Origin of the sequence: Halioglobus sp. Uisw_031 (assembly GCF_047729875.1) — a bacterium.
Classification (GTDB): domain Bacteria; phylum Pseudomonadota; class Gammaproteobacteria; order Pseudomonadales; family Halieaceae; genus Marimicrobium.
On sequence record NZ_CP159826.1, the window covers coordinates 1,268,088 to 1,325,758 of the forward strand.

55 protein-coding genes, 2 tRNA genes and 4 pseudogenes (1 of these 61 only partly in view) are annotated in these 57,671 nt (G+C 49.6%); 30 read left to right on the forward strand and 31 right to left on the reverse strand.

Going from position 1 to position 57,671, the window contains the following annotated elements; translation table 11 throughout:
• Nucleotides 1-82: 82 nt before the first annotated feature.
• The 3 genes from ABXT62_RS05830 to ABXT62_RS05840 form a co-directional block, all read right to left on the reverse strand.
• A complete protein-coding gene (locus ABXT62_RS05830; protein WP_415357665.1) occupies nt 83-697 on the reverse strand; it encodes a VRR-NUC domain-containing protein in 615 nt (204 codons plus the stop codon).
• Between the two features lie 323 nt (nt 698-1,020).
• A complete protein-coding gene (locus tag ABXT62_RS05835; protein WP_415357666.1) occupies nt 1,021-1,566 on the reverse strand; it encodes a hypothetical protein in 546 nt (181 codons plus the stop codon).
• Nucleotides 1,567-2,288: 722 nt separating this feature from the next.
• Nucleotides 2,289-3,176: a hypothetical protein gene (locus ABXT62_RS05840; RefSeq protein WP_415357667.1), complete on the reverse strand. Its 888-nt coding sequence runs from the start codon at nt 3,174-3,176 to the stop codon at nt 2,289-2,291.
• Nucleotides 3,177-3,218: 42 nt separating this feature from the next.
• On the opposite strand from ABXT62_RS05840, the gene ABXT62_RS05845 reads away from it, so the two are divergent.
• Nucleotides 3,219-3,425, forward strand: coding sequence for a hypothetical protein (locus ABXT62_RS05845; RefSeq protein ID WP_415357668.1), 207 nt, complete (start codon nt 3,219-3,221; stop codon nt 3,423-3,425).
• 52 nt (nt 3,426-3,477) lie between these two features.
• Here the strand turns inward: ABXT62_RS05845 and ABXT62_RS05850 are convergent, their stop codons facing one another.
• The 9 genes and pseudogenes from ABXT62_RS05850 to ABXT62_RS05890 form a co-directional block, all read right to left on the reverse strand.
• Nucleotides 3,478-4,611 carry a glycosyltransferase family 4 protein gene (locus ABXT62_RS05850; RefSeq protein WP_415357669.1) on the reverse strand — a complete coding sequence of 378 codons (1,134 nt, stop codon included), beginning with the start codon at nt 4,609-4,611 and terminating at the stop codon, nt 3,478-3,480.
• A 58-nt stretch (nt 4,612-4,669) separates the two neighbouring features.
• On the reverse strand, nt 4,670-5,110 hold the full coding sequence (locus tag ABXT62_RS05855) for a pyridoxal-phosphate dependent enzyme (RefSeq protein ID WP_415357670.1): 441 nt from the start codon (nt 5,108-5,110) through the stop codon (nt 4,670-4,672).
• A gap of 31 nt (nt 5,111-5,141) precedes the next feature.
• Nucleotides 5,142-5,228, reverse strand: a pseudogene (locus ABXT62_RS05860) (glycosyltransferase); the annotation flags it as partial.
• A pseudogene (locus ABXT62_RS05865) lies at nt 5,218-5,748 on the reverse strand (glycosyltransferase family 4 protein); the annotation flags it as partial. The pseudogenes ABXT62_RS05865 and ABXT62_RS05860, both read right to left, overlap by 11 nt.
• 586 nt (nt 5,749-6,334) lie before the next feature.
• On the reverse strand, nt 6,335-7,333 hold the full coding sequence (locus tag ABXT62_RS05870) for a glycosyltransferase family 61 protein (RefSeq protein WP_415357671.1): 999 nt from the start codon (nt 7,331-7,333) through the stop codon (nt 6,335-6,337).
• Nucleotides 7,334-7,733: 400 nt separating this feature from the next.
• Complete coding sequence (locus tag ABXT62_RS05875) at nt 7,734-7,964, reverse strand: methyltransferase domain-containing protein (protein WP_415357672.1); 231 nt, start codon at nt 7,962-7,964, stop codon at nt 7,734-7,736.
• Nucleotides 7,961-8,827, reverse strand: coding sequence for a sulfotransferase family 2 domain-containing protein (locus tag ABXT62_RS05880; RefSeq protein WP_415357673.1), 867 nt, complete (start codon nt 8,825-8,827; stop codon nt 7,961-7,963). Before ABXT62_RS05880 ends, ABXT62_RS05875 begins: the two co-directional genes overlap by 4 nt.
• Nucleotides 8,828-9,077: 250 nt before the next feature.
• The gene (locus ABXT62_RS05885; protein ID WP_415357674.1) at nt 9,078-9,638 is read right to left on the reverse strand and encodes a hypothetical protein; all 561 of its coding nucleotides are present in this window, start codon (nt 9,636-9,638) and stop codon (nt 9,078-9,080) included.
• Nucleotides 9,639-9,922: 284 nt separating this feature from the next.
• Entirely contained in the window at nt 9,923-10,222 is a 300-nt protein-coding gene (locus tag ABXT62_RS05890; protein WP_415357675.1) for a hypothetical protein, read from the reverse strand.
• Nucleotides 10,223-10,283: 61 nt separating this feature from the next.
• Between ABXT62_RS05890 and ABXT62_RS05895 the strand changes: the two are divergent.
• Nucleotides 10,284-10,448, forward strand: a pseudogene (locus tag ABXT62_RS05895) (IS6 family transposase); the annotation flags it as partial.
• Nucleotides 10,449-10,541: 93 nt separating this feature from the next.
• On the opposite strand, the gene ABXT62_RS05900 reads toward ABXT62_RS05895, so the two are convergent.
• The 5 genes from ABXT62_RS05900 to ABXT62_RS05920 all read right to left on the reverse strand — a co-directional run bounded on the left by ABXT62_RS05900 (nt 10,542) and on the right by ABXT62_RS05920 (nt 12,724).
• Nucleotides 10,542-10,835 carry a HigA family addiction module antitoxin gene (locus ABXT62_RS05900; protein WP_415357676.1) on the reverse strand — a complete coding sequence of 98 codons (294 nt, stop codon included), beginning with the start codon at nt 10,833-10,835 and terminating at the stop codon, nt 10,542-10,544.
• On the reverse strand, nt 10,835-11,215 hold the full coding sequence (locus tag ABXT62_RS05905) for a type II toxin-antitoxin system RelE/ParE family toxin (RefSeq protein WP_415357677.1): 381 nt from the start codon (nt 11,213-11,215) through the stop codon (nt 10,835-10,837). Before ABXT62_RS05905 ends, ABXT62_RS05900 begins: the two co-directional genes overlap by 1 nt.
• A gap of 181 nt (nt 11,216-11,396) precedes the next feature.
• On the reverse strand, nt 11,397-11,765 hold the full coding sequence (locus ABXT62_RS05910) for a VOC family protein (RefSeq protein WP_415357678.1): 369 nt from the start codon (nt 11,763-11,765) through the stop codon (nt 11,397-11,399).
• Nucleotides 11,766-11,850: 85 nt separating this feature from the next.
• The gene (locus ABXT62_RS05915) at nt 11,851-12,006 is read right to left on the reverse strand and encodes a hypothetical protein (protein ID WP_415357679.1); all 156 of its coding nucleotides are present in this window, start codon (nt 12,004-12,006) and stop codon (nt 11,851-11,853) included.
• Between the two features lie 277 nt (nt 12,007-12,283).
• Nucleotides 12,284-12,724, reverse strand: coding sequence for a GNAT family N-acetyltransferase (locus ABXT62_RS05920; RefSeq protein ID WP_415357680.1), 441 nt, complete (start codon nt 12,722-12,724; stop codon nt 12,284-12,286).
• 404 nt (nt 12,725-13,128) lie between these two features.
• Here ABXT62_RS05920 and ABXT62_RS05925 point away from each other — a divergent pair.
• A pseudogene (locus tag ABXT62_RS05925) lies at nt 13,129-14,046 on the forward strand (integron integrase).
• A gap of 360 nt (nt 14,047-14,406) precedes the next feature.
• Here the strand turns inward: ABXT62_RS05925 and ABXT62_RS05930 are convergent.
• Nucleotides 14,407-14,482 (reverse strand) — tRNA-Asn (locus ABXT62_RS05930).
• A gap of 155 nt (nt 14,483-14,637) precedes the next feature.
• Between ABXT62_RS05930 and uvrB the strand changes: the two genes are divergently transcribed.
• The 18 genes from uvrB to ABXT62_RS06020 all read left to right on the forward strand — a co-directional run bounded on the left by uvrB (nt 14,638) and on the right by ABXT62_RS06020 (nt 30,331).
• Nucleotides 14,638-16,656, forward strand: coding sequence for an excinuclease ABC subunit UvrB (gene uvrB / locus ABXT62_RS05935; RefSeq protein WP_415357681.1), 2,019 nt, complete (start codon nt 14,638-14,640; stop codon nt 16,654-16,656).
• Between the two features lie 196 nt (nt 16,657-16,852).
• Nucleotides 16,853-18,784, forward strand: coding sequence for a threonine--tRNA ligase (thrS, locus tag ABXT62_RS05940; protein WP_415357682.1), 1,932 nt, complete (start codon nt 16,853-16,855; stop codon nt 18,782-18,784).
• Nucleotides 18,741-19,316 carry a translation initiation factor IF-3 gene (gene infC / locus ABXT62_RS05945; protein ID WP_415357683.1) on the forward strand — a complete coding sequence of 192 codons (576 nt, stop codon included), beginning with the start codon at nt 18,741-18,743 and terminating at the stop codon, nt 19,314-19,316. The genes thrS and infC overlap by 44 nt, the downstream gene beginning before the upstream one ends.
• A gap of 59 nt (nt 19,317-19,375) precedes the next feature.
• Nucleotides 19,376-19,570, forward strand: a complete 195-nt coding sequence (rpmI, locus tag ABXT62_RS05950; RefSeq protein WP_415357684.1) for a 50S ribosomal protein L35 — start codon at nt 19,376-19,378, stop codon at nt 19,568-19,570.
• A gap of 31 nt (nt 19,571-19,601) precedes the next feature.
• Nucleotides 19,602-19,958: a 50S ribosomal protein L20 gene (gene rplT, locus ABXT62_RS05955; RefSeq protein ID WP_415357685.1), complete on the forward strand. Its 357-nt coding sequence runs from the start codon at nt 19,602-19,604 to the stop codon at nt 19,956-19,958.
• A gap of 244 nt (nt 19,959-20,202) precedes the next feature.
• Entirely contained in the window at nt 20,203-21,216 is a 1,014-nt protein-coding gene (pheS, locus tag ABXT62_RS05960; protein WP_415357686.1) for a phenylalanine--tRNA ligase subunit alpha, read from the forward strand.
• 12 nt (nt 21,217-21,228) lie between these two features.
• Entirely contained in the window at nt 21,229-23,604 is a 2,376-nt protein-coding gene (gene pheT / locus ABXT62_RS05965) for a phenylalanine--tRNA ligase subunit beta (RefSeq protein WP_415357687.1), read from the forward strand.
• 12 nt (nt 23,605-23,616) lie between these two features.
• Entirely contained in the window at nt 23,617-23,925 is a 309-nt protein-coding gene (gene ihfA, locus ABXT62_RS05970; protein WP_415357688.1) for an integration host factor subunit alpha, read from the forward strand.
• The gene (locus ABXT62_RS05975; RefSeq protein WP_415357689.1) at nt 23,900-24,268 is read left to right on the forward strand and encodes a MerR family transcriptional regulator; all 369 of its coding nucleotides are present in this window, start codon (nt 23,900-23,902) and stop codon (nt 24,266-24,268) included. Before ihfA ends, ABXT62_RS05975 begins: the two co-directional genes overlap by 26 nt.
• A 57-nt stretch (nt 24,269-24,325) precedes the next feature.
• Nucleotides 24,326-24,402, forward strand: a tRNA-Pro gene (locus tag ABXT62_RS05980).
• A gap of 638 nt (nt 24,403-25,040) precedes the next feature.
• Nucleotides 25,041-25,331 carry an antibiotic biosynthesis monooxygenase family protein gene (locus ABXT62_RS05985; RefSeq protein ID WP_415357690.1) on the forward strand — a complete coding sequence of 97 codons (291 nt, stop codon included), beginning with the start codon at nt 25,041-25,043 and terminating at the stop codon, nt 25,329-25,331.
• A gap of 100 nt (nt 25,332-25,431) precedes the next feature.
• Entirely contained in the window at nt 25,432-26,394 is a 963-nt protein-coding gene (locus tag ABXT62_RS05990) for an alpha/beta hydrolase family protein (RefSeq protein WP_415357691.1), read from the forward strand.
• Between the two features lie 74 nt (nt 26,395-26,468).
• The gene (locus tag ABXT62_RS05995) at nt 26,469-26,894 is read left to right on the forward strand and encodes a hypothetical protein (protein ID WP_415357692.1); all 426 of its coding nucleotides are present in this window, start codon (nt 26,469-26,471) and stop codon (nt 26,892-26,894) included.
• Between the two features lie 109 nt (nt 26,895-27,003).
• Nucleotides 27,004-27,138 (forward strand): hypothetical protein, encoded by a 135-nt coding sequence (locus tag ABXT62_RS06000; protein WP_415357693.1) that lies wholly within the window; start codon nt 27,004-27,006, stop codon nt 27,136-27,138.
• A gap of 2 nt (nt 27,139-27,140) precedes the next feature.
• Nucleotides 27,141-27,641: a hypothetical protein gene (locus ABXT62_RS06005; RefSeq protein ID WP_415358170.1), complete on the forward strand. Its 501-nt coding sequence runs from the start codon at nt 27,141-27,143 to the stop codon at nt 27,639-27,641.
• Between the two features lie 109 nt (nt 27,642-27,750).
• A complete protein-coding gene (locus tag ABXT62_RS06010) occupies nt 27,751-28,212 on the forward strand; it encodes a YccF domain-containing protein (protein WP_415357694.1) in 462 nt (153 codons plus the stop codon).
• Between the two features lie 410 nt (nt 28,213-28,622).
• On the forward strand, nt 28,623-28,988 hold the full coding sequence (locus ABXT62_RS06015) for a hypothetical protein (RefSeq protein WP_415357695.1): 366 nt from the start codon (nt 28,623-28,625) through the stop codon (nt 28,986-28,988).
• A gap of 14 nt (nt 28,989-29,002) precedes the next feature.
• The gene (locus ABXT62_RS06020; protein ID WP_415357696.1) at nt 29,003-30,331 is read left to right on the forward strand and encodes a hypothetical protein; all 1,329 of its coding nucleotides are present in this window, start codon (nt 29,003-29,005) and stop codon (nt 30,329-30,331) included.
• A 382-nt stretch (nt 30,332-30,713) separates the two neighbouring features.
• Here ABXT62_RS06020 and ABXT62_RS06025 read toward each other — a convergent pair whose 3' ends face one another.
• Nucleotides 30,714-31,760 carry a TauD/TfdA family dioxygenase gene (locus ABXT62_RS06025; protein ID WP_415357697.1) on the reverse strand — a complete coding sequence of 349 codons (1,047 nt, stop codon included), beginning with the start codon at nt 31,758-31,760 and terminating at the stop codon, nt 30,714-30,716.
• Between the two features lie 270 nt (nt 31,761-32,030).
• The gene (locus tag ABXT62_RS06030; RefSeq protein ID WP_415357698.1) at nt 32,031-32,903 is read right to left on the reverse strand and encodes an esterase/lipase family protein; all 873 of its coding nucleotides are present in this window, start codon (nt 32,901-32,903) and stop codon (nt 32,031-32,033) included.
• Between the two features lie 225 nt (nt 32,904-33,128).
• Here ABXT62_RS06030 and ABXT62_RS06035 point away from each other — a divergent pair, with 225 nt between their 5' ends.
• Complete coding sequence (locus tag ABXT62_RS06035) at nt 33,129-33,293, forward strand: carotenoid oxygenase family protein (protein WP_415358171.1); 165 nt, start codon at nt 33,129-33,131, stop codon at nt 33,291-33,293.
• A 125-nt stretch (nt 33,294-33,418) separates the two neighbouring features.
• On the opposite strand, the gene ABXT62_RS06040 is transcribed toward ABXT62_RS06035, so the two are convergent.
• The 4 genes from ABXT62_RS06040 to ABXT62_RS06055 all read right to left on the reverse strand — a co-directional run bounded on the left by ABXT62_RS06040 (nt 33,419) and on the right by ABXT62_RS06055 (nt 40,186).
• Nucleotides 33,419-34,423 (reverse strand): LLM class flavin-dependent oxidoreductase, encoded by a 1,005-nt coding sequence (locus ABXT62_RS06040; protein WP_415357699.1) that lies wholly within the window; start codon nt 34,421-34,423, stop codon nt 33,419-33,421.
• Between the two features lie 34 nt (nt 34,424-34,457).
• Nucleotides 34,458-34,637 carry a hypothetical protein gene (locus tag ABXT62_RS06045; protein ID WP_415357700.1) on the reverse strand — a complete coding sequence of 60 codons (180 nt, stop codon included), beginning with the start codon at nt 34,635-34,637 and terminating at the stop codon, nt 34,458-34,460.
• A gap of 174 nt (nt 34,638-34,811) precedes the next feature.
• Nucleotides 34,812-37,652 (reverse strand): DUF748 domain-containing protein, encoded by a 2,841-nt coding sequence (locus ABXT62_RS06050; protein WP_415357701.1) that lies wholly within the window; start codon nt 37,650-37,652, stop codon nt 34,812-34,814.
• 425 nt (nt 37,653-38,077) lie between these two features.
• On the reverse strand, nt 38,078-40,186 hold the full coding sequence (locus tag ABXT62_RS06055) for a molybdopterin oxidoreductase family protein (RefSeq protein WP_415357702.1): 2,109 nt from the start codon (nt 40,184-40,186) through the stop codon (nt 38,078-38,080).
• 291 nt (nt 40,187-40,477) lie between these two features.
• On the opposite strand from ABXT62_RS06055, the gene ABXT62_RS06060 reads away from it, so the two are divergent.
• Nucleotides 40,478-43,543 (forward strand): carboxypeptidase regulatory-like domain-containing protein, encoded by a 3,066-nt coding sequence (locus ABXT62_RS06060; protein WP_415357703.1) that lies wholly within the window; start codon nt 40,478-40,480, stop codon nt 43,541-43,543.
• 6 nt (nt 43,544-43,549) lie between these two features.
• Here ABXT62_RS06060 and ABXT62_RS06065 read toward each other — a convergent pair whose 3' ends face one another.
• On the reverse strand, nt 43,550-44,491 hold the full coding sequence (locus ABXT62_RS06065) for an alpha/beta fold hydrolase (protein WP_415357704.1): 942 nt from the start codon (nt 44,489-44,491) through the stop codon (nt 43,550-43,552).
• Between the two features lie 257 nt (nt 44,492-44,748).
• Here ABXT62_RS06065 and ABXT62_RS06070 point away from each other — a divergent pair, with 257 nt between their 5' ends.
• Nucleotides 44,749-44,949 (forward strand): hypothetical protein, encoded by a 201-nt coding sequence (locus ABXT62_RS06070; RefSeq protein ID WP_415357705.1) that lies wholly within the window; start codon nt 44,749-44,751, stop codon nt 44,947-44,949.
• Nucleotides 44,950-45,071: 122 nt separating this feature from the next.
• A complete protein-coding gene (locus tag ABXT62_RS06075) occupies nt 45,072-46,382 on the forward strand; it encodes an acyltransferase family protein (protein WP_415357706.1) in 1,311 nt (436 codons plus the stop codon).
• A 140-nt stretch (nt 46,383-46,522) separates the two neighbouring features.
• Here ABXT62_RS06075 and ABXT62_RS06080 read toward each other — a convergent pair whose 3' ends face one another.
• The 4 genes from ABXT62_RS06080 to ABXT62_RS06095 form a co-directional block, all read right to left on the reverse strand.
• Complete coding sequence (locus ABXT62_RS06080) at nt 46,523-47,665, reverse strand: amino acid ABC transporter substrate-binding protein (RefSeq protein ID WP_415357707.1); 1,143 nt, start codon at nt 47,663-47,665, stop codon at nt 46,523-46,525.
• Between the two features lie 11 nt (nt 47,666-47,676).
• Nucleotides 47,677-48,432, reverse strand: coding sequence for a VacJ family lipoprotein (locus ABXT62_RS06085; protein WP_415357708.1), 756 nt, complete (start codon nt 48,430-48,432; stop codon nt 47,677-47,679).
• Entirely contained in the window at nt 48,429-49,736 is a 1,308-nt protein-coding gene (locus tag ABXT62_RS06090) for a hypothetical protein (RefSeq protein WP_415357709.1), read from the reverse strand. Before ABXT62_RS06090 ends, ABXT62_RS06085 begins: the two co-directional genes overlap by 4 nt.
• A gap of 120 nt (nt 49,737-49,856) precedes the next feature.
• The gene (locus ABXT62_RS06095; RefSeq protein ID WP_415357710.1) at nt 49,857-51,326 is read right to left on the reverse strand and encodes an acyl-CoA carboxylase subunit beta; all 1,470 of its coding nucleotides are present in this window, start codon (nt 51,324-51,326) and stop codon (nt 49,857-49,859) included.
• A 164-nt stretch (nt 51,327-51,490) separates the two neighbouring features.
• Between ABXT62_RS06095 and ABXT62_RS06100 the strand changes: the two genes are divergently transcribed.
• The 3 genes from ABXT62_RS06100 (at nt 51,491) to ABXT62_RS06110 (ending at nt 53,054) form a co-directional block, all read left to right on the forward strand.
• Entirely contained in the window at nt 51,491-52,291 is an 801-nt protein-coding gene (locus ABXT62_RS06100) for an enoyl-CoA hydratase/isomerase family protein (RefSeq protein WP_415357711.1), read from the forward strand.
• Nucleotides 52,292-52,386: 95 nt separating this feature from the next.
• Entirely contained in the window at nt 52,387-52,587 is a 201-nt protein-coding gene (locus tag ABXT62_RS06105) for a hypothetical protein (RefSeq protein WP_415357712.1), read from the forward strand.
• Nucleotides 52,588-52,847: 260 nt separating this feature from the next.
• Complete coding sequence (locus ABXT62_RS06110) at nt 52,848-53,054, forward strand: cold-shock protein (protein WP_415357713.1); 207 nt, start codon at nt 52,848-52,850, stop codon at nt 53,052-53,054.
• A gap of 44 nt (nt 53,055-53,098) precedes the next feature.
• Here ABXT62_RS06110 and ABXT62_RS06115 read toward each other — a convergent pair whose 3' ends face one another.
• On the reverse strand, nt 53,099-54,148 hold the full coding sequence (locus ABXT62_RS06115) for a Rieske 2Fe-2S domain-containing protein (RefSeq protein WP_415357714.1): 1,050 nt from the start codon (nt 54,146-54,148) through the stop codon (nt 53,099-53,101).
• On the reverse strand, nt 54,135-55,859 hold the full coding sequence (locus tag ABXT62_RS06120) for an FAD-binding protein (protein WP_415357715.1): 1,725 nt from the start codon (nt 55,857-55,859) through the stop codon (nt 54,135-54,137). Before ABXT62_RS06120 ends, ABXT62_RS06115 begins: the two co-directional genes overlap by 14 nt.
• Before the next feature lie 177 nt (nt 55,860-56,036).
• On the opposite strand from ABXT62_RS06120, the gene ABXT62_RS06125 reads away from it, so the two are divergent.
• Together ABXT62_RS06125 and ABXT62_RS06130 are read left to right on the forward strand one after the other, a co-directional pair.
• A complete protein-coding gene (locus ABXT62_RS06125; protein WP_415357716.1) occupies nt 56,037-57,056 on the forward strand; it encodes a zinc-dependent alcohol dehydrogenase in 1,020 nt (339 codons plus the stop codon).
• Nucleotides 57,057-57,467: 411 nt separating this feature from the next.
• A protein-coding gene (locus ABXT62_RS06130) for a hypothetical protein (RefSeq protein WP_415357717.1) crosses the window boundary here: on the forward strand, nt 57,468-57,671 show its 5' portion. The gene runs 1,905 nt beyond the window's last position; only the first 204 of its 2,109 coding nucleotides appear in the window; it begins with the start codon at nt 57,468-57,470; its stop codon lies beyond the right edge, outside the window.

Genomic DNA, 57,671 nt, shown 5'->3' on the forward strand with positions numbered 1-57,671 from the left:
GGAACGGAGTTGATTGTTTTGTGCGAGCGTAGCGGAAGACCACAAAACGAGCAACGCAGTGGAGGTCGGCTTGAGCTGTTTGTTATGTGTTTTTACTTGCACGATTTACCTTTAAAACTGAAATATCATACGGCAAAACACTTTTCAACATCGGTACGGTGGACAGCTGGCTTTTGTGAAGTTTATCAGTTGTTTTTACTTCAACAAAACGTACCTCTTTTCCACGTACCAGTGTTAAATCTGGCCATCCTGATCGATAGCTATAAGAGTCATCCGAGAATCGTTCTGCCAAAGAGATAAATATCTCTGCATCTATTGCTTCAAATAAGGCAATACATACCTCCTCCGATAGCTCGGGGTATTCGATACTTATAAACGACTGAGATAGTATCTCCCGAATGTTTTTCTTGAAGCTGTTTTGAGATGTATCTTTAATAGTAGAAATTATCTCGCTTGAAATATCCTTATGTATAGTAAACTGAGCCTCTAGATACCTACAACACGCGTCATTACGATCTTGAAATGTATTAACTTCTGCCAATTTATTAAGCATCAAAGCTTTTAATACAGTCTGAACCGTAATCCCTTCGTTTGAGCTTCCAACAAACCCTTGTTTCTTAAAATATTCTAATGCTGCATTTTCAGGCCTAGCCACGTATTTAAGCTTGATCTCTTTTAAATCAAAAGTATAGGACAAATAAACGGCCTATTGAGATTAAATTTCCTGACTGATCCTGCTAACTGAACCGGAGAAATTCGCGACATACCCGCCTACTGCCCTGAAAAGTTGTTCGCTGAGGTGACCGTGCAATTCCTATTCGTCCATTCCTGAACGAGAGCCCGCAGCAGTCCGTGCCATGGGGTTTTCAGTGGCGTCCCTGCTGATGAAACTCCGTCCCGGCGAAAAGAGACAGCGTGGCAGGTGGCGCCCTGGTTGGCGGTACCAGAAGGGGCCGGGCAGGGGCTTCCTTTTCCGTCTCGCGAAGATGGGCCAGGATCCGGTCGACGACGTCCTGGTCCTCAATACAAGCGATGACTCTGACAGATCCGCCGCAGCGGCTGCCAGACTTCAATGTCGATATTGAATACTCGCTTGAGTCGCTGGGCCCAGGTCATAGCGGCATGACGCTGGATCGATGAGACGACGTCACTATCGACAGGGCGCATTGCACCTTTGCCTCGTTTTGCCGGAGTGACCAGTCCGCGCCAGCGATGGTTCGGCGCGAGGACGCCATGATAAGCTAATGCGTTCAAGTTGCTGACGAAAAAATTAGCATATTTGAAATAGCCAAGGAGGCCTAAGTTAGCCGCAACACCAGAAATAAGTTTTAAACGTTTTCTATTATTAACGTCACTACTGGGGGCTACCCCGATAGCATGATTAAAAAACATAGAAAAAACGATGAGGCCCAGATACGCTAGGTTCCACCAGCCGTAGAAAAAAAGAGACGCAGCCACCAACCAGGTAATGGTAACTCTATGGTGGCCCCGTATTCCGATGGCAGAAAACACAATCAGAACAATAGGGAGAAAAAGAAAGAGAAATTCGTAAGAATTAAATAACATCTAAAGTTGCCGAATACTTTTTAAGTATTATTTAGGTGGAAAATGCAGAAACAAAACTCAGCTTACAAAGTGGCACTATATATAACAAACAAGATGAGGTTCAGAAAATGCTATTTTTTCCTGTTTTTAATTAACTTATCTGTTGCCAGAAGAATTTCCGGGAATTTAAGCAGCCAGGCTAGAAAAAGGTATATCGACAGGCCAATGACAGGCGTGAAGATTAATAGCGCGACATCCTCTACCCATTGAGAGTCGAAATGTAACCAGCCTATCCATTGAGAGCAAATAAACCACATAAACGCAGACAATAGTATGACCCTTGCAAAGGCTAACCACACCGACTTTATCAGTATCGTCGGCGGTAAATGCGCCCCCCTCTAGTAATTATCGAATAAACGGTGTGCTTAGAAGGGAGAGCCCCGCCAGTAGAGGAATAATAACAAATGCGTTTAACCTGACACCAAAAAAATATCGTCGATGGCCGCTTTGTGGTCGCCATTGGCAAAGTGCTTGGCGATCGGAGGGAAAAAGACTTTTGATACGTTGCGGGCAAATGTATTTTTAGCCATGGTGACTACTTTGCCGCTATAGGCGATATACGATGCAATGCTTGCTTCTCACGTTGTAATAGAGTCGGCCCCGGAAATATCTGCCCGTAGAAGATGTTCAGTGGTTAAGCGCATCTTCAGCTCCGTTGACTGATTGGTGTACATTTCAGGGTGTCATAGTATTTTTTGGAAGAAACCCAGGCCGATAAACTGGTGGAAGTTGGTATCCCTGAAGCCGTAGTTATCCTCCAGTTCAATCGAATTAGCTATTTCAGCCAGAGCGGAGCAGCGAAACCACGTATCCCAAAGGTTGCTCTCGTCCCATGTTCTGCCGATCTCTGTCCATCCCGTATAGATATATGGCTCGTCTTTTACAACGACACCCAAGCATTTCCTGAGTCGATAATACCAGAGATAGGGGCCTCCATTAGATACATAGAAGGGAATTAATCGCAACAGATCAAGCAGGCTACCGGGCCTTCTTCTTGACTGACAAAAGCCGCCATTATCGTCGCATGTATCAAAGAGTGCTTCGAACGCCTTTCGGAGGCTCTTTTCTACGTCTGCTCTTCTGTAATTGATGTTTCGGTAAGCAATAAGGAGCAGGTGTATGGCGTCATAATCCGGACACGCTGATCCACCCGGGGTTGGCGAAAAGAAGCCGTGCTGGTCTTGTAGTCGCAATGCGGTATCCGCGGCTCTCTCCAGTCCAGGAATTTCTCGCTTCCAGTACTCGTAAATCACCATTTGGTGGAAGCCGTTCTGAAGCCCATGAAAGTGCAGATCATTGCGTGACTGACCCCAGAACCCGTGGGGGTTGCTATGGGAATCGTGGAAGTCGAACCAGCTGTTGATGGCCTCCAGGAGGTTTTCGTCCTGGGTCCGTTCATATTCATAGGTGAGAAAAATGGCCAGGAACATCGCTTTGTTTCCAGAACCCCCTTTCCCCTTGTGACAGCCGCGGTCAATGAGAAAATTGGCGACACTGTCGGCATCTTTCCATTGGTACACGAATGTCAGCGGATGTTTCGCGTTCGCACCCAGCAGATCCAGGGCGCTCAAGCAGAAACATGTCAATTGGAAGCAGTTTCTCTCGACGTCTTCATGAAAAACCGTGGAGGGTTCGAAGTAGCCGTGTTCTTCGTTCTGGAATTCCTGGATACGGCCAATCCACCTGGACTTTTCGGCAGGCGAGAGACTGTCAATCCTGCCAAAAAGGTGCAGATTGAAGATCGCAAAACACGTACTGAAAATTGTCGCGTCCGAATTGGCCGAAAACGCGAATACCGGGTATTCCTCAGACCTGCGTAATCTGCCAAGCCACTTTAGTGTAGCTTCGATTGATCGTGATTTTAGAAGTGTACTATTTCCCATCTTGTACCAAGCACCTGCCTGTTTCGATAACCTCGCCGAAATTAAATTCCGCAGAAAAACGACTGACTGCAAAATCCCTCGCTCTTTCTCCCATGGTACGCCTCTCCACAGAGTTCTTTACCAAATGTTCAATGTCGATCGCCAGCTGATGGAGGGTTCCAGAATGGTAGCCAAGTTGGTTCTCGGCAATTATTCCATCGGGATCAAAATCCAGGGTGATCGTGGGCACTTCTCTAAGCCAGGCCTGAATAAATGTATTCGGAAAACCTTCATCACCCGCGCTGGTATTTACAAATACACTGGCCCTGGATATGAGTTCATTGCTTTCCTCGAACGTCTGTGCGCCCAGATAGTCGAAAATCTTCGTCTTCGCTTTCGTTTCTTCAATCTGGCTTCTATAAGACTCTGTTGCTAATCTTCCCGCCATAATAAACTGGCAATCGAGATGTTTGAGCTGATTGGCGACTTGCATAAATAGTTCAGGACGCTTCCACTCCTTCAGGTTGGCCAGCCATAGAACCACGGGTGGATCGGTCTTTACCAGGCTTTCTTCGGTAGGAACAATATGGCCGCTACTGATTGTCTTGCTGTTCAGACCCCGGGATTTTTTCAGTGCACCCTGCTGGCGTTTGGTCTGTGTAATTATTCTGGAGGCCAATTTCATCCCTTTCAGGGAATAGAAGTCCTCCTTGGCCCTGATTAGGAATTTCATGAGATTCCTGGCGGAGAAAGTGCCCTGTTCAAAGACCCTGGGAGCAGACTTCAGATATCGACAATCAATATCCATTGATACTGAAAACACAAAAGGAATATTACGCGCTCTACAGCACTTCCCTGCATAGTATGTGGTCAGCTTTCTGCCGCGTTGATAAACGATATCGGGGTTTATGCTATCGATGATACCAGTGAGTCTCTGCATCGATTTCGATAGCTGGTTTGCCGACTCCTTGAACGGATGTAAAGTGACCCCCTTGATTTCGATAGTTGAGTCGACATCGGCACAGACATAATGAACTTCGATACCCTCGCTTATCATTTGCTGACTGAGTAGAAAGAGTTGAACCTCGGCCCCGCCAACGACAAAGTGATAGAAGTGGGGGTTTATTATGCAAACCTTTTTCACATTCAGCTTCCAGAAAAAGGGTAGAATAGCCTTTCTGTACCCATGTGGGAACCGTAGTTTAGCTACCATATGCACGATCATCAATCGCAATCCAGCCCTCCTCGGTCGCGGCTTTTGAGGCCCTGGTCATCGTATCAACGTACTCACCATCAATCACAGCCACCTCGGCCTGCGCGGGAAGAATGCTATCAATTCTGCTCTTTGCATTATAAGACGGTACATAAATGATCGCCTGCATTCCCAATATGTTTGACATCCAGGCGACGGCCTGGCCATGGTTACCATCGGTCGCCGCACAGCACGTCAGCTTACCCAGCGTATTTAATAGACTGCAGTCATAAATACTGGCTATATCGAAAGGGGTGTCGAAGCCTTGCTGCCAACGAGTCCCCAGGGACTTGAATATTGCATAGCTCGCACCCAACACCTTGCCCATTGCCTGAGGGTGGGCGGCAAACAGGTACCGTAGAGGAAAGTGTCTTGTCGTTGCTTCCGTCATCAATGACAATGACCTCTATGCGATCGTACGATTGATTTAAAGCCGAGGTGATCGCCCTTTCAATGTACTTTTCTTCATTAAACGCCGTAATTATTATGCTTACTAATTCATTTTTCACAATTTATGACACCGCTGTAGTCGACACAAATAAGTTTGTATAATGTTTCAATGTTCCGTAGGGAAAAATAATCTACCGCAAAGGTGCGGCATTGCTCGCCAATTGTTTGTATGTCTGAGTCATTCTGAATCATTCTTTCGATAGTCGCCTTTAGCGTATTGAAATCACCACATAATTTCCCTAGTCCATTTCTTTCAATAATGTCGTCTGGATCAACATTGAGAGAAAGTACCGGAGTCTTATTCATCCATGCTTGTATGAATGTATTCGGAAAGCCCTCATACTTGCTTGTATTTACAAAAAGATGAGCTTTTGACATTAATCTATTTATTTCATCCAACGGCAACTCGCCATGATAGACCAAGTTTTCCGCGTTATCTGCCTTCGCTTTTATCTCTTCACCGTATCGTGACAAAACTTTACCGGCCATATGGAACTCAATATTTTTGTGACTAGAAAACTCTTTAGCAAGTTTTAAGAATATGTCCGGCCCTTTCTGCTCTTTGATATTAGCAACCCAGAGAACCTTTTTTTATTTGATATACTTTTGGGTCTTCGCATATAAACGTCAGGGCTGATATTGGGCATTATCAGGTTGCATTTTTTGCCATAATGCTTCTGCAATAATTCATCTTGATATTCAGCTTGTGCCACAATTAGATCTGCATTTTTTATCCCATATTCCGTGTAATATGTTTCTAAAATGTTCCCAATAATAAATTTATTTAGCTTTGTTTTCTGTGGTTCAACATCTGGAGAATTTGCAATGTGAAATAACAATTTGCAGCGTCTTGCCTCACAATATTTTGCTACGATACCGGTGTAGGAAGACAATACTCGTTGATAAATATAGTCTGGTTGTATTTCATCTAGAATTCTTAAGATATTGTTTCGATCAGTAAAATTGAAATAATTAGACAGAATATTCTTGGGTAGCTGGTGGATATAGTTATGATCGCTATTTTGTCCCACATTACGACAAACATATGAGATCTAGATATCATCCTTTCCCTTTAGATAATCCATGATGTATCTGGCCTGTAGCTCTGCTCCCTCTTTACTGCCAGACCAGTGGCTCCGCATCAATACGCAGATATGTATCTTATTTATCGTGTTTGTTTGAGGTCTCTCAAAATATCATCTAATTCTGATATAGCTTTTTGTGAATCTAAAAGATGTGTTTTTATTTTATCTGATGCAGGTATTATGCAACTAATATAATGTGATTCATTCTGCATAAGAGAATCAATCATTTCATAGTTTGAATTGGTTGATTCGGTTGTCAAATAGATATTGATTGCTGACATTTCCACAAATCTAAATAGTATAGAGTGGAATGCTGAGCCTACACATCCAATAAAGACGTCATGTTTGTTAAAAAGAATAACCTGTTCCTTTAATGATAAGCGCTCAGAGTATACTATCTTGCAACCCATATTTTCACAAAATTCTTCAATGGGCTCTTCTCCAAGGTAACTTCTCATACTTTTATTGAGTTTTGTTCTTGACAAATAAACAGGGGTTTTGTCTTTTTTTATTTTTGTAGTACCAATTATATTTCTAGCTAACCTTCTCGTTACATCTAGGTGTTTCTGGTAAATTTTATATCTGTTATACATTGAGCACTGAGGAACAATAATTTCATCAGCCCTAATAGGTTTTTTAACACATAGAATATCGTTAGAATTGATATTGAAAGTGAGCATTGCTTTTTTCCAATAGGATGCACTTGGGTTAACAATGTTCTTGAGCCGTTTTTTTATTCCAAAGGGGTTTTTCGATGTTGGTATTTTCCAGTCCTTAACTGGATTATCTAGCAAGTACCAGTATCGTGACACACCTTCTGTTAAGAAATGGCCATAATGCTCACGAATGAACTGACCCATAAACAAGAGTCGGCCATCTATTGATTCAATATCTTTTGTTATTTCGTAAGGAAGATGTTGGGGTGGGTTTGTGACATTCTCGGATTTATTGTTTCCCCTAAGAACACATGAGTCTAGAACTATTTCAAAGTTATCATCGTAAACAATGTCTTGCTTGCTGACAAATCCTTCAGGTACGAATATTCCATTTTTGATTACATCAAATTTCAAGTATTCCATATTGATTAACTTTCAATAATGTTGACACTAATTATGTTTTGTACCGCCTATCTTTCCTCGCAATTTGTTACGTGCCGATCTAGACATTTTAAAATTCAATCCGAGATTTATATAAACTATCAAACTGCTTTAACATATCTTCTCGTGTTTCCTTACTAGCCTGTATTTGTTCTGATGGGTTTTTTATTGCAATAAGACCAAAATCTATTTTTCTCACAACATTGAACAAATGGTTCTGACACCATGAACGAAAAGGTTCTGGAACCCTGGAGTATCTCCCAATATAATGATATCGATGGAAAATTTTTCTGAAAATAATTTGATTATTTTCAGAAGCAGACCCTTTCAATCTCTTGGGTTCAAAGTAATCGAAAGAATATTCATTGAAATTGTGCAAATGCTATGGGTTAGATAGGCAGTACTTGGTTTCTGTCATGTACGGCAGTCCTAGTAATAATCTCCCTCCGTGTTTAAGGACTCTGTGTATCTTGGCCAATACGGATAAATAATCCTTTACATGTTCCGATGTGTGATAAGCAAATATTAAATTAACACTGTTATCTTCAAACGGCAAGTCATCCTTGTCAAGGTCTATACATATGTCAGCATTTGGAGATGAAGCCCCAATCATCCACAGGATGATTTAACCTTCCTACCCTGCACCATTGTTCGTGCATGCGCATATACTTGATAATCCCATTTACATACGTCCTTAATCATGTGCCTCTCTTCTGAAGAGAGTTCTCGTTCTCTACTACCCTTGGGAGCTGGACTTGTTTTCTTATATTTTATATCTAACGACATATTAAACTCCCTCTTAATGTCGGACTTTAACTGGCCCAAGTTCTCAAGTAAGCCCACAACATCAAAACTATCCACATTCTTTATCGCAGAGGCTACTGCCTCGTCGGTTTGGTACATCTCTTGATTGGCCTTTATTCCACCGTAGTATTTCACGTATTCAAAACCTTGGGCCTTACCAAGATCACTGGATAAAAACTCTGCTAAGCTCGTATCAATATTGAACCTTCCTCTGTTGTTGTTTCTATACCTAATATAGTAGTAGAAGGAAAGCAGACGCTGGACGGGATCTCTCAAAACCGTAATGAACTTGAATTCATTCTTGAAAGAATCATACATCGATTTATCGAAGACCATATGGCCCGATATATATCGAGTCCGCGGCAAACTCATCAGGTATGCCAAATGTTCAACACCGTACCGGAGCACATTGCTGTCATCTCCTTCTCCTCTTTCGTAATCATATCCGTGCATTACTGATACCATTTTCGCTGCAGCGATAGAATCATGGCGGTGCATCAATATCTTGTCATTCCGTAAGTTTAAAGACTGATAGTTTGCACGCAGTGCTGCATCAATTGAAGTTCCACCTGTTTTAGGTAGGTGCATAAAAAATACTTTTTCTCCTGAACTACCTCTCCGTGTAATGCTATTTCGTATTCTGGTAAATAGTGAAGCTGGGATTAAAGACATATTATGTTTCAACCTATCCTGTTATTTTTAGTCGGCTTTTTTGTTATAGTATTTATTTCGACTTGACGAACACACTGTTCTGCCTTGTTCTTCAGTCAGAAAACCTCATTACGTTTTGCTCTGAATTGTATTTTCTCCGTCATTTAACACCCATAATTCTATCTCCTGTCATTGTTCTTTATCAATGACTTAACCAAGTGTCCACGATCTCATAAAAGGGTACAAAACACCGACAACAACACCTATCTTTTTATTTTTTCATACGATAATCTGAAACTGGTTTACTTTTAATATACCCATATAGCTTTATGTATAGCCTAGCCAGTTTTGTCGAAAAGCTTTTATTCCCCGTGAATACATTTCTCGTATCAGCGTGCATATTTGCAAACTTAAACAATATCCTCAACTTACCCCAACGATAATGTTTACCCTTACCTCCGGTTAACTTGATATCTGGCATTCTTTTTTTAGTTTTGCCATGTTTTTTTATATTATGCAGAATTCCTATATCATGATAATGAAACAGTTTAAAGTCTGCATGTTTGCTTTCCTTTATTACCCCAATGGGTTTACCACTATGTGCACCCCAAGCATAGTTAATATCAATCTCTGGATCAAAAATACATCTTTTACTATAGCCTAAATGATGTTCACCAGATTGTATTTGAGAATAAATTTGTTTCTTTGTTCTGGGAAAGTAATATGAAAACATATTATACCCATGCACTTTTGGATAAGTGATTCCAAGTTTTTTATATTCATTCAATATATCAGGCGAGTTTGGATGATGTAAAAATTCATCAATATTCATTACATTACATAATCCGCTACACCTCTACTATCTTTATATGCATAATTTTTAATTTCAATGTTCTTAGCATCATCGAATTTGCCATTCGTATCAAATTTACGTAAGTATAGGACAAATAAATGGCCTGTTGGTAGTAGATTTGCTGACTGATGCCCCTAACTGAACGGGAGAAATTCGCGACATACCCGCCTACTGCCCTGAAAAGTTGTTCGCTGAGGTGACCGTGCAATTCATATTCGTCCATTCCTGAGCGAGAACCCCTAGCAGTCCGTGCCATGGGGTTTTCAGTGGCGTCCCTGCTGATGAAACTCCGTCCCGGCGAAAAGAGACAGCGTGGCAGGTGGCGCCCTGGTTGGCGGTACCAGAAGGGGCCGGGCAGGGGCTTCCTTTTCTGTCTCGCGAAGATGGGCCAAGATCCGGTCGATGACGTCCTGGTCCTCAATGCAAGCGATGACTCTGACAGATCCGCCGCAGCGGCTGCAGACTTCAATGTCGATATTGAATACTCGCTTGAGTCGCTGGACCCAGGTCATAGCCGCATGACGCTGGATCGATGAGACGACGTCACTATCGACAGGGCGCATTGCACCTTTGCCTCGTTTTGCCGGAGTGACCAGTCCGCGCCAGCGATGGTTCGGCGCCAGGATGAATACGTATAAACGCCACCGATTCCCACCCGATATCATCAGTTACGCCGTCTGGCTCTACTATCGTTTCAATCTCAGCCACCGGGATATCGAAAATCTGCTAGCTGAGCGAGGCATCACCGTCAGCCGTGAAGCCATCCGTCTGTGGTGCATCAAATTCGGAGCAATCTATAACACATAACGCCTGCCGCAGCAGCGGCGAAACCGCGCAGCGGTTTTGGCGTCCGGCCCCGTAGGGGCGTATTGCCGGTTCTTGTTATGCGGCATCTAGCTCGACCTTGGATACCCTGGATAGACTGAGAGTCTTGCGTGCAACCCATAAGTCATGGGCATGCTGCATTGCTAGCCAACTCTCCGGTGACCTGCCTAAAGCTTTGGAGAGCCGCAAGGCCATTTCTGGACTTACCCCACTTTGCCCTTTTAGGACACGATTCAGAGTAGATGCGGCAACGTCTAGCTGTTCCGACAGGTACCGGCAACTAAGGCCAAAAGGCTCCATATACGTTGCAAGAATAAATTCGCCAGGATGGGGGGGATTATGCATAGCCATCAGTGGTAGTCCTCGTAATCTAGTACATACACATTCCCGTCAGTGAACTGGAAAGTTAAACGCCAGTTCGCAGAAACAGTGACGGACCAAACCCCTTCTCGATTTCCCTTCAATGGGTGAAGGCGGTAACCAGGAATATCGAGATCCTCGATAGCCTGAGCCGAATCAAGAGCGGCCAGTTGCATGCGAAGCTTTTTAGCGTGCTTGGCCTGGATTCCAGACTTAGACCCTTTGGAGTAGAACTTCTCGAGGCCTTCGTACCGGAATGATTTGATCATCCATAGAGTGTAGCGCGTTGCGCAACGTGAGTCAATGCCGCATAACGCTTCAAGCGGTCCCGGCGCGAAGCGCCCTTGCTGCCTTGCCTTGTTATGGTGCATTACTCTAACCCCTTGGTCCGCCTTGTGCCAGAAGCGCGCACTGGTGAAAAATGGAATAGTACAAGGAGGCTACTGCGCTAACGCCGAAAAGTGACCCCATTAAATGTGGCTGACCCGATTTAGGGCAGCCTGGTCACAGGAAATCACCAGCTCCGCTACTCCGACAGTTTGTTATATTTTATTAGGTGCTCCATTCCAAAAATTCCAATCTGTTCCCGAAAGGGTCGTTTACAAAAATACGTATACAATCCGATATAGAATGATCTTGCGTAATACCATAACCATGTTTGCTGAGTATTTCCGATAAAACTTCTACGCTACCCACCTCTAGTCCAGGATGAGCCTTTGTCGCTGGTATAAAATCTTTATCAACACCCAAATGTATTTTTATAGAATCGGACTCAAACCAGACGCCGCCGCGCTTTGCTAACTCCATTGGTTTTTTAACTTCGGGAATGCCGAGAATACCATTATAAAACTCTCGGGCAGAATCTTCTTTTCCCGAAGGCATAGCCAGTTGAACATGATCAATTTTTTTAATGAGCACCATTCAATATCCTAAAGAAACATAACGCTTCAAGCAGGGGCCGCTGTAAAGCGGTCCCGGCGCGAAGCGCCCTTGCTGCCTTGACTTGTTATGTTTCTGCACTACGAACCTCCTCCAGAAACGCTTTGGCTAACCCTGTTGCAGCGCTGCGGCGACTGTCTGCCACGTCACCCCACTTTCGGCAGTACCAGCAGATTCTCTCAGCTATGACTCCATCTGAGCTTTCGCCCAGTTTATCTCTCATGGAGAGAATTTGCCTACCTAGCAGAACTAGCTCTTCTGTTTCAGGATCGGCTCTAAATCGGAGCTCCGGAAAAGGGTTGAATTCAGATACGCAAAAGACCTTATCATTCTCGCCTTTCGCGGCCCGTTCTAAATGCGGAATGAGTCGCTCCCGTAGCTCGTCCTCTAGTCGATCCAACTGTGAATATAGTTTTGCCTTCGAAACCATCGCTAGCACTCAGGAAACATAACGCTCGCGGCTGGGGCTGCCGTTAGGCAGTCCCAGCAGCCCGTACTTGTTAGGTGGGCTTTGCGATGTAGCCAGTTTTGACGTTACCGACGAAGCCGCATGATCGATAATATGCATGGGTAACCTCCTTGCTTGAGCCAGTTAATAGCATAGCCTTATAGCAACCAACAGACCATGCATAAGATAGGACGTTAAGCATTAGGGCCTTTCCGAATCCCTTGCCTCGCTCATGCTCTACAGTCACTACGTTTTCGATCACTGCGTAAGGACTAGCCGACCGCGTGATATTGGGAATGATATTTAGATAAATGGAGGAGACGATATTTCCCTCATTTTCGAGGACGAAGAGCTTAAGCATATCGTTGGCGAGGATTTCGCGAAATACTGCTCTATCTCTTCCATCGCCAAGAATCGGGTCGCCTGGCTGAAGCTGGCGATATAATTTCAATATTTCTTCAAAGTCGTCGATGCCTACTTCTCGTGACTCCATTGGACTAGCCCACCTAACAGTTAAGTATACGGAATCGTTCAGATAGCCCAATTCCATGTAAATATATTGTCATGGCTTCATTTAAGACCAGTATCCCACTGATAACAACCGATTATGGATCACACACATTCTGGAACCGCAGATACACGGAGTTTTTGGAAGGAGAAACTCACCATTTTCGGTCAGTGCACTTTGTGCTGATTTTGACTTAAACGTTATAAATCATTTCGTTAGCTGCCGTTGTTTTTACGCGGCCAAGAATTCCGTTGAAAAACCGCCTTGAACTTTTGAGACTATTTGTTACTGTATATATATACAGTATTACTCAGGTGCGTAGTATGGACGATATTCGCCCGGCAGTTCCCTCTGAATCTCCTCGTTTTATCCATTGTGTGCAACGGGATATGCGAGACAAGGGGTACGCCTATCAAACAGAAAAAACCTATATCCACTGGATAAAGCGCTTTATTTTTTTTCATAAAAGGCAGCACCCCACAACAATGGGAGCGCAGCACATTAATCAGTTCCTAAGCTTCCTGGGGAACGACCGGCACTGTTCACCGGCTACCCAGCGTATTGCCCTGAATGCTCTCATTTACTTGTATCGCAAGTATCTGCAAATCGAGCTGGAAGCGCTGAATTTTGAGAAATCACGCCAACGGCGACGTCTCCCTGTCGTACTCACGCATTCAGAAGTAAACAGTGTTCTTGAGCAAATGCAGGGCAAGCACCGGCTGATGGTAGAAATACTGTATGGCGCCGGTCTGCGTTTGAACGAATTACTCTCCCTGCGCATTAAGGATCTGGACTTCGCGTTGTCTACCATCACAGTGCGCTCGGGGAAAGGTGACAAAGACCGCGTTACGCTGCTGCCACAAAGCCTGATACATCCTCTGCAGGCTTAAGTAAAAAGCACTGCGCTACTGCATCAGCAAGACCTGCGCGACGGTTATGGCGAGGTCTACATGCCCTACGCTCTGGCCAGAAAGTATCCTCGCGCCGCCAGTGAACTGGGCTGGCAGTTCCTGTTCCCCGCAACAAGTATCGGGCGAGACCCACGCAGTGGAGAGTTGCGACGTCACCATTTGCATAACACCACCCTGCGAAAATCTATCGGGCGCGCCCGGCGCGAGGCCAATATCACTAAACCGGTACGCTGCCACACGTTCCGGCACAGCTTTGCCACTCGCCTGCTGCAACAGGGCTACGACATACGTACCATCCAGAAGCTGCTTGGCCACAGCGATGTGCGCACCACAGAAATATACACACACGTGCTCGGGCGCGGCGCCATGGGTGTGATCAGGCCCCTCGACAGCTGACATGTCCTACGCCGAACTCCACTGCCTCAGCAGTTCTTGGCGCGAAAGTAGAAGCAGATAAAAAACTCGGGAAAGATCTATGCAGATCAAGAGGGGTTAACGTGTTAGCTGCTGTCATCTAGGTCGGGATATAGGGAGGAGCACGGACAAACGTTTTGAGGTGTTCGTGGGAGTCCGGTTAAACGGTTTGCAGGGGCAGGGTATTGAGTGCTCATGCTGGATTAGCGAGTACTCAATGTTGATCCTCCTTTACCGAAGAATGGCGCTAATCATCATTGATGACATAGCGGGTGACACAGCTTTTTTAGACCAATAAAAAAGGGCCGCATCTCTGCAACCCTTTTCTATTCGTACTTAAAATGGCTCCGCCTGCTGGGCTCGAACCAGCGACCCATTGATTAACAGTCAATTGCTCTACCAACTGAGCTAAGGCGGAATGGCTTTACCTTGAGGTCGCGTATGATAATGATGCACAGGGACTCGGTCAACTGCTAATTCCGGAATGTAGGGTGCTGTCGAATAACGGCTGCAATTCGCTGCTATCTAGATGATAATACGCGCCCTTTTTCTCTTCCTCAGGTAAATAATCACGTGTCAAGGCGCTTCAAGGTTGAATCCCACTTTCAGCCCGCAGGGGATCAGCCAGAGGCTATCCGGCAGTTGGTAGAAGGGGCTCGGGCGGGCCTTGCGGCACAGACCCTGCTGGGTGTTACCGGGTCAGGAAAAACCTTCACCATGGCTCATGTGGTGGAGCAGTTGCAGCGCCCAACCATTGTGATGGCTCACAATAAGACCTTGGCAGCGCAGCTCTACGGTGAATTTAAGGAGTTCTTCCCGCATAACGCGGTGGAGTACTTCGTTTCTTATTACGATTACTACCAGCCTGAAGCGTATGTCCCATCGTCCGACACCTTTATAGAGAAGGATGCCTCGGTTAACGAGCATATCGAACAGATGCGTTTGTCGGCGACCAAGGCCCTACTGGAGCGCAGCGATTGTCTGGTCGTGGCGACTGTCTCTGCCATTTACGGCTTGGGTGACCCTAAATCCTACTTTAAAATGCTGATTCATTTGTCCCGGGGCGAGATCGTCGATCAGCGGGAGATCCTTCGCCAATTGGCGGACTTGCAGTACACACGTAACGATGTGGACTTTCGCCGTGGTACCTATCGGGTGCGGGGCGACGTCATCGACGTATTTCCAGCAGACTCAGAGCGCAATGCGGTCCGTATCGAATTGTATGACCGGGAAGTCGAGAATATAAGCTGGTTTGACCCGCTCACGGGGGTCGTTGACAGCAAAGTCCCTCGGGTGACGATCTACCCCAAGAGCCACTACGTGACGCCTAGGGACGTTATGCTTGATGCTGTGGTGCATATTGAAGAAGAACTGGGGCAGCGTCTAAAACAGCTCAGGGACAACGGCAAGCTGGTGGAGGCGCAGCGCATTGAACAGCGCACGCGCTACGATGTGGAAATGATCCGTGAGCTCGGTTACTGCACCGGTATCGAAAACTACTCTCGTTACCTGTCGGGTCGCGCGCAGGGGCAGGCTCCGCCCACCTTGTTCGAATACCTGCCCGACAATGCGCTGGTGATCGTCGATGAGTCTCACGCCAGTATTCCCCAGATCGGCGCGATGTATAAAGGTGATCGCTCACGCAAGGAAACGTTGGTGGAATACGGTTTTCGTCTGCCATCCGCGTTGGACAACCGTCCCCTGCGCTTTGACGAATGGGAAGCGCTGGTGTCGCAGCTAGTCTTTGTGTCGGCCACACCTGGACCCTATGAAGCGGATAAGGCGGGACAAATAGTCGAGCAGGTGGTGCGCCCCACTGGCCTGGTAGATCCTTCAATAGAGATTCGCCCTGCAACAACTCAAGTCGATGATTTGTTGGGCGAGATACGCCTGGTAGCAGAACGCGGCGAGCGGGTGTTAGTGACAACGCTCACTAAACGCATGTCGGAAGACCTTACCGAGTATCTGGGTGAACACGGCGTGCGAGTGCGCTACCTGCATTCAGATATCGAGACCGTAGAGCGTGTGGAAATTATTCGTGATTTACGTCTGGGGGTGTTTGACGTATTAGTGGGGATCAATCTGTTGCGTGAGGGGCTGGATATGCCCGAGGTGTCATTGGTTACCATTCTTGATGCCGATAAAGAGGGTTTCCTGCGCTCTGAACGGTCTCTGATCCAGACTATGGGACGTGCGGCGCGGCATATTAACGGCAGGGCGATTCTCTATGCAGACAGGATGACGGGGTCCATGGAGCGCGCTATCAAGGAAACCGACCGCCGGCGGGATCTGCAGCTCGCACACAACAAGGCGAATAATATTACGCCTATTGGCATCGAGAAATCGGTGCAGGATATTATGGAAGGTTCCCGGCTTATGCCGACTCGCGGCAAGGATAAAGCCAAAAAAGTGGCGGAATCTAGGGCAGCGTATAGTGCCGATGTCGCCAAACTTGCGCCTGCGGCGCTTGCGCGCAAACTCAAGCAATTGGAAGCGCAAATGCATGAGCACGCAAAAAACCTGGAATTCGAGGATGCGGCGGCGATGCGGGATCAGCTGGCGGAAATCAAGCAGCTGGCCTTTGTCAGTTAGCGACAAGGGCTCGATTCCATCGGCTATAGCAATTTATCACTCAATCGGGCACTATACCTGCCCCGAATTCGGGGTGCATCCTGACATAAATAATTTGGCCGGCAGTATCGCAGGGCGGATTATAGTGAATGAAATGAGTAAGTTAAGAAGAATCAAGTGACCTTTGGTAGGGGCCACCACTGAACAAGGAACAGCAATGCCTGTTATTACTTTGCCTGACGGCAGCCAACGAACGTTCGATCATCCGATATCGGTGCACGATGTCGCGGTCGATATCGGCCCGGGATTGGCTAAAGCCGCCCTAGGTGGCATCGTGGATGGCCAAGAGGTGGATACCTCTTACGTCTTAGAGGGCGATGCCTCGATTGCGATCATCACCGATCAGGATGACGCGGGTCTGGAGATCATCCGACACTCTACCGCGCATTTGTTGGCAATGGCGGTGCAGGAGCTCTTTCCTGGGGTACAGGTCACTATCGGTCCGGTGATAGACGACGGCTTCTACTATGATTTTGCCACCGGGCACAAATTTACACCCCCAGACCTAGAAAACATCGAACAACGTATGGAAGAACTCGCAGCGCGCGATCTACCTGTGCAGCGAGTGGTGATGAGCCGGGAAAAGGCCATAGAAACATTCCGTAATATGGGCGAGAACTACAAAGTCCAGATCATCGAGGCGCTGCCTGAAGGCGAAGAGATTTCGTTGTACACGCAAGGTGCTTGGGGTGATCTCTGCCGCGGTCCTCATGTGCCTAGCACCGGAAAGTTAAAAGCCTTTAAGTTGACCAAAGTCGCAGGAGCTTACTGGCGCGGCGATTCAAACAACGAAATGTTGCAGCGAATTTACGGCACCGCCTGGGCCAGCAAAAAGCAGCTCAAGCAATACCTGAGCCGCATACAAGAAGCTGAAAAACGTGATCACCGAAAAATTGCCAAGAAGCTCGGTTTATTTCATACACAGGAAGAAGCACCGGGCATGGTGTTTTGGCACCCGGCCGGATGGAGCATCTATCAGACTATTGAGCAGTACATGCGAAAGGCTCAGCAAGAAAACGGTTATCAGGAGATCAGGACCCCTCAGTTAGTGGACCTTTCGTTGTGGGAGAAATCCGGGCATGCGGAAAAGTTCAGTGATGATATGTTTATGCTCAAGTCTGAGGATCGGGACTTTGCGGTAAAACCTATGAACTGTCCCTGCCATGTGCAGGTGTTCAACCAGGGTCTGAAGTCCTATCGCGATTTACCCCTTCGATTGGCGGAGTTCGGATCCTGTCATCGAAATGAGCCGTCGGGTTCTCTCCACGGGATTATGCGAGTGCGCGGGTTTGTGCAAGATGATGCGCATATTTTTTGCACAGAGGAACAAATTCAGCCCGAGGTTTCATCCTTTATTGATTTACTGCATGCCGTCTACGAGGACTTTGGTTTTAGCGAGGTGATCTACCGGTTATCTACGCGTCCCGAGCAACGAGTGGGTACGGATGCTGACTGGGATCGGTCGGAAAAAGCGCTGGCCGATGCGCTCGATGCGCAGAATCTTCCCTGGCAGGAGCTGCCGGGGGAGGGCGCGTTCTATGGTCCAAAAATTGAATTTTCCCTGAAAGATTGTATCGGGCGTGTGTGGCAGTTGGGAACGATTCAGGTCGACTTTTCGATGCCGGCACGCCTCGATGCGCAGTACGTATCAGAGGACGGTAGCCGTCAGGTGCCGGTCATGTTGCACCGGGCCGTGCTGGGTTCATTCGAGCGATTCATCGGGATTTTGATTGAGCATTACGAAGGCGCTTTCCCCAGCTGGCTGGCGCCCACACAGGTCGTTGTGCTCAATATTACGGACAAACAGTCCGAATATACCCAAAATGTGGAAGATTCCTTGAAGAACATGGGTTTTAGGGTCATTTCGGACTTGAGAAATGAAAAAATCGGCTTTAAAATCCGCGAGCATACAATTCAGAAGGTTCCGTACCTGTTGGTGGTAGGGGATAAAGAAGTGGAAACACAGACTGTGGCCGTGCGTGCCCGTCGTGGTGAGGACTTGGGATCCATGGATCTCGACGCGTTTATTGCGCACCTTACCGACGATGTTGCATCTCGCGGTCGCGTTACAATGGAGAATCAGTATTAAGAAAGATAGCGGCAAAGGAGCCAGTAAAAAGGCGATTATCAATGACCAGATTACGGCGGACCCATTACGTCTGGTTGGAGCCGAAGGTGAGCAAGTAGGAATCGTGTCCTTGAAAGAGGCACTGGCAGCGGCCGAGGCGGCGAGCATGGATTTAGTGCTGATTGCCGATTCCGATCCAGCAGTGTGTAAGCTGATGGATTACGGGAAGTTTGTGTTTGAGATCAAGAAACAAAAAGCTGCCCAGAAGAAGAAGCAGAAGCGTACACAAGTGAAAGAAATGAAGTTTCGTCCAGGGACGGAAGATGGAGATTATCAGGTAAAACTACGCAACCTGATTCGTTTCCTAGAAAACGGCGATAAGGCCAAAGTTACGCTGCGGTTTCGCGGTCGTGAAATGGCTCACCAGGAAATTGGCATGGAGCTACTCAAGCGAGTAGAAGCTGATCTGGCCGAGTTGGGTGCTGTCGAGCAATTCCCGAAAATGGAAGGCCGACAACTCACTATGGTTATTGCCCCCAAGAAGAAGAACTAGCGGCCTGTGAATGCCCTTGTTTCTTTATATATTAACTTTCAAATGCGGAGTATTTGATTATGCCAAAAGCAAAAATTCACAGTGGGGCTGCCAAGCGGTTTAAGAAAACTGCCGGTGGATACAAGCGCAAGAGCGCCCATAAGAGTCACATCCTAACCAAGATGACTACCAAACGTAAGCGTCAGCTGCGCGGTACCTCTATGGTCCATAAGAGCGACGTTGTTCTTATTGATCGTATGATGCGTGCCAAGTAATCAGTCTATTGGATAATTAGGGAGAACAACTATGGCTCGCGTAAAACGAGGTGTAGTGGCGCATCGGCGTCACAAGAAAGTATTGAAACAGGCCAAGGGATATTACGGGGCACGCAGCCGTATTTTCCGGGTCGCTAAACAAGCTGTTACCAAGGCTGGCCAGTATGCCTACCGTGACCGTCGTCAGCGTAAACGTCAGTTTCGCGCTCTGTGGATCACGCGTATCAATGCCCAGTCTCGTGCTAATGGCCTTAGCTATAGCCGTTTGATCAATGGTTTGAAAAAAGCTGAGATCGGATTGGATCGCCGCGTACTGGCGGACCTAGCCGTGCACGATAAGTCAGCTTTTTCGACGATCGTTGAGCAAGCGAAGGCCGCATTGGCCTAAGCCCACCCCACCGCTTGGGCGGTTCGCTGGCTACAGGTAAGACTGAAAGGGAAAGGGCGGTGCTCTTTCCCTTTTTTTATTGATTGGGCGGTGGATTTTTGCCAGAGGTGCGTGTTTGAGGATGGCTGTCCATGTCGGACCTTTAAGCGCGTACACTGGGCTAACGCACAGTTTGAAACACTTACGGAGCGGATGGACAGTGACAGACTGCCTAATACTCAAATTAGACCTGAGAAAAACCTAAATGGAAAACCTCGAACCAATCGCCAACCAAGCCAGGTCTGCTATTGCCGCAGCGCAAGATAGCGCCACGCTTGAACAATTGCGTGTCGATTATCTGGGCAAAAAGGGCCAGCTTACAGGCTTACTTAAAGGCCTGAGTAACCTGGCCCCCGAAGATCGTCCTAGGGCTGGCGCATTGATAAACGTGGTTAAGCAGGAACTGCAGGAGCTGATTGGTGAGCGCAAGACAGCTCTGGATGCTACTGCCGTTAAGGCGAAGCTGGAGCAGGAGTCCATCGATGTAACAATGCCCGGTCGCGCTAAAACGATTGGCGGTGTGCATCCTGTGACTCAGACGATCGAGCGGATGGAGGACTTTTTCTCGGCCATTGGTTTCGATGTAGTGGAAGGTCCAGAGATAGAGGACGATTATCATAATTTTGAAGCACTCAACATTCCTGCTCATCATCCCGCCAGAGCCATGCACGATACCTTTTACGTAGATGAACACACGGTGCTGCGCACACATACCTCGCCGGTGCAGGTACGGGTAATGGAAAGTCAGGAGCCGCCACTGCGGATTATTTGTCCTGGGCGGGTCTACCGCTGCGATTCAGACTTGACGCATACACCCATGTTTCACCAGGTTGAAGGCCTACTGATTGACGAACACTCCAGTTTTTCTGATCTGAAAGGCCTGATAGAAGATTTCTTGCGCGTATTTTTTGAACGCGATCTGGAGGTGCGTTTCAGACCCTCCTATTTCCCCTTTACCGAGCCATCTGCGGAAGTGGACATTCAGTGCGTCAACTGCGGAGGGAAGGGCTGCCGAGTCTGTAGTCAAACGGGATGGTTAGAGGTTATGGGTTGCGGCATGGTGCATCCAAAAGTCTTCGAGGCTGCAGGCATTGATACAGAAAAATATTCAGGCTTCGCGTTTGGTATGGGCGTTGAGCGTCTCGCCATGTTGCGCTACGGCGTTAACGACCTGCGCCTGTTTTTTGACAATGACTTGCGTTTTCTTGAGCAGTTTTAAGGGAAATAGAAAATGAAAATCAGCGAAAAATGGTTGCGCGAATGGGTCTCTCCCGCACTGAGTACGCAAGAGCTAGCGCATCAAATAACGATGGCCGGGCTTGAGGTTGATGCCATTGAGCCGGTGGCGGATATGTTTAGCGGTGTTGTGGTTGCTGAAATTCTGAGCGTTGAACCGCATCCGGATGCGGACAAGTTGCGTGTTTGCCAGGTCGGTGCAGGCAGTGAAACGGTGCAGATTGTGTGCGGTGCGCCTAATGCACGGGCCGGACTGAAAGTCCCGTTGGCACAGGTAGAAGCCGAGCTCCCCGGTAATTTCAAAATCAAACGGGCAAAACTGCGCGGAGTGGAATCGCAGGGAATGCTGTGTGCAGAGCAGGAGTTGGGGCTGTCAGATAGTGCGGACGGTTTGATGGAGCTTGCGTCCGACGCGCCTGTCGGCATTGATCTACGACACTATCTGGAACTCGATGACCAAGTGATCGACATTAGCGTCACGCCAAATCGCGCTGACTGTCTGGGTATTGCGGGGATCGCTCGTGAAGTGGGTTTGCTGAATAAACTTGCGGTCACTGAGCCTGCCTTCACCAAAGCTCCAGAAACGATAACGGATACCATTTCCATCGAGGTGCAGGCAGAGGAATGCTGCCCACGCTATGTTGGCCGGGTGATCAAGGGTATCGACATATCCCGCCCTAGTCCGCAGTGGTTACAGGAAAAGTTGCGCCGCTGTGGTGTTCGTTCTATCGATGCAGTCGTGGATGTGACCAACTATCTACTGCTGGAGCTCGGTCAACCTATGCATGCGTTTGACCACGGTAAGCTGCACGGTGCCATCGAAGTGCGTATGGCGGCACCTGATGAGTCGATCGAGTTGCTGGACGGCAAGACACTCAAATTACGGGCAGACACACTGGTTATTGCCGATCGTGAGGGGCCGCTCGCGATGGCTGGAATCATGGGAGGGCAGCGCTCAGCCGTCAGTGGCACGACAAAAGATATTGTATTAGAAGCGGCATTTTTTGCTCCCAAACCCTTGGCGGGGAGGGCCCGCTCCTACGGGTTGCACACGGATTCTTCCCACCGTTTCGAGCGTGGTGTGGATTTTGAGTTACAGGTGCAGGCGATGGAGCGTGCCACGCAAATGCTGCTGGAACTGGTCGGCGGTGAGGCCGGGCCTATTCAGGAAGTGGTGTCAAAAAATAATCTACCCGCGCGGCCTGATGTTGTCCTCAGAGCTGCCCGTATCGAGAAGGTGCTGGGCTTAAGTCTGTCAGCCGATGAAGTCGAACGTATTTTGTGTGGACTCGGACTGGGTGTCACCGAGACTGATGGTGGCTGGTGTTGTTCGGTTCCCAGTTGGCGCTTCGATATCACTATTGAGGTAGACCTATTGGAAGAGTTAGCCAGAGTCTATGGTTACAATCGGCTGCCGGTGACCCATATCCACGCCAAGCTGGAGATGCAGGCGCGGCCTGAAACAGATTTGTCTATTCGTTATTTACGTCGGCACCTGAGCGCCAGAGGTTATCGTGAGGCAATCACCTACAGTTTTGTAGACCCTCAGTTACAGCGGACATTTGATCCCGAGCAAGCGCCGGTGGTTCTGAGCAATCCTATTTCCGCCGATATGGCCGTCATGCGCACCAGCCTACTGCCGGGGTTGGTTAGTGCCGTTCTGCATAATACTAACCGGCAGCAGCCTTCTGTGCGGTTGTTCGAGACGGGCCTACGATTTATACCCGATGATTCAGGCCTACGTCAGGTGCCGACACTGGCCATGGTATCGACGGGTCCGCGCTTTGAAGAGTCCTGGGCGTCGCCCGCCGATGACTCTGATTTTTTTGATTTAAAGGGGGACATTGAGAGCCTGCTGGGGCTGACTCGGAGGTCGGAACACTTTAGCTTCGGCGCCACTTCACGACCGGCGCTCCACCCAGGACAGACTGCCTGCATCACCCGAAAGGGTGAGGTTGTCGGCGTTGTGGGTGCACTACACCCCTCGGTAGGCACTGAATTGGGGCTGAACGCGCCTTTGTACCTCTGTGAAATTGATCTAGCGGTATTACTTGAAGGAGAGATACCAAAGTATGCAGAACTGTCCAAGTTTCCCGAAGTTCGCCGAGATTTAGCGGTAGTTGTCGACAAGGCGGTGTCATCGGCCCGTTTGATGGAAGATGTGCGAGCGGCTGCCGGAAGTTACATCACAGACTTAAGGCTTTTTGATGTCTATACAGGGAAAGGCATTGATCCTAAAAGAAAAAGTCTCGCACTGGGTTTGACATTCCGCGATCAATCGCGCACTCTTGGCGAGGAAGATGTGAATGTGGCCGTGGGTCAAGTGATTGATCTATTGGAAAAAAACTATAATGCTGAGCTTAGAAACTAGGTAGAAGAGACGATGGTTGCTCTTACTAAATCTGAAATGGCGGAACGCCTATTTGAAGAGCTGGGGCTCAACAAACGGGAGGCCAAGGAGATCGTAGAGTTGTTCTTCGAGGAAATTCGCGGCTGCCTTGAAAACAATGAGCAGGTCAAGTTGTCGGGTTTCGGTAATTTCGACCTGCGTGATAAGAGCCAGCGTCCCGGTCGCAACCCTAAAACCGGTGAAGAGATTCCGATTTCCGCCCGCAGGGTTGTTACGTTTAGGCCCGGTCAGAAGCTAAAAGCACGAGTAGAAGAATATGCTGGAACCGACACACAACAATGAATTGCCGCCAATTCCTGGCAAACGTTATTTTACTATTGGTGAAGTCAGTGAGCTTTGCGCCGTCAAGCCTCACGTCCTTCGTTACTGGGAACAGGAATTTCCGCAGCTAAAGCCTGTTAAGCGTCGCGGTAATCGCCGCTACTATCAGCGCGACGATGTGCTAACTATTCGACAGATCCGCGCGTTTCTGTATGACGAGGGCTACACCATCGGTGGTGCCAGGCAGCGGATGACCGATGACAATGGTAAGGGGGCCTCACTTCCGGCTGAGCTGCAGGCAGTGATTAAGGAGACCATCGAAGAGTTAGAAGATGTACTTAAGGTCCTAGGTCCGGCTAAATAGCCTTTGTATCAAACGTGGTATTGAGTATAATGCCGCCGGCGCCTAGTCAGGCGAATTCGGGGCGTAGCGCAGTATGGTAGCGCACCACACTGGGGGTGTGGGGGTCGCAGGTTCAAATCCTGCCGTCCCGACCAATTTCACTATAAAAATCAATATTTTAGATTCCCTGCACACCGCACGGTTAAGCGGTGTGTAGTAAAGCATAGTTTTTCTTCTCTCATTTTAGTCAAGAATATTGAGTAATTCTGGAGCTAAAGGCGTACTCCAGTTAATGTTTGACCAGTCTACGTCGTCTAGATTCCCCACAGCCATGCTTTGTGGTTGAACTGTCTCATGCCCCTCTCGGTCTAGCGTTGTCATCTTGGTGTCTGCGTGCCCGGCTAATGCTTGGATGTACGCCAGTGGGTGTCCTGCCTTCTCTAATGCGAACCTGCCTAGCGCCTGATTAATACCGTATATATGCAGTATATGATAATCACAAAAATTGAAGTCGGTTTTTCAACGGAATTCTTGATCGTGCAAAAATAACTGCAGCTAACGAGATGATTTCTAGGGGTTAAGTGAAGATCCACACAAAGTGTACTGACCGAAAATGGTGAGTTCCTCACGCCACAAATTCCGTGTATGCCCGGTTCCAGAATGTGTGTTGTCCGTAATCGGTTGTTATCAGTGGGATACTGGTTTTAAATGAAGCCATGGAAATATATTTACATGGAATCGGGCTATCTGAACGATTCCGTATACTTAACTGTTATGAGGCATCTCTGACAGCATGACCCTAGAGATTGTGCAATGGACTGCGAAAGAAGGTCAGGAAGTGGACTTCGAGGAAGCATTCTCCAAAGCCCAAGGCTACCTTTCGCAGGCCGAGGGCTATATCTCCCATCGCTTTCTCAAGTGCATCGAGAATTCTCGGAAATATGTACTCCTCGTCGAGTGGTCTCACATAGAGGCACATACCGAGCAATTCCAAGGGTCGGAGCTGTATCAAGAGTACCGTTCACTTATAAAGCCGTACTACGAAGAAGGTGCTACTCTCAATCATTATGAGCAAATCGAGTAAACACCTCATAACAAGGCCGGGCACACCGCACACTGCGTGTGCTGGACTCGCTACACTGCGTTCCGCTCGCCCGTGCCGGCGGCGTTATGAGGTATCCATAGTGCGATTAATACTGATAACTTTGTTCTTTATAGTAGCGTCTTGCTCCTCTGATTATGACCAAAGAAACTTAGTTGTTTCACCATCTGGTGACCGCTTATTTCAATACGAATTATTCTTACCGAAGAGTGATGGGAAAATGCCTTTGGCCGTCTTTAGTCATGGAAGCGGAGGCGACTATAATAACTACAGCTGGCTAATAAAAGAACTAACTACTAACGGGTACGTTGTTGCAGCTCTAAATCATCCATTTAATAACGCTCGTAATAATACAGATGAGGGGGTTATTCGAGTATGGGATCGTCCTAATGATATCAGCCTATTAATCGATACTTTACTGGCTGATCCAGAATTGTCTGCGCATATAGACCCCAACCGCATTAGTGCCGTTGGACATTCATCAGGTGGATATACCACCATTGCGCTAGGGGGCGCTATTTACAATCCCGATTTAATGATTGCTTACTGTAGTGGCAGTGAACGCGGACCGGACTGTGACCTAGCAAATGATGAAGTTACTATTGATTACTCTACAGCATCTTTATCCTATAAAGATGCTCGGGTTAAATCCGTTGTAGCAATGGCTCCAGCAGTTGGCCCAGCTATTGATAAAGCTAGTTTGAACTTAATCAATATTCCTGTTCTCATTATCGCAACAGAAGATGACGAGATTCTAGACATAGACAAACATGCAAAACGTTACGCAAAACATATACCGGGCTCAGAACTGCAGCTTTTAGCGGGGGGCGGCCATTTTGTATATATGGAATGTAATATCATAATTAAAATAGTAAATTTATTTATTGATAACCTTGATCTATGTGGAAGCAAGTTTAGCGTAAATCGGGAGAGCGCTCGTAAAAATGCAGCCTCAATAATAATTGATTTTTTAGACACTAATATAGGTGAAATACCTCATAACAAATTAAGCAAGCGGGACGCCTTAGACGGCGCCCCTTCTTAAGGCGTTAATAGGCTTTATCGGCGTCGATGCGGTACGCAAGATTGCATTATGAATCTCAAATATGGAATCACGTTATGATTAGAGCAACCTTGTGCGTAATTGTGTTGGCGGCGCTGATACCTAAATCACTGTTAGCACAGAACGCTCTCACCGAACGCATACACTTCCCCCGAGAGGCAACGAGCACATCAGTCTCAGGTACAATTAATGAGTATGAGTCAGTAAATTATATTTTTGGGGCCACTACGGGACAGTCTGTGTCTGTTGTACTTAATTCTGACAATTTGGGAAATTACTTCAATATCTACGAGCCCGGCAAATTTCCCGGTGAAGACTATGCAATGTTTATAGGAGCGACTGAGGGCAATAGGTTTCAAGGAACCCTGCTTACAGAAGGCGATTACATGGTTCAAGTCTACATCATTCGCAGTGCCGCAAGGCGCGGTGAGACTGCGCGCTACACGTTGGAATTATCACTTCTGAGTGATGAAAAGAAATGACACCTAACAAGTCAAGGCAGCAAGGGCGCTTTGCGCCGGGACCGATTTACAGCGGCCCCAGCTTGAAGCGTTATGCGTCATCATGCGAACGAGCAATGTGGAGGTTCCCATGTCTGGACTGATACCTACAGAAGAGCAGATAGAGAAGCTGCAATCATTACTCGTTGATGAGCCAGTAGGTGGCCTGAACCGTCGCTTTGCTCCGCTCGTTAGCTTTGCGTTATGTGGCAGTGATAATAGGTGATCATGAAAACGATCTCTGTAAATGACAAAATGCAAAAAGAATACGTATACAGACGAATTGAGCCTATTGGTGAAAATTTTGATCCTCAATTTATTCCAGAGTTAACTCCTAAAGAAATGCTTGAGCTAGGTATTTTTGGCGGTAAGTATTTGAATGACTGCAAACGCGAATTTCCAAATGATTGGTTTGTGAATGCAAAGCTTAGTGACATAAAAGACGAGAATCTTAACTATTTCTCAGTAAATGCTTCGCAGCCATTGAGCGAGTGGGTAAAGAAGGGATGGATTCACCCTCAAGATCCTAGAGGTTGGTTTCAATGGTATTGCAGGTATTTTACAGGTAGACGCACGCTCGAAGAGGATCAGCGGCAAATAAAGCGGTGGAAAGCATTTAGGCGTCATGCAGGTGCAATAAAAAAGTACTGTGAACCCTATGATTTTCAATGCCGCAAAAAGCAAAGACAAGCGTTGTTGCACTGGGCTTATGATGCAAGAAACCTATAATTCACATAGCAAGACAAAGCAAGGCGAACGCGCTAACGCGTGCCATTGTTTGCGGCATTATGTGTTTGGGTTATCTACCAATTTTTGTAATTTAATATAAAGATATGAAATGAGAGCAATTGGTAATTTAATTTGGTTTATATTTGGTGGAATAATTATGGGGTTAGCCTGGTGCTTCTTTGGGCTTTTAGCCTTTATTAGTATTGTAGGTATCCCTTGGGGAAGGTCTTGTTTTGTTATCGCTGGCTTTTCCTTTTTCCCATTTGGTAAAGTAGCTATAGCTCGTGATGAATTAACCTTATCTGAAGACATTGGTACCGGTGGTTTGGGAATGGTAGGTAATATTATCTGGTTCATTTTTGCTGGGTTCTGGTTAGCGTTAGGTCATGTCTTTTCGGCTATTGCTTGTTTTGTAACTATTATTGGAATTCCATTTGCATTACAGCATTTGAAGCTAGCAGGAATTTCTATTTCACCTATAGGTAAAACTGTTGTAACGAAAGAGGTTGCGGCAGCTGCTCGCAATGCAAATGCAGAAACGGTAGTTTCCAATATAAGATCTAACAGATAACAAGCCATTGGTGTGCGAAAGGGGTCTGTCTAAGTCTTATGTTTAGTCTCTCGCTCGACCACCACGCATTACAGGGTCTATTAGTCTACAATAGTGTTATCGGTCTGCTTTCGGCATGCTGCGGTGTATTTAGGGTTCGTTAGCTAATTAATTGAGCGAGATTATGGTGGAGTTCATTGCATACGGAACCCTTGTCCTCCTTGCTATCGGGGTAGCAGGGTTTGTGATGTACAAAGCCTGGGACTGGGTGAAGGACCTCAAGTAACCCGCAACTGAGGTTGGGTCTAGAATCCGTTGAAGTATAGGCCGTATAAACGGCCTGCGAGAGAAGATCCCTTCGCGATCAGCGGAGCCAATATGTAAGTAGCCTATTCCCCCAAAGACCCTATCGATAGCGCATGATACAACGCATGAGTCGTAGGGAAAATTGTTGGGACACCCCGATGGAGCGGGTGTTTAGAAGCTTGAAGACTGAATGGATTCCATCGATGGGTTGCCCGACAATGGAAGGGGCCAAGGGCAGCCTTGCTAATGTTGAGGTCGCCGGTTCGAACCCGGTTTCCCGCTCCACCTCCCAATCAGGCTGGTGGCAGAGTGGTCATGCAGTGGACTGCAACTCCGCGCACGCCGGTTCGATTTTCGCCCGACTCTCCAATGCGCCCTTCAAGCAAATCTTGGCAACTGGCGGTAGCACGATAGTCCTGTCAAAGTGCCTTGACAGGCGTTTAGAGAGTGTCATGATTCACATCCGGATAATTCAACAGTATCCGCATTGAGCAAGGGATTCACTATGCTAACGTCTTCTTTTCAGGTGATCGGTCGCACCTGCCGTATTGCTTTTCTCGTCTTCACGGGAGCTGCGTTGCTCTCGGCCTGTAGTGATAGCAATAATTCGGATGAGTTATTTCCGGTCGGCCCACCGCTCGCATGCAGTGATCAACCAATAGGCCAGCCGTCGAAAGAGTGTGAAGGCGGACAGTATACGATCACGACACCACAAGACTACAAAAACGCCGTTAGAAAATTTGAGGCTCCTGCGGAAAATTGCATTTCTCCAGATCTTTACGTGACGGCGGGCGCGTTTGTGCCAGAGTCGAATCTCTACGCTGACACTTTTCAATACGCCTGGGGCAACGGCAGTACCAACGCGCATCGCTATCTCGAAATGAATAAAAAATGGGGTCAATCGAACGACCCCGCGACCATGATTAAGCTGATTACAGCAATTCAGTCGTTCATTGGGTTTGGCATCACCATTCCTTCGGTCTATCCTACAGCAGTAGACGCCCCACCCAGAGCTCAATCCCCCAGTCCCGTGCGTGTCGCAGTCTATACGCTTCCCTCCGGCGATGTAGCTCGAGTTCCGTCTTTCGAGTCTTGGTTTAAAGCCCTGGAGAGAGATTTCCAAATTGTCATTCCTCTAAAACTTGGGCAACTCATGATTGAGCCGTACACAACGATGACAAAAGATCAGGACGTTGTTGACGTGTTCACCACGATGACCGGTTGTGGGGGATCTGGCGCCTACCCCGAGCGGACATGGCCCTCCACCGGCTCTGGAACTGATGGCACTATCTCAAGTTGTTCTTCCGAAGTGATGATGGCATTTGATTTTGTGGTGCCTACCACGGCGGGCCCGGCACAGGCATGCAAGGTCGGCGCCTCTGGCTGTTCAGCCACGACAGAGGACTGCTTCCAAGGCTTTAACGAGAACTACTTGATCCCGGCTCTAGCAAACAATACGGATTACCGTCAAATGATCGGTCCGTTACGCGCGGCCCTCGCCTTTTGCCAAGATGCCAACCCCTTTAATACCGGTCTTGGCTTGGGCTACAACACCGCAGCCAACCCCTTTGCCTGCACATCTTATGCTAAGCAAAGCGTGAGCGACCGTTATACCGGCCGAGAGTTCATAGTGCCCAATGAGCTACTAAGTAAACTGGACGCTCCTCAGGTAGTCGATTTTCCTCCGCTGAACAGCAGTGCAGCGTGTGAGGGAGCTGGTGGCACCTGGTATGTTGAAATCGGCCGGCCTGCGGGCTCTCCTCAGTGTTATTTCACAGTTGAAACTAGGAGTGTCTATGACTTCCTAACCGAAGGCTATGGTTTCTGGGATTGAGGGTGCAAACCACCTGCACGGTTTACTTCGAGGTTCCACCGCCAAGAGGACGGGTTTTTGGGCATTAACGGGCATCAGCAGGCGACCTAACAATCTGAGTAATTTCGCTCAGCTATTGTAATAAACACTGGCTCCTTTGCGGCCATTTTTGTAAGCGGCGTTTTTGTTCAAAGCGAACCTGCGTTCACTTTGATTTTAGCCGCATTAGCAGCTTCAAGACGCTTGTCATTAGACTGAAATTAGGCTTCTCCTACATAGCCGGCCATCCAAAATGCACCGTCTAGCGTCAGAGCTCCGTGAATTGATCGGCCAAATGCTGGCTCGAGTTGCACGACATAAAGTGCAGTCTAGATGTCGATCTTTGCGGCTGCTTTTTCTGAGGTTAGGACCAGCAGACTAATATTTCGCGATCTTCATTCTTATAAGGTAAGCGTCCGTGTGAGACCGAAGCGTTATCAATCGCTAGGACATCACCCTTTTGCCAGGCATTGACTTGTAAGTTTTTCCAAATAAGATCGCGCACATGTTCAATATCTTCTTCTGGAATTTCGCTACCATCTCCATAGAAAGTATGCATGGATAGATCTTCTGGTGGTTTTTCTCGCATATCTTTTTCTAGGGATCGCGCCATTTCCAAAATAGATCTATTTGCTTCAGTGGGACGAAAATCACAGATACGTTGATATTCTCCAGCGGGAGAAGATACGTGAAATATCGCAAGGTGATTGTACCAAGCCTCTACTCCGGAAATTGGATGCTGCTTACTCACCTCCTGTGTACCCCAAAGTCTTAACCCACCGTCTTGTTTCCATTCAGGATCAAAACCTTCCTCTAGACACTTTTTTTCAACAATGTCTTTATCAGTGCTTTGAAACATTTCGTCCCAAGACTTGAGCTGCATTTGATCGCCTGCTGGTGCTCCGGGTGCAGAATAATTGCGCACATTTTTCATTCCTTTTGACCTAAAGCGCTCCCGAATATTTTCATCCATCTGACTCCATACCTTGCGCATGTCGCAAATGGGTGTCTCACCGCTATTCTCTTCGGAAGGATTCATTGCCGAAAAAAATAGAAACTCAGGAGGGTTAGCGCAAAAACTCATTTCACAATGCTGCGGTATCGGAAAATACCCTGGCAGCTCACTCGCATGAAAAACATAATCAGTTACGGCATCTCTTGGCGACGTGCCTAGGTAGTCATTTTTTAGTTCAGGTGCAATCGCCCGCGCAATCTTTTCAAAATCTTCAGGGGTCCTAACGTCGAACTTTCTAAAACGAATGGCTCCGTGCTTAAGCATAGCCTCTTCTAATAGACTTTTTTCTTTACGCAACCAATCCAGCAAAGGCTCAAGACTTTTATGCTTATTCGCTTCAATGGTTAGCGGAAAATCGCCGTATATTTTATAGTTGTTATTAGTCAGTCGGGTCATTTTAAGTCTCTTCGCAAGCTGTAAAATACCTAGTCGAACGGGAGTCTAGGCACTATCGCACCAGCGGTAAACTCTGATATAAAATCAGGTGTCCATCCTTGCATAGGATGCGAGCTCACTATTGGGTGCATAAGTATAGGAAACATAAACGGGGTGTGTCGACTAGATTGTTTGATCCGTGTTGGCCGGTGACCCACACAATTCCGCGAAAATTTTACCTATTACCCCAGCACTGGGCTTACATCACAGGCTAGGCAATTTTCTCGGTGCTTAGAGGACAACGGGCGGCAACCAGCACAGGAGATAAGGCACCGAAATGGGGTTTCCCGCCAAAGCATCCAATGTCATTTCAATGGGCACAGGATCAGCGATCATTCCAACGTGGCCCACCCAACGGAACGGGCACATTTCTCCTAACTCAATATTGGTGGCACCGGGTCCGAGTTCTGCATTGTCGAACTTTACGATCGGAATGCCGAACGGCCCCTCGTCCCAATACCAAACCAACTCATCATTATTGGTATAGAAAGCGAAGTACTCTACGCTGCCAGGTGTCATATCGCCAGCATTGAGCTCGGTGATAAAATCCGAGTCGATCTGCATTTGTACACAAGGCTCAACCCCCTCACACTCGACACCGAAGGCTCCAAGTACCGGTCCGACAAAAAAGTCTAGTAACGGGATGGAACTCGTACCCTTGTTGGGGCCAGCCAAAGAGATCATTTTATCGACAGTGGCCTGCCCACCGAAATGTTTGAGATAAAATCGAGATGCCAGAGCGCCCTGCGAGTGTCCTACTAGATCAACCTTCGTAGCACCAGACCATTCCAGCACGTCATAAACAAAGGCCGCTAAAGCCAGACCCGAAACAGCAATATTCATAGTGCCGGGAAGCTCTCCGAGTTCCTCTGTACCCTTAAGCTCCAGTATACAATAGGTATAGCCTTGCGCCCGTATGGCGTTGCCTAGGAATAGGTCATTGGCAGCTGTCGAAAGGAATAGGCCACCCACGATAATCACGGGATTGCCGCCATTGGGGCCTGTGACACAGGCTTCGGCAGCGGGTGGGTTGTCCTTGCAGCCGCCAAGAATTGCTATCGATAGCAATAGGCTGACTAACATCTGGCTGCGGGATAATTTCATGAGTAGGGCTCTTTTTATGATTAGAGGATACCGTGTACTCAGCGTAAACTTTCTTATCATTTACATATAGCAAATATAAATGGGATTGTCAACCAGATTGTTTGATCCGTGTTGGCCGGCGGCCCGCGCGCGCAGGAGCACTAGACCGTGGTCGGTTGGTAGTCTCACAATTGGCAGTCCGATAGCCCGCATCTCAGGGGATGCTTTGCACTGGTCTAGACCGAGATTGAAGCCACTGATGTGGAGGTGATCTCGGGCCGTGTGCCCGAGGAGCTGTGCGGTGCTTACAGGCGAAACGGGCCAAACCCCCAGTTACACCAATGTCGTATCGCTCAATTGAAAGGTGATGGAATGATCCATGCGGTCTATTTTGACAATGAGCGCGCATGATAAAAAACCGTTACGTGCGTGCGCGAGCCGCTGAGATTGAACGCGCAGCGCGGCGCGCTGTCTTTGGCGGGATCATGTTGCCGGCTCCGATGACTTTATTACCCGCTACCTGCTCCTGTCGAGATCTAAAAACTGAAGCGTTCTTTGCTGAAGGCCATCACAGTGTTTTCAATCATTTGGGGGTCGGGAATCATTGGAGCCATAACGTGGGTATGAATACCACCTGCGGCGTATTCGCGAATGAGATCCTGGCACTCGGCTTCATTGCCGATGAGAGCAATTTGGTCGACCAGTTCATCGGTCATAGCAGCTGAGGTGCGCTCCCTGTCTCTGGCCTTAAAACCCTCTGCTATTTCTTTGGCGGTGTCCTCATGACCGGCCCAGGCGAGGAATTTGTTATAGACGGGTGTTGCATAGTAGGGCCCGAAAGCCGCGCGGAATGCTGCACGCCCCAGTTCCTTGTCATTCGTAAGACACATCATATGCCGACACACCACCTCAACGGAGGCCGGATCTTTACCCGCACGCTCGGCGCCAATGGCGATGTGTTCCATGATTTTGGGCAGGGCGGAACGGGGAAATAGATTTAAAATCACCCCGTCGGAGATTTCAGCGGCAGTTTCCAGCATGTTGGGCCGTAGGCCTGCCAGATAAATGGGTTGCTTGCTCGTCGGTGCTTGGCGATAGCCTTTGCTGCGCAGTGTCTCGCCTTCGAAATTGGTTTTCTCTCCGGCCATCATGGAGCGTAAGAGGGTCATGGTTTCTTTAATACGGGTCAGCGGTTTTTCCATAGTCAAACCATGCCAATTATTGATGATGGCGTGGCTGGACGTACCAAGACCGGGAATGAAACGCCCAGGGTAGGCCTGGTTGATGACAGCAAATGTGCTGGCCAGAACAGCAGGTGTGCGTGTGAACACCGGTACCACCGCGGTACCAATGCGGGTATTTTCTGTCGCGCCCAGTAGCATGGGTACCAGGGTTAATGCATCCAGTCCGCCTGCATCTGCCAGCCATATATCGTCCCAGCCGAGTTGCTCCAGACGTTTGGCCATAGCGATGGAATCTGCCACGTTTGCAGTGGGCCCGGGTATCGTCATCGCCACTCTATGACGCGGTAAGTTTGCCATTTTTCTCTCCAGTTATTCTTAATATGCTTTTTTATTACGCGAGGTAGCGCTCCAATATCTCACCTCCGGAAAACAGTTTTTCAATATTCCTCGGGTTGCTCTGCAACACATCAGCGGTTGTCTTGCGAACGCTCTGTAAAACGCCCTTTAGCGATAAAGTGTTCAACTGTTGCCTCATCAACATCAACATCAACATCAACATCAACATCAACATCGACTGCGCTAACGATTATAGCGGCAATTTTCTTTTGATGAGCGTGCTTATCTATGTTCGCTGAGTGGGGTCAGCGTACGACCTATGATCAGTTTTTTATGAACGATGGCTCATAAGCTTCCTCCGGCTAAGCATTTTTCCATAGGCAGTCTTCTTGATACGCCGCGCTGCGTGCTAGCTTTCTATGCCGAGCTCCACGCCGCTGAAATCGGTGGTCTTAGGGTCTAGCGAGACTTTTGCGATCACCGCCCGGTTAGCTGCCATGCCAGACTGATTGACCAGATACGTCTTCACGGCTACGGCCCGTTGTTCGGCGAGGCCTATCAACGCTTCGTCAGGCACTGCAACAGCGCCTACTAACTGGCGGTATTGTGCTTCAATATTGGGTTCATTGGGTTCATTGGGTTCATTGGGTTCATTGGAACCACTGATACTGCGAGCATAACGCTTATGCCGTTTACTAATGGCTCTCTGCCATTGTGGCCCCTTGGTTTTGATCTCCTCGGGCGAAACGCCATCCTCTGACAGTTGAACATTCAGGGCGTCTTTTTGCAGGCGTTCGCGGTCTGCTTCAATATTCAGTCGCCCGGTAATTATCAGAGACAGATTCGGTCGCTGCGCTAAAGCGCCGCTTAGCTGAGTCAGTTTTTCACTGCTGGTATCATTAAGAGCGATAGAGCCAGACGCGAAGTCGATGAACTGCAGGTCTTGTTTGCTATCGACGAGCCCAGCAAGCAGGGTAAAGGGGGCCGTAATCGCCTTCGTAAGGATGTTAATAAAAGCTTTAAAGATAACGCCACTGAGTTCGAAGCTCGGACTGTTTACATCGCCTGCGACAGGGACCTGCATGTCAATAACGCCGTTGGCATCTGTCAGTATCGCCAGGGCAAGCTCCAGCGGTAGATTGACCGCTTTGTCGCTGGCGATTTTTTCGCCCAGCTTTAATTTGTCGATGACCACAGAGTTGTTGCCCTTTAGTTGATCGTTTTTGAGGGTATAGTCAAGCTCTAACGCCAATAGCCCACGGTCGATTTTATAACCAGCATAGGTACTAGAGTAAGGCGATAGTCCGGCCATATCGACCCCATCGAATGTCAGTTTCAAATTGAAATCCGGCTGCTCTGAAAACGGGGCCACGCTACCCTTAAGCACTACCGGTGCATATCCTTCTACCGAACCCTGAATGTCTACTGAGGCTGATTTTCCTGGCTCGGAAGTGATGCCGAGTACTTTGCCCTCGATATCTCCTATGACGGTGCGAAAGTAGATGGGGAGCGACCGATCCATATAGTCAATTTCGCTATCGCTGATAGTGATAGACGAAAGACTAATGGACCAAGGCTCTGCCTGCGTCAAGTTTTCTGTGATGTCCTGAGGCTGCTCGCCTGCTTCCTCTTTCCAAATATTGGAGGCGTTGATCGAGCCATCCTTTTGAATATGTAAGCGCCCGGTATAAGTCTCGATGGCTAATTGTTCTAGACTCAGCGTTTGCGCCTCCATGTCTGCGGCCAAGCCCTGAAATCGCACTAGGTCCCAGCCAGTGAGTTCTGTTTCTTCATTTTCTGTGCGCGCGGAGAATTTATTAATAGAGCCGTTAAGAGCAATAGAGACCGGCGTATAGTTTTTTAGAGTGACCTGGCCTTTCATCGCGATGGTTCCGCGGGTGATTCTCGCCTTTAACGCCTGAGGTAGATTCGGATTCAACATGCTCAGTGGCAGCGCATTCAGTGAATAGTCTATCGTGCCATTGCCGTCGGCCATCGCCAGCGTCCCCTGTGCTGTGATCTGTGCCTCTTCTGTCGTTGCGAGGTCTATGGAAATCTGTGAATCACCCGATAGGGGCCAAGTGATAGGTCCGATACTGGCGTTTATTTCCTTAATATCCAGTAACTCTGGCGCTGTGAAAGGAGAACGCCAGTGCAACTCGCTATTGACTAGTTTTGCCTCGGTAAGCGCAATCGTCCAGTCGAGTGCCGTTGTTTCTTCATCAGCACGCTCTGCGCTTTCCGGCAATTCTACGGTAAACATCTGCTTAAGACTGATGCTGGACTCTCTCATCCAGCCGGACACTGCTAACTGGTCGACACTGGCGACGCCAAGCGCGACTGTCTTAGTGGCGCTGTTCACTGCAATGTCTGTGATGTCTAATGCTGCGAGACTGACTGCTGTCTCTGGTAAGTCGGTTAGAGATTGTGGCAGGATATTGATTGACGTGAGGCCGATATGTCCATCGCGGACGTTGTAGACGAGACCATCATTCCAGTTTATCTGATATTTTCCCTCGACAGCGAGTCGTCCATCTTTTAATTCAAATGGTAGCCAAGGTTCAGCAAAGAGCCATAGATTGCGCAGGTATAGTTTGGTGACAGAGAGATGCCCTGTGCTATACCCTTTTGGAATCGATATTTCGCCCTTCCAGGCAAGTTTGCCACCATTCTCGCCTTCTACCGTCACCGTGTAGGGTTTGCCTTCTTGACGCACCGTAGAGACGTCCAACATGTGTATCTGTAAACCACTCCATTGACTGCTGTAGGGCGTTTTTCTGGCGAGATCCTGAATCATCAGGATGTCAGACTGCAGCGTCAGATCGTGCACTGTGATGCGAGGAATACTTGAACTGTCACCGCTTTTTGTTGCTGATTCCTCATTGCTCTTGAGTAAGTCAGAAAAGTTGTATCCATCTTCCGTGATACGTGTCACCTCAAGGTCGAGTCCCTGCAGTTTCAATGCATCGAACACCCAACCTGACTGCCACAAACTTCCCAGTGATAGGTTTATAGAGGCTTTACTAAAAGCGACGAAGAGTTTTCCGGTGGCATCATTCAGGCGTGCATCACTGATGTCTAGGCTCAGCGTGAAAGGATTGAGGAGCACCCAGCCGGTGTCTAGCTCTCGGTCATAAGTGTCATGCATGTATTTGTGTGGAAGCAAGTTGAGTGCGGGCGATATCACCAGCAGAGTAATAATGAGATAACTGAGGTACATAATCGCTGCGACGCGTAAAAAAATGTGCACTGAGAGGGTCTCCTGCCTGTTCATAACCAACCTGAATATAGGGCATCTTCGCATTCGTGCATACTGTTTCACAGGAAAACCGAAATGCACTCTAACATCGCTTGCAGAGCGCTTACGTCGTGATGGGCACGGTGAACGGTGTCTAGATTGAGTATGGATTGGGGTGAAATCTTCGATCGCTAAATGTGCGCTATGGAGCCTGCAGGAGGAGGAGATATAACGCAACTTTGAAAAGCGGGCAGGTCACTATGGACAAATAGCCCTCACTTTCGGCAACATAACAGTGTTTTTGAAATTCAGCGTTTCGTGTCGTTTCGCGTGGTCCGCATCCTTGAACGCCGACATTGAGAGCCCCTCGCACAACAATACGCTGCGCGCATGGATAAACGCCATTAACCTCTTAGACCACCATCAGCACGGCGCTGTCAGGCTCGGCGAACCGTGACAGGTACGCCATTGACGGCGGCGTTACCGGACAGCACATCCAGGTACTGATCATCGGTTACGTCATTGCAGCTCACGCCCGCGTGGGCGATGGCGGTCTTCATGCGAATACCGTGTCGGTCGTGGCCAAAGCCGTGGGGTAGGCTGACCACGCCGGGCATCATGTCTTTCGTCGCCTCTACCGTCACGTCGACTGAGCCTACTCTCGAGGCGAGAGTCACGCGAGTCCCAGGGGCGATACCCTGATTAGCCATATCGTCCGGGTGCATCATTAGCGTGCAGCGGTCACGGCCTTTTACCAGACGGTGGTAGTTGTGCATCCAGGAGTTATTGGAGCGCACGTGTCGACGACCGATCAGTCGCAACTTGCCGGTATCCGGTTGCTGGAACTCGTCGAAAAGTCGGCGTAGGTCAGCTATCGCTTGGGGGGTATCGCAGCGGATTGTTTTTTCTGCTGTTGCCAGGCGTTCGGGCAGTTGTGGTCGCAGTGGGCCCAGGTCTATGCCGGAGGGGTTCTGGCGCAGTTTTTCCAGCGATAGGCCCTCGGAACTGTGTGGCCCTAGTTGCAGGCCCAGATCGATGATCTCATGGGGTGCCATGGCAGGCTGCTCCGGTTTGCCCAGCAATTTGCCCAGTCGGTTACCCAACTGATTAAAAATTTCCCAGTCGTGCAAGCTACCTTCAGGTTTGTCGAACACAGCCTCGTTGTGACGTGTGGTATTGCGCACGGCAAAAAGGTGAAAGCTGATGTCGTAGTGATCGTGTTCCAGTGCGGAGGTGGGGGGCAGAATGATGTCCGCGTGTCGTGTGGTTTCATTGATGTACGGGTCCAGCGATACCATAAATTCCAGCCCTTCCAGGGCGCTGTCCAGTTGCCGTCCATTGGGGGTGGACAGCACCGGGTTACCGGCCCCAGTAAACAGTGCCCGAATCTGCCCCTCGCCCGGGGTGCTGATTTCTTCTGCCAGACAGGCGGAGGGCAGTTCCCGGTCAAACTCGGGCAGGTTGCGCACGCGGCTTTGATGTCGGTCGTGGCCTCCGGGGCTACTGGTCATAACGGTATCCACTGCTGGTGTGGCGAACAGGCTACCGCCAGGTTTGTCCAGGTTGCCAGTGGCGATGTTGATCAGTTGAATCACCCATTGGCACAGTGCGCCATAGGCCTGAGTGGAGACGCCCATGCGGCCGTAGCACACAGCGTTGTCGGCGGCAGCAAATTCCCTGGCGATGCGCCGTATCACGTCTGCCTTGATTCCCGTATGGGCGGCGGCAAGTTCCGGTGTAAACGTCTCGATCGCAGTCGCCACTGCATCCAGCCCGGTGGTGAAAGCGGTCAGCGCGCCGGGCTTGGTGAGGTGTTCGCTGAAGAGGGTATTGAGCAGTGCCAACAGGAATAGGGCGTCGGTACCGGGGCGGATGAACTGATGCTCGCTGGCGATGGTCGCGGTTTCTGTCCTGCGCGGGTCGATGACTACCAGTTTACCGTCGCGCGCGGTTAGCGCCTGCAGGCGCTTCTTTACGCCCGGTACGGTCCAGATACTGCCGTTAGAGGCCAGCGGGTTTGCGCCTAGCATGAGCAAGTAGTCGGTGTTGTCGACGTCAGGTACGGGAATCAGCAACTTGTGCCCGTACAGCCACAATGAGGTGAGGTGGTGGGGCAGTTGGTCCACGCTGGTCGCAGAGAAACGGTTGTTGCTGCGGATATGTTGGAACAGGTTGCTCTGGTGAGTCATCATGCCGTAGTTGTGCACCGAGGGGTTGCCCATGTAGATACCCACAGCGTTTACCCCGCGCTCGGTAATAATCTGCGCTAGCCGGGTAGCGGTGGTATCCAGCGCCTCGTCCCAGCTGATGTCCTCCCAGTGGTCCTCTCCGTCATCACCGCGCACTCTTTTCACCGGAGCGCGCAGTCGGTCCGGGTCTGTGTGCAGATCCTTCAGGGCCACTGCCTTGGGGCAGATGTGGCCTTGGCTTAGCGGGTCGGTCTTGTCGCCCTTGATGGAGACAATATCCGCTCCCTCGGTTTCAATCACGAGCCCACAGATGGCCTCGCACAAATGACAAGCACGATAATGGGTTTTACGGGCCATAAATTCACCTATCTGAATGTCAGTTCATCGTCTTTTAAGTTGCTATAGCCTAGGCAGCAAAACCCAGATGTCCCTAGGGATATTGACACGTTAGCGTGTCAGTGTCGCCTCTCCCTACTTTTACTGCCGCTGAGAGGGTTCGCATTGGAGCAGATAGTGCTCATAGGGATACGCCAATACACCCGCCCACTGGGAATGTATAAATCCTGCTCAAGGCGCACAAAACATTGCGATTCATGCCATTTTTCTGTTATTTTCAAGATTGGCTCCAAAGAATTCGGGATTACTGTGATGTCTTTAAATCGAGTTTCACCTCTATTAAAGATGTGCAGTCTGATATCGCTGCTTGCCATTGTCTCCGCCTGCAGCGATAGCGATAATGATCAGCCCTCCGAAAACGCTGCTCCGATGGCTTCGGCCCGTGTAGCAACCGAGGCAGACTTACTGTCCGGGCCACTCGCGCGCGGTGTCCCGGGTGATTACGTGCTCGAGAACGAGAATTTGCGGGTCATCATTCAGAAAGCAGGCCGGCAGTGGCTTAGCATCGGTACATTTGGCGGCAACATCATTGATGTCAGTCGTAAGGACGCCGCGGGCGCCATGCTGCCCGATCATCTAGAAGAATTTGTGATCGGCCTGAATATCGAGAACACGCCAAACTACACGGATATTCGTGTGCAGAACGATGGCAGCGACGGCGAACCCGCCGTGATCTGCGCTACTGGGCCCGATGATTTGCTGGAACTGGCCAATCCCAGTTCTGCGGTGGCTGGTTTTGGTGTCACGCTGCCAACCGCTGCAGATGACAAAGATTTGCCCGTCGAAATTGAAACGTGCTATAGCCTGGCGGTGGGCGACAGATATGTCGTACTCGACAGCACGTTCAAGAACCTGAGTTCGGATACGTTTGATGTCTTTATGACAGAGTATCTCAACGGTTCTGGCCAGGTCGAATTCTTTCAGGTCAATGCGGGATTCGGTGATCCGACGCTCACCTCGTCTTGCCCAGAACAGACCTACGTTGCCTGCGGGGCTCTGGATGGAGGTCTCTGCGACCAGTGTAATTTTGTTGCCTATGGCGGCGTAGGCGGCGCAGAAGGCGTGTCATATGGCCTCATTCACGGTGAACAGGGTTCGTCTAGTTTTTCACAGGTCGGCGTCAATATTATCGTATACGGCAGTTCGGCAGCGGAACTTCTTGTTGGAATTGAGCCGGCAAATTACACGATCCCCGCAGATGGCGCGTTATTACTGCGGCGATACTTTGCCGTCGGTGATGGCACCATCGCCAGCATTGCAGATATTCGCAATGACATTTTTGGCATAGAGGCGGTTGCCGTCAGCGGCACGGTGAGCAGCGCGGGAGAGCCGCTGCAGAATGCTCAAATAGTGGTGTATCAGGTGCTAGATGCCGAGGCGAATCCACCGGCATTGTTTATTGTTAACCACAGTACGACAGATGCCGCCGGCGATTACAGCCTCAACGTTCCTCCTGGTGATTACCAGATCAGGGCAAACATGGAAGGCTACCGCTTTTCCGATAACGACCCATTGACACTGGTAGTTGAGACAGACGTGGCGGTGACTCGCGATTTTGACATGCCCCCGTCAGGCTTTCTCGACGTCACGGTTATTGACGAGACTGGACCCGGCCCTGCTAAGTTGCAACTGGTTGGGTTTGACCCGAGTCCACCCTTAACGAACGTTGCGGCGACGCTTATTGGGGGCCAAGAGGCCGGCGTGTTTAGTGATTACAAGGCAGACGGCTTGCCTTTTGGTATCGCGCAAGTCGCCTTTATTGATCGTGAGGGGGCCAGTGAGCGGATCACTGTAGAGCCCGGTGATTATCAACTGGTGATATCACGCGGACCTCGTTATTCCGTATACAAAAAAGATATCACCATTACGGCGGGGCAGGTGACGACAGTGCAGGCGGAAATTGTCAGGCTGATTGATGACAACGGTTTTGTACACAGCGATTTTCATGTGCATGCCATCCAGAGCCCTGACTCGAGCGTCACCTTTGCTCAGCGTGTAGCGGTAATGCTGTCAGAGGGGATGGACTTTTTCGTGGGTTCAGATCACGGTGTTCGCTCTGACTATGCGCCGACCTTGCGGGCTATGGGTGTAGAAGACCTGATTGGCGTCGCGGTCAGTAGTGAGACCACCACCTTCGATTATGGGCACTTCAATGCTTGGCAGTTGACCATTGATCCAAACAGCATTAGCGGTGGGTCTTTCGACTGGGCCGGCCCCGCACCTCCAGGACGAGATTTCCCCGCGTACGGATACTACAACCTGTCGCCTGCTGAAATCATTGCGGGACTACATGACGACCCCAAGGATAATGTTGTGGTGCAGATTAACCATATTGGGAGTTATTTTGGCGCCGGTGGTTTGGCGATTGATACGGGCATGACACCCCCACGATCGACTGCAAATTTAGTGGCCAAACGGCTAGATCCATCGATAGTTAACGCTTTTGACGATGGGTTTGATGCGCTGGAAGTATGGATTGGCGCCAATGGCCGGAGTGCGATAGACAGCGAGTTTGTGGGCCAAAACATGGGAGACTGGTTCAACCTCATGAATCAGGGTATTGTGAAAATTGGTGTCGCCAATTCTGATACTCACAATTTCAGATTTACCCATACGTCAGCACGTACATTGATCGCCAATGCGACCACCAATCCACCGGACGTTGCGGCAGACGCCGAAGCCCTCGCTGCAAATCTGTTGGCTGGTAAAGTGTTGGGTACAAACGGACCGCACCTTTTAGTGCAGGCGGACGGAGAGTTCAGCGGCACTAGCCAGCACGCGGGTCTGCGTCTCGAAGATAGCGTCACCATGTCGGCTGATTCCGGCAGTGATGTTGTGTTAACCGCTTCTGTTATTACACCGGAGTGGGCACCGGTGGATACGATAAAGTTCTATATCAACAATCAGCCTGAGCTCCTCACTGCTAGCGATGAGGCCGCTCGCTACGGGGTCTGTGCCAATGCACAGATCAGTGCCGGTGATGAAGATTGGGAGGAAATTGAGGTCGTGATCAACGCCGCAGTCCAAGGTGGATCGCGCATCGACATCACCGCGACCTTAACGCTTGAGGGAATTGACGACGACACCTGGGTTGTGGTGACGGCGAGCGGTACCGATGGGGTCTCCCCTCCGCTGTTTCCAGTTCACCCTGCCAGTCTGAACAGGGATAGCAACAGCACACTGGAGGACCTGACAGACGGCAATCTTGGAGAATCGGGTGTTCCTGCATTCGCCTTTACCAACCCCCTGTTTATTGATGTAGATGGTGATGGCTGGACGGCGCCGGGTGTGGCCAATGCGAGTTGCGAGCCGATTTGAGACACCTTACATCGTCAAAATAGCCCTCAGTACACTCACAAAAGCAATGGGTTGATCAAGCATCAGGTGATGCCTAGCGTCGGGAATGCCGATCATCGGTATATGCCCACCACCACACTCCCTTACATAGTCGGCAGAATCGGCATCGAATAAATCGCTCTGCTCGCCATAAACGATCACTATAGGGCCAGGCGCATTAGCCGTGCGTTTGCCTTGCATCAATAAGCGCTCATGCAAATCTGTACTGCGGTCAAATACACTGGGATGAAACTTCCAGGACCAACCGCCTTCTACTGCTTTCAGAGAATGAAAGGCCATGTAGTCAAACAAATACGCTTCGTTCACTTTCTGGGGTGGTGACAAGACAAAGCGGGCTTTAGCGGTTTTATAGTTTGGGTAAACGCGATTGGGTCGATATGGATCCTGTGATCCCGGCGGTCGACTTTCCTTTGCATGCGCTTTGAGCCGATCTGGACGCAGGGTCATTAAATCGCAGATAACCAGGCGGGAAAATTGCTCGTGGCAATGCTCCATCGCGGTCAACCCGACGCTGCCACCATACGAATGCGCGACGATGGTTGGCTTGCGACCGTTATCCAGCAATCCGGTTTTGCTAGCAACATCTATTAGCTCTTGCAACCGAACCTCATCAGGATATTCCTCACGAGCGCCCGAATCTCCCATGCCGGAAAAGTCATAGGCGACTACGTAATAATCGTTGGCTAGAAGAGGCGCAATAAATGCAAAACATCGCGCGTGTGCGAGAAACCCATGAAGGAGCAAGACACCCGGATTGGCAGGATTTCCCCAGCTAAAGTAATGTATCGGGCAACCTGCAGAATCCAGCCAACCCTCTTTGCGCGGGGCGGCGAGTGCGTCTTCAAACCATGACGGGGTTTTCGATGAATCGACAGGGATTTCGACCGACAAGTCGGGAGATGATGTCACACCAGTATCCATAAACAGGGACTCAGAAAAATGAACGCAAGAGTTTACAGCAAAAGCTGTCCAGTATGATCGCTATGAGTAGACCGATGGCGTGGGACTGCTACTTTTGAGCTTGGTACATTCAGAATTCTGTAGCTAACTAAAGAGTTCGCTGGGGTAATGAAAGGTGAGCTTATTTTAGCTCTAGAGTCGCAAATTTAGATTCGAATGATTAGACAAAGCGTCTTTGAGCGCAGTATAACCAACCTTCAGCGAGTTTGCCCGTATTCTTAGCCCTTTGCCTGCTATCCATGCAAATGGATATCGATGTTTTATCGGCCGCAACAATGTGGTTCGCCCTGCGAGTGGTTTACTTGCCTCTCTACAAGGTTGGCGTAGCCTACTTGCCCTCAGGTGTTTGGATCGGATCTGGTGTTTGCATGGTCTCAATGGCGATTCAAGTCGCTGAAACAGGCTAGCAAGCTGGCGTCTATGACTGCTAGAATGCCCCACGGGAGCTGCAAGTAGGCATGTGATATGATAATAACTAGAATAATTAAGGTTCTATTTCAGTTTTTCAATATCGCTGGTGCTTTGATTTTTGACTCCTGAAACTGATGACACGAGTTATCGGAAGCTCGGTCATGAGCCAGCACTGGATGGCATTCGTGGACTAGCAGTTCTCCTCATTGTCTTGTGGCATTACCCGGATGAAATTCTCGAGCGGCCTTTCGATTGGCTGAAATCCGGTCACCTTGGAGTGGATCTCTTTTTTGTGCTGAGTGGATTCCTCATTACCGCGCTGATGCTCAACGAATATAACCGCGACGGAAAAATCAGTTTACGGGGTTTCTATCGGCGTCGTGTGCTTCGCCTCGTTCCGGCCCTAGTGCTCTTTCTGGTCGCGCATTTCGTGTGGGCACTTGTGACGGATATTCCCGCCGGCTTTTCAAGTCCGGGGACCGAGTTGAGAAGTGAGATAGTGAGTGTTGTTAGTGCACTGTTCTTCTCGATCAACTTGATAGGGTACTTCGACTACTCAGCTACACGTGGAATAGGGCACCTCTGGTCCTTAGCAGTTGAGGAGCAGTTTTATCTCATCTGGCCTTTTCTAACAGTGGCACTATTAAGTCGCGCCACCTTCCCCTTCCGATGCGTAATCGTGATCGCATCTTTGCTAATCGCCTTTGTGGGACATAACTACGTCTGGGACGGGTTCGGTGTATTTCCGCGCTGGGGGTTAACCGTCGCTGTCGGATTTATGGTGCTTGCTCTGCTGCAAGCAAGTGAACGACAGAAGTGGGAGGTACGAGCGCTTGCTGTTCTGGCTGCACTAGTAGTCGCAGTGCTTATGTACCGAATGGGTTCTTTTGTTCAAGGGTCCTTCGGTTCGGCTGCAGCACTCTACGGCAGCTTAGGATCTCGTGCTGATTCTTTGATTGTAGGGGCTGCTCTTGCCTACCTCTGGATTGGGGGACGCATTCCTTATCGGTGCCCGACGGCAGTGTCTCTTGTCGCTTGGGCAGTTTTCGGCGTGTTTGTCGTGTTCTTCACATTAGGTGAGCCGTTCTTCTTCGAATGGGGTTGGACTGCCACAGCCATCTGTGGCGCGCTCATCCTGTGGGGCGCACTGGGGTCACAACATACAGTCTATGGTCGCGTTCTGACATGGCCATGGCTCCGAGCCATAGGAAAGGTGTCCTACGGGCTGTACCTTTGGCATCACCTTGTATTCACCGCCGTGCGCTATTGGTATGGGGACGAATCTATTTTACTTAAGACTATTTTGGCCGTCGGAATCACTGCAGGCATTACTACTGCATCATGGTTTCTTGTAGAGCGCCCAATGCTTGCCTATAAATCAGCGCGCGGCGCAGGGAACGGTGCTGACAAGATGCTGTTGAAAAGTTAGTACAGTATCCGCTATGGGGTTGGAATTTTAAAAAAAACAGCCGAGGTTCTCATTTCCTCGTTGCCAAACACACGCGGAAAATGTGTTTGAGCTGGAGTACCCGCCAGCCACTATCACAAGTGGGCGAGAATATCGGCTATCTACTGCAACGGGTAGATAAGGTCTGCGTCTGCGGCAGCCTCAGGAGCGATCAAGCGACGTCGGTCGTCCTGCCACTGCAATACATAATTGGTCCTACCGATCTGGCGACCGGTATCGTCTACATCATAGGGCCCAATTAACGCACGGAAGTACATGGTGTTGAGTTGCTCGCGCACGGCATCGTGGTCAATGGTGTTCGCCAGGCGCACGGCTGCTTCAAGTATTTCGCCTGCGCTATAACCGATAACCGCATAAACGCCAGGATTGTAGCCATAGCGCCTGCTAAAACGGTATGCAAAGTCCTGAGCACCCGGCTTCTTGGAGCTGCGCAGCCATTGGACGACACCGACAACACCCTCTGCGTCCGGGCCTAACTCATCTTTAAATTCGCGCATGCCTGGCCCCGCTGTAAAGCCTAGCATTTTTGGCTTTACACCCTCAGTCTTTAGCGCGCGCACTACTTCTATAGAGTCCTCGAAATAAGAAACACCGATGATCACGTCAGGGTTTGCTGCGCCTAAGCGTTTTGCCAGACCACTAAAATCTCGCTGTTCAGGGGCATAGCCCTCGTCCAGTACAATAGTTATGGCTGCATTATTGCGAACACTCGCAGCGACTTCTTCGCCAAATTCGGTGCGCGCGTAGATCAGTGCAATACTCTGTGCGCCGGCGTCGACGGCGACTTGCAGCCCTTGCATATAATCATCAGCGGGAGTGTCGGCGCCGAAAATATTTTTTAGCCCTCGATTCCATATTTTTTCGGATGAAGCCGCAGCGGAAATCATCGGCGTATTAAATTCTTCCGCAACGAGACTTGCCTCAAGCGTTAGCGATGAAGAGTAGGGGCCCACCAAAAAATCCACATTATCCTGCTCTAGTAGCTTAGTAAACCCCGCGACAGTGCCGGCATCTGTGGAGGCATCGTCGTAGTAGACTATTTCAACGGGCCGACCGAGTAACGCTCCCCGTGCGTTCACATCCGTCGCCCACATCTGCAAACCGCGCAACTGTTCTATGCCGAACCCACTATAGTGACCGGTCAGTGACTGGGTGGTGCCTATTCTAATAGGGTCGGCAGATTTTGCCGCGCCAGACATTGTCAGGGCGCAGAGAAAAAAGATCGAGAGTAGATGCCGAGTCACGTTGGTCCCCATTATTCGTTTACGTCCAGCTTGCGCTTAGTGGAGCTTAGCCAGCGCACCATTTCATACTCAAATGCAGATCCGTTTTGATAATAACGGAACGGGTTGTTGGCCCGCGCATTAATCGGGTAGACAATGAACGCGCCTAGCGTCACCTCGGAACTAAAGATCGCATCAGAGGCCGCACCTGCGACATAGAAGTCAGGTAGCAATCCAGCACTGTCGCGCAGATTCGAAGGGCCTAAAAACGGCAGCACTAAATAGGGGCCCTGACTTACTCCCCAGTGTCCCAGTGTTTGGCCAAAATCTTCGACCGGGCGAGGAATCTTCATTTTTGTGGCTACGTCTACTAGTCCGAATATGCCAACCGTAGTGTTGACCAATACGCGCCCGGTATTCTGAAAAAACTTCGTAGGCGCCAACTGCAGTAGTGAATTAAACATTGAGGTTACGTCTACTAAATTTCTAAAGAAATTAGAGACGCCTGTTCGAGCAAAGGACGGGAGAACCGTCTCGTAGCCTCGAACGATAGGGAGATAGACAGCATTGTCGAACTCGTAATTAAAATTGTATATATGCTTATTCATGTTTTCCCAAGGGTCATAAACTGCTGTCAGATCCACATGGTCCGGCGGCAGTATCGCCTCGGCGGTGAATACGGGTTCGGGGTAATCTGCAGCCTGCGGTTGTATTTGGGGGCTGCTGCTGCAGGCGCCAATAGAGGTAAGGAGAACTAGCAAGGACAGACGCAGCAGGAGATGTGTCATTGCTGTGTCTCCTCGCTACTAAACGTCGCGACCATATGGGCAACATTTTCGCTATAATTGATGTTGCCGATGTGGCCTCCGTAGGGGTATATCGTCGCTCTGTCCCCAAAGACTTCGCTGAAGAAATTAATTTCTCCGGGCTCCAAAATGATGTCGTCGGCATTGTGCATCACCGTAATTTTCTTTGTGTTACGCAAGTAATCTTCTATGGTCCTCAAGCTGATAGTGGCGATGAACTCGTCCTGGGTTACATTTGGATAGTCCGCTTTATAAAAGGGATAGAAAAACTCGAAGTAGTAATCGGTAAAACCTAATCGCACGGCAACATCATCGTAGATTTGGAGGTTGCTGTAACGATCCAGTGGCAACCCTTTGGGCTTGATATAACCGTAATCTGCCATGACATCAGCTGTAAACGCCAGCGTCGAAGAGGATAGGCGGAAGGACGTACCAATAAGCGCGGCCAGCTGTTCGTCTTTCAAGTCCAGTTTTTTATAGACTTGGTAAAGAAAGTTGTCACCGCCACTGCCAACCGGTGTTGTATAAGTTGTCGCATAGGCATGCATGAGTCTGTTTGCAAATCGGTCAAAATTGTCGACCCCGCCCGGTATGTCTTGCGTCATGCGATCCAGAAGTGAGATGGAGTTGTATAGAGATACCGGTGGGTTAATTAGCAGCACGCGCTCAAAATTGAAGGCCTTTCGTTCCTCGTCAAGCTTTGATACGTAGGCGGCATTGAAGCCACCAAGGCTAGGGCCTATCACATTAAAAGAGGTCACTTGAATGTCTTGCTTGATGTCGGCCCAAATCATTTCAAACACGCGATAAATGTCTTCAGCGTCCCTTTCCGCATGGCCAACGACTCCCGTTTTAGAGGCTGCGATGACAAAATTATTGTAGGTGGGAGAAGAAGTAGAGACGACGTGAAAACCGGCTTGATAAAAGGCTTTGGCCATGTTCTTGTTCGTCGCGCCATTGTGTGAACCGCCTGTTCCGGCGATGATGAAGATTAAGGGAGCATCACTATCTTGCAATGCGACTGAATAGAGCAATTTACTGCCGTAAAAAAACACGTCCGGCGTAACCCGCTCAGGAAATATCGTAATACTCTTTCCTGTGAAGGGGATGCTTTTTGGCAATTGGGCTTGGAATTCTACAGGGGTGCCGACGACGGTGGCGGCGAAACGGTCAGTAATGGGGTATCCGTAGTTCTCTACGGTGACGACTGAGGCGCAAGTTAATGAAGCAAATAGAATTGAGCACAAGCCGAAAAGTCGCGCCTGTGTGGATTTTTTAATGATCACATGAATTCCGGTTTGTTCGCCTATTAGTGTATAGATGGTGGCACGAATAGCCTGTCCTGTCACTAGCTCCGTTAAAAAAAGGTGCCCGGCAAGCGCGTCAGAATGAGGCTCGCAGGTGGGCTAGAGATGCAGTACTTCGATCAGCTCGTTGCGGAGATCGCAGGGGGCTATCACTTTGTCGAAAGCCATCGCGTCAGCGGGTACCCAGGCACCTGACTGTAGGTCCCTCAGGTTCTGGGCCTCCTCTTCACTAGCGCGAGCAGCTTCGGCGCCGCCTATGGCGGGTATTCCACCCAGATTGACGCAGGGCAGGGCCAGACTAATGATCTGGTTGTCCCAAGGATTCATGCCCATCACGGAACTGCCAAACCCGAACGCTTTACGCAGGGTTACCACAATTTTTTTCCCTCGATAGCGACGCTGCGCTTGAAACATGTGGCCGGCGGCTTTTAGCACGCCTGATTTTTCTGCTGCGGGCCCGGGCATGACGCCGGGGTTGTCCAGCAGATTGATCAGCGGGAGGCCGAAGTTGTCTGCTACCTCGATAAAGTGGCTGGCCTTTTCTGCACACTGCCGTGTGATAGCGCCGGCCTGAACGCAAGGCTGGTTGGCAATCAGCATGCAGGGGATACCACCGACCCGAGCCATGGCAGTAATGATACTGCGGCCGTAATCAGGTTGTAGTTCGAACAGGCTCTGGCTGTCGACCAATTCGTGTAACACCTGATGCATATCGTAAGTCTGGTTCACCTGTGGTGGGATGATGTCCATTAAGGCTTCAACTTGGCGTTTCGCGGCCATGGGGTGGTCCCGGCATTCAGGAAGAGGATCGCCCGCTCGCGGCGGGAGTAGGCATAAAAAGTAGCGCGCCATGGCGAAACAATCCTGCTCAGTTTTGCCTAGGTTATGTGCCACGCCGCTAGCGTGCGTGTGCAGGGTGGCGCCGCCAATCTCCTCCGGTGTCGCTTCAATTCCGAGGGCGGCTTTCACCAGAGGCGGGCCAGCAGAAAATAAGGCAGAGCCTTCCGCCATGATAATCAGATCGGCGAACATTCCTGTCAGTGCGCCGTGACCCGCAGAGGTGCCAAGTACCAGTGTCACCACCGGCACCAGCCCCTTCAGGTCGGCAACCAGTTGCAGATCGTTGGGGCTGTTAGGGTAGCGCTCCCCCTGGTTTCCTGCGCGTTCCCCGGCACCATCCAGCATCAGCACGAGAGGTAGTCGCTGTTCCAGTGCCAGTCGCACCAGTCGGGTACGCTTGGCGCCATTGGGATGTCCGATAGAGCCACCTTTGACCGTAAAGTCCTCGGCGATGACCACGAAGCTGCGGCCATCGATGCGTGCTGTACCCCCTACGAGGCCATCTCCAGCGAGTGTTTCCTGCCCGCCCGGGTGATTGCCGCCGGCGAGTGCGCCATACTCATTGAAGCTGGCAGTATCGCAAAGGCCTATGATGCGCTCTCGTACAGTGAGCCGACCTTTTTCGTGTTGTTTTTTAATTTTGTCGGCTCCGCCCATTGATTCTGCGAGGGTGGTGCGTTGTTGTAACTGATCCAGGAGTGTTTGCCATCCCTCGCGATAGGTATTCAAGAGACTGTTCCTCGGGTAGATTTTGTGGACATCAGGCCGAACATACGGGATGATTTTTTCTAACACAACCAACAGATGCGATTCTTTGGGCGTGATGCGGTGCTTGCAAGCATGATTTTAACGGTTTACTCGTTTGATATATTAAGGTGGGAAGGAGGTTTTCATTGGCTACAGAGCAGGTGTTATTGGTTGAGGCGCGCGGGTCAGTGGAGTGGGTTACGCTTAACAGGCCGGAGTCAGGTAACGCACTGAATACTAAGATGGTCGACGCACTAATCGCCTACTTCGAGGGCCTGCGTGAACGAGAGGATGTCCGCATCGGCGTGCTGAAGGCAAATGGCCGACACTTTTGTGTGGGGCTTGATCTTGCCGCGGGCGCATTTGATTCCCAGCAGCGCAATCCACGCAACGTCTGGTCGGTGCAACGTCGTATTGCCCGTATCTACCTAGCGATGCGTAAATGCCCCCAACCTATTATTTGTCTGGTTCAAGGCGCGGCCTGCGGTGGCGGCTTCAGTCTTGCCTTGGCTTCTGACATTCGTATTGCCGGAGAAAGTGCTAAAATGAACGCGGCTTATATCAAAATCGGATTGACCGGTTGCGACATGGGCAGTAGTTATTTCCTGCCCAGACTCGTGGGTACATCGGTGTCGTCGGAGCTGTTGATGACCGGGCGCTTTATTCATGCGACGAGGGCGCTCGCAGTAAGCCTTGTGTCTGAAGTCGTTCCCGATGATGCGCTAGAGAGTGCGGCTCAGGGTTTTATTGATGACATGTTACTGACATCGCCCATGGGATTGCGCCTTACTAAGGACGCACTGAACTTCAGTGTGGATGCGTCGAGCCTGGAGGCGGCGATGGCAGTTGAAGATCGACACCAGTCTCTGCTGGCGCTCACAGACGATGCGGTGGAGGCAGGTTTGTCTTTCTTTGAAAAACGGAAACCCCAGTATCAGGATCAATAGTGTGGAGGATCAGTCCGAGTTTTAGGCTGTTTCCTCAACAATTAACGGCATTTTTGTGTATACTGGGCGGCTTTCCCACATAAAAGGTAATAAACATGGTACGCAAGCCCACGAGAGCGCCAGCCAAGAGAAAGCAACCGGCGGCAGTGGAAACCTCGCAGTCGATTGAAGATCAAACCAAAGAGTTTTTGAAGTCTGGCAATAAGATTGATGTCATTCAGACCGGCATCAGCGGGCAGCCTACGATGGCGGTCAACAGGCATATTAAGCTGGGTAACAAAACCGCCGCATCCTAGTGCTGCGCAGTGGATGATAGCCGTGAGAGCGGTGATAGACGTTACTTTCCCGACGAGATCGCATCTAACCCTCATTGACTCCCAGTGTCAGTGCTGTATGCTAGTGAGTGCTTGTAAGTAAAAAGTTCTTATGTATACCGTTCCGAAGTTTCGCAGTCAGTACCTCGCCTTGCTTTCATAAGTAATTGCAATAGCACTTCAAGCACAATCTGCCTTTCATCGAAGGGCATCAATTACCTTTGAAAATATAGGAAGTATGTATGTCTACTGTTACTGGAACCGTTAAGTGGTTCAACGAAACTAAAGGCTTTGGTTTTATCGAGCAGGAATCTGGACCGGACGTGTTTGCGCATTTTAGCGCTATTTCGGGTTCAGGCTTCAAGACGCTGGCCGAAGGTCAGAAAGTTGAGTTCACTGTGACTCAGGGCCAGAAAGGTCCTCAGGCAGAGAACATCGTAGCGGTTTAATCCCGCAGCGTTTAAAGGCCCGCCCTGTTTACAGTGCGGGTTTTTTATTGCCCAGCTTTTATGCAAGGCAAGTAAAACTGCTCATACCAGCGTCGTAGTTTGTTAATTGGGCCGTCCCCGTCACACAATATGGGGTCTTCCCGGTAAACCTTATCTTTCCAAATTTCTACGTCCTGGCCAAAGGCGACATGTGCCATTTGAGGGTATAGCTGCGCAAATTCGTCGGGCAGGGGCTGGTCTGTCAGGCTACTCACCATCACCGCCGAGCACAGATCTACTTCATTATCGTTAATGACCGTGTGGCTATTCACCCACCAACTCTTAAAACTCATTTGTGGACCTGTTGACTCGGTTTGGTAATACATGATCGACGGGCCATGATAAGTGGCATCACCCCAAGCATCGGCTTCTTCACCTCCTTCTTTACGCGCCTCCTCCAGGTCAAAGATTACCCCGGGCGGAATAATCATGTTCGCGCTGGGGTCGCTTTTTACGGTTGATAACTGTGTGACACTGCGTTCGCTAAATCGATTCTCCCACGACTGAACGCGGCCCCCATGAACATGGGGGAAATGCGCGATATCGACAATATTTTCGATAATATCACAGGGCTTGGCGCGAATTCGTGAGCGATAAAACATCCAATCTCCCCAACCCTGCTGGCCCCACTCAGGGATGCCGGGCAAATAATGCTCGGGCTCCTCGCCGTCAGTTGCGTACCACAGGGCGATAAAGCCATTTTTCTCTAGCACTGGCCAGCCCTTCAATGCATTTGCGGCCCTGTCGGGAATTGATGTGGCGTAAGGGATTTCTACACACTGCCCCCGGCCATTAAAGGTCCAGCCATGGAATGGGCAGGCGATGTTGTCGCCCCGGACGCGACCTTCACCACTGCCAAGGTTGGCGCCTAGATGCGGACAGTGCGCATCCAGGATTGCCACGGTGCCTGACTCTCCCCGATAGGCCACTAGGTCCTGTCCAAAGTAGTGCAGCTGTTTTACCTCGCCCACCCGCAATTCCGAGGAAAACAGCGCAATGTGCCATCCTCTGGCATAGCGTCCTGGCTTCAGAAAGGCATATTTAGGTGTGCTCATGCGGGTACTCCTCTGCTGCGTCCTGTTCGAACGCATGTTGTGCAGCGATGTAGGCGAACGTCATAGCGGAGCCGATGGTTGCACCTGCCCCTGGATAGGTGTCACCCATTGCAGCGGCACTGGCATTGCCCGCCGCGTAAAGACCCTTAATGACGGCTCCGTTGTGATGCAATACCCGTGCCTGCTCATCGCAGAGTAAGCCTCCCTTGGTATCGAGGTCGCCTGGCTCACAACGCAACGCATAGTAGGGGGCCGTTTCCAGTGGACCCAGAGACGGGTTCGGGCTGACAGATTTGTCGGCATAATAGCGATCGTGTACCGTTGAACCACGGCCAAATTCCGGGTCTTCGCCGTTGCGCGCATGACGATTGAAGTGCGCTACAGTATTTACCAGCGCGTCGCGATCAATCCCTAAGTTATCTGCCAGTTCTTCGAGGCTGTCCGCTTTCGTTAGCAGGCCCGTGTCAAAATTACTGGGATCAAGTGTGTTGTCGCTCTCCACCTTTCCAGGCTTGATATGGCCAACCGCATATTTTTGTCGATAAGTGGCGTCAAACACCAAGTAGCAGGGAATTGCCTGCTCACCTCTGGCCTCGCTGGCATATTGTTCCTTGACGAGATCCTCGTAGGGCTGGGCTTCATTCGCAAAGCGCTTACCATGGCGATTCACCATAATAGACCCTGGGTTAGATTTGCCCGCGATCAGCGCAAGCACTCTACCGTCCGGGATCGCATACGTTGGAGACCACCAAGCGCATTCCATAAAACCCAGCGCTGCGCCAATCTGCTCGCCCATAGTGACGGCGTCACCGGTGGCCCCCGGGGCGGCGGCGGTCCAGTCTTTTCCTATGGGTGCCTGCTGATATTGCTGTCGCATCGTGGCGTTGTGAGAAAAACCTCCCGTTGCCAGAAGTACGCCACGCCGGGCATGTATGCGCTGTATCTTCCCCTCGTGCTTGACCAGTGCACCGATGACTCGGCCCTTGTCCTGCAATAATTGCTGCACAGGTGAATCCAACCATAGTGGAATATTGCGATCCTGAAGGGATAAACGTAAGCGCGCCACAAGTGCCGGCCCCAGTGTGAGGCGATTATCGCGCTGGCGTTTCAGGCGGGCAGGAATGTCCAAAAGCAAGCGAGAGAACAGTCGCAGACCGAGCCAATAAGCACCGGCGTTCATTTCCTGCAAGCGTTGGCCTTCTTCCACGGTGACATTGAACGGCATCAGTCCATCGTAGTGGCCCAGCATCAGTGTGTTTGCATCTTGCCCCAGCCTGCGAAGGTTTATAGGGGCGTTGTCCATGGACCGCCCCCCGGATTTGTAGCCCTGAACATTTTCGTAATAGTCCATATAATTGGGTAGGGCGGAATAGTGCACATGACTATGTTTCATCATGAAAGCCAGCATTTCTGACGCCCGCTGCGCATAGGCCATGATGCGGGCATCACTCACGCTGTCGCCGATAAGGCCCTTTAGGTAGGCATAGGCTTCCTCTGCACTATCGTTGACCTGAACCTCGCTTTGTCTGTGGTTGTTGGGAATCCACGCGACACCGCCAGATTTAGCCGTTGTGCCGCCATAGACAGATTCCTTTTCCACCACGAGTACCGAGCCACCCAACTGGTGTGCTACCACGGCTCCGGTCATACCTGCGGCGCCAGCGCCCGCTACCAACCAGTCGATTTCGAGATCTGGACTCTCTATGGGCATGCAACTTTACTCTTATCCTTTGGTATTCAGTGTGGCAGGGCATGTCAATCGGAGCCAGTACCCACCAAAAATGCCGGCGTTCGGTTCAATATTCCGGCCACAGTGGTTGACCGGGGGCAGGTCGGGTTCTATGGTCACGAGAGAACCTATAGTCCTTTTGACAACAGCGGAAAAATTATGACAACAATGCCTCTGGCCCAAATTCACGGTGTTGACGATCTGCGCCTCGATCAGACGCCCACACCGCTTTGTGGTCCTGATGATGTTGTCGTCCAGGTGATGGAGTGCGGTATCTGCGGATCTGACCTTGGCTATTTGGCAATGGGCGGATTGACGGGGCCCGATGTTCCTATGCCTTTGGGTCATGAATTGTGGGGGGTTGTCAGTGATGCTGGCGCTAACGTGACGCATGTCGTTGCGGGGGATCGCGTTGTGGTTCAACCCATGAGCAATGGTAATAATATCGGCAATGGCGGCACAGAGGGTGGGTTTTCTCCTTATCTGTTAGTGCGTAACGCCGCTCTTGATCCGGGTAGTACACTGAAGATCCCGCCGGGTGTGCCCCACGAATACGGTGCACTCGTAGAGCCATTGTCGGTTGCGCAACACGGCGCCAATCGAGTGGCGGCGACGGCCTCTGATAAAGCCGTGATCTATGGGGCGGGGCCCATCGGCTTGTCTATGCTGCAGGTGCTTAAATACCGTGGGCTTGTAGGTACCGTCGTGGTGGATCTGTCGGATCCGCGGCTGGAAAAGGCGGCCGCATTGGGTGCTATTGCGCTGCGCGCTGACGACCCACAACTTACACAGAAGCTGATCGAACAGCATGGTACTTCGAACTTTTTTGGCATGCCCATGCCCGGCAGTACCGTATTTTTCGAGGCGACTGGCGTGCGCTCAGTGTTCGAAAAAATTGTTGCTACGGCTGGGCCTGGCAGTCGTATCTGTTTGACGGGTGTGCACAAAGAAGCGGCAACGGTTGATCTTGTTATGTTGTTGGCGAAGGAGGTTTCGATCATTCCGGCAATGGGCTACGACACAGAGTTTGATGAGGTTATGACAATGCTGCAATCCGGACAGATTGATCCGACGGTCATGGTGACACACCATTTTCCCTTGTCGGATATAGGTGCTGCTTTTGCGCTGGCACAAGACCCACAAAACGCGATAAAAATCATGGTCGATTGTCAAAGTTAGCACTTTTCGTGTCAGAATAAATCAACATGAGGCGGTTATAAGCTACATTAATGCTCTCAATGCTGCTGACAGGAAATGTGTTTGCACAAGAGGCCCAAGACAACAGTGTAAGCGACCCTTTACGTTTTGCGTCATCCGGATTGTCGATATTTGTTCGGTGATCTTCACGTTTTGGCATACCTCGCTCATTGACATACTGCGCGACTGGCGCAGAGCCTTTTCACTGGCGAACAACGGCATTACTGTGATCAGGCATTTATGGCATGTCTAGAGGCATTAAACTGGAATGACGCGAGCGGTTTAATATTTTACACTGGAATGACGCGAGCCGTTTAATATTTCGGAATAGCCTTGTTAAGTGGGTTTTTTCGTATACCTTCGCGTGCTGTTACTATTTAGAGAACGATGGTTATGGCCTTAAATCAAATATCACAGCAGCACACAAGTTTAACCAAAGTAGCTATTGGTTGGCTGCTGGCAGTCTTCGCGCTGCTCTCAGCGCAGTTAGCCTTGGCTAATGCGCCGCCGACCATCGATTCGATCGCGGCAGGCGGCCCCGGTCAGGCTGTTGTCACCTTCACCCCAGGGCTTGCGAATGAGTTCTCTCCGATCACT

What these genes read in the sequence shown, in the direction of transcription:
- ABXT62_RS05835 (WP_415357666.1), bottom strand. Translation starts at nt 1,566, where the DNA reads ATGTTATTTAATTCTTACGAATTTCTCTTTCTTTTTCTCCCTATTGTT.
- ABXT62_RS05845 (WP_415357668.1), top strand. Translation starts at nt 3,219, where the DNA reads ATGAAAAACCGTGGAGGGTTCGAAGTAGCCGTGTTCTTCGTTCTGGAA.
- ABXT62_RS05855 (WP_415357670.1), bottom strand. Translation starts at nt 5,110, where the DNA reads ATGACGGAAGCAACGACAAGACACTTTCCTCTACGGTACCTGTTTGCC.
- ABXT62_RS05870 (WP_415357671.1), bottom strand. Translation starts at nt 7,333, where the DNA reads ATGGAATACTTGAAATTTGATGTAATCAAAAATGGAATATTCGTACCT.
- ABXT62_RS05875 (WP_415357672.1), bottom strand. Translation starts at nt 7,964, where the DNA reads ATGATTGGGGCTTCATCTCCAAATGCTGACATATGTATAGACCTTGAC.
- ABXT62_RS05880 (WP_415357673.1), bottom strand. Translation starts at nt 8,827, where the DNA reads ATGTCTTTAATCCCAGCTTCACTATTTACCAGAATACGAAATAGCATT.
- ABXT62_RS05885 (WP_415357674.1), bottom strand. Translation starts at nt 9,638, where the DNA reads ATGAATATTGATGAATTTTTACATCATCCAAACTCGCCTGATATATTG.
- ABXT62_RS05890 (WP_415357675.1), bottom strand. Translation starts at nt 10,222, where the DNA reads ATGCGCCCTGTCGATAGTGACGTCGTCTCATCGATCCAGCGTCATGCG.
- ABXT62_RS05900 (WP_415357676.1), bottom strand. Translation starts at nt 10,835, where the DNA reads ATGGCTATGCATAATCCCCCCCATCCTGGCGAATTTATTCTTGCAACG.
- ABXT62_RS05905 (WP_415357677.1), bottom strand. Translation starts at nt 11,215, where the DNA reads ATGCACCATAACAAGGCAAGGCAGCAAGGGCGCTTCGCGCCGGGACCG.
- ABXT62_RS05910 (WP_415357678.1), bottom strand. Translation starts at nt 11,765, where the DNA reads ATGGTGCTCATTAAAAAAATTGATCATGTTCAACTGGCTATGCCTTCG.
- ABXT62_RS05915 (WP_415357679.1), bottom strand. Translation starts at nt 12,006, where the DNA reads ATGAGAGATAAACTGGGCGAAAGCTCAGATGGAGTCATAGCTGAGAGA.
- ABXT62_RS05920 (WP_415357680.1), bottom strand. Translation starts at nt 12,724, where the DNA reads ATGGAGTCACGAGAAGTAGGCATCGACGACTTTGAAGAAATATTGAAA.
- thrS (WP_415357682.1), top strand. Translation starts at nt 16,853, where the DNA reads ATGCCTGTTATTACTTTGCCTGACGGCAGCCAACGAACGTTCGATCAT.
- infC (WP_415357683.1), top strand. Translation starts at nt 18,741, where the DNA reads ATGTTGCATCTCGCGGTCGCGTTACAATGGAGAATCAGTATTAAGAAA.
- rpmI (WP_415357684.1), top strand. Translation starts at nt 19,376, where the DNA reads ATGCCAAAAGCAAAAATTCACAGTGGGGCTGCCAAGCGGTTTAAGAAA.
- rplT (WP_415357685.1), top strand. Translation starts at nt 19,602, where the DNA reads ATGGCTCGCGTAAAACGAGGTGTAGTGGCGCATCGGCGTCACAAGAAA.
- pheS (WP_415357686.1), top strand. Translation starts at nt 20,203, where the DNA reads ATGGAAAACCTCGAACCAATCGCCAACCAAGCCAGGTCTGCTATTGCC.
- pheT (WP_415357687.1), top strand. Translation starts at nt 21,229, where the DNA reads ATGAAAATCAGCGAAAAATGGTTGCGCGAATGGGTCTCTCCCGCACTG.
- ihfA (WP_415357688.1), top strand. Translation starts at nt 23,617, where the DNA reads ATGGTTGCTCTTACTAAATCTGAAATGGCGGAACGCCTATTTGAAGAG.
- ABXT62_RS05975 (WP_415357689.1), top strand. Translation starts at nt 23,900, where the DNA reads ATGCTGGAACCGACACACAACAATGAATTGCCGCCAATTCCTGGCAAA.
- ABXT62_RS05985 (WP_415357690.1), top strand. Translation starts at nt 25,041, where the DNA reads ATGACCCTAGAGATTGTGCAATGGACTGCGAAAGAAGGTCAGGAAGTG.
- ABXT62_RS05995 (WP_415357692.1), top strand. Translation starts at nt 26,469, where the DNA reads ATGATTAGAGCAACCTTGTGCGTAATTGTGTTGGCGGCGCTGATACCT.
- ABXT62_RS06000 (WP_415357693.1), top strand. Translation starts at nt 27,004, where the DNA reads ATGTCTGGACTGATACCTACAGAAGAGCAGATAGAGAAGCTGCAATCA.
- ABXT62_RS06005 (WP_415358170.1), top strand. Translation starts at nt 27,141, where the DNA reads ATGAAAACGATCTCTGTAAATGACAAAATGCAAAAAGAATACGTATAC.
- ABXT62_RS06010 (WP_415357694.1), top strand. Translation starts at nt 27,751, where the DNA reads ATGAGAGCAATTGGTAATTTAATTTGGTTTATATTTGGTGGAATAATT.
- ABXT62_RS06015 (WP_415357695.1), top strand. Translation starts at nt 28,623, where the DNA reads ATGAGTCGTAGGGAAAATTGTTGGGACACCCCGATGGAGCGGGTGTTT.
- ABXT62_RS06020 (WP_415357696.1), top strand. Translation starts at nt 29,003, where the DNA reads ATGCTAACGTCTTCTTTTCAGGTGATCGGTCGCACCTGCCGTATTGCT.
- ABXT62_RS06025 (WP_415357697.1), bottom strand. Translation starts at nt 31,760, where the DNA reads ATGACCCGACTGACTAATAACAACTATAAAATATACGGCGATTTTCCG.
- ABXT62_RS06030 (WP_415357698.1), bottom strand. Translation starts at nt 32,903, where the DNA reads ATGAAATTATCCCGCAGCCAGATGTTAGTCAGCCTATTGCTATCGATA.
- ABXT62_RS06040 (WP_415357699.1), bottom strand. Translation starts at nt 34,423, where the DNA reads ATGGCAAACTTACCGCGTCATAGAGTGGCGATGACGATACCCGGGCCC.
- ABXT62_RS06045 (WP_415357700.1), bottom strand. Translation starts at nt 34,637, where the DNA reads ATGTTGATGTTGATGTTGATGTTGATGTTGATGTTGATGAGGCAACAG.
- ABXT62_RS06055 (WP_415357702.1), bottom strand. Translation starts at nt 40,186, where the DNA reads ATGGCCCGTAAAACCCATTATCGTGCTTGTCATTTGTGCGAGGCCATC.
- ABXT62_RS06060 (WP_415357703.1), top strand. Translation starts at nt 40,478, where the DNA reads ATGTCTTTAAATCGAGTTTCACCTCTATTAAAGATGTGCAGTCTGATA.
- ABXT62_RS06085 (WP_415357708.1), bottom strand. Translation starts at nt 48,432, where the DNA reads ATGACACATCTCCTGCTGCGTCTGTCCTTGCTAGTTCTCCTTACCTCT.
- ABXT62_RS06105 (WP_415357712.1), top strand. Translation starts at nt 52,387, where the DNA reads ATGGTACGCAAGCCCACGAGAGCGCCAGCCAAGAGAAAGCAACCGGCG.
- ABXT62_RS06110 (WP_415357713.1), top strand. Translation starts at nt 52,848, where the DNA reads ATGTCTACTGTTACTGGAACCGTTAAGTGGTTCAACGAAACTAAAGGC.
- ABXT62_RS06115 (WP_415357714.1), bottom strand. Translation starts at nt 54,148, where the DNA reads ATGAGCACACCTAAATATGCCTTTCTGAAGCCAGGACGCTATGCCAGA.
- ABXT62_RS06120 (WP_415357715.1), bottom strand. Translation starts at nt 55,859, where the DNA reads ATGCCCATAGAGAGTCCAGATCTCGAAATCGACTGGTTGGTAGCGGGC.
- ABXT62_RS06125 (WP_415357716.1), top strand. Translation starts at nt 56,037, where the DNA reads ATGACAACAATGCCTCTGGCCCAAATTCACGGTGTTGACGATCTGCGC.